53 protein-coding genes and 1 pseudogene are annotated in these 57671 nt (G+C 37.9%); 49 read left to right on the forward strand and 5 right to left on the reverse strand.

Annotated features, from left to right (window positions below; genetic code table 11):
* Window positions 1-41 precede the first annotated feature (41 nt).
* From B4D49_RS00005 to B4D49_RS00100, 20 genes and pseudogenes are all read left to right on the forward strand, one after another.
* A complete protein-coding gene (locus B4D49_RS00005) occupies window positions 42-1007 on the forward strand; it encodes an NAD(P)-dependent oxidoreductase (RefSeq protein ID WP_286782809.1) in 966 nt (321 codons plus the stop codon).
* Window positions 997-2619, forward strand: coding sequence for a peptidase M20 (locus B4D49_RS00010; RefSeq protein ID WP_286782810.1), 1623 nt, complete (start codon window positions 997-999; stop codon window positions 2617-2619). Before B4D49_RS00005 ends, B4D49_RS00010 begins: the two co-directional genes overlap by 11 nt.
* A gap of 348 nt (window positions 2620-2967) precedes the next feature.
* Window positions 2968-3969 carry a tryptophan ABC transporter substrate-binding protein gene (gene trpX, locus B4D49_RS00015; protein WP_132869063.1) on the forward strand — a complete coding sequence of 334 codons (1002 nt, stop codon included), beginning with the start codon at window positions 2968-2970 and terminating at the stop codon, window positions 3967-3969.
* Between the two features lie 21 nt (window positions 3970-3990).
* Window positions 3991-4860, forward strand: a complete 870-nt coding sequence (locus B4D49_RS00020; RefSeq protein ID WP_132869062.1) for an ABC transporter permease — start codon at window positions 3991-3993, stop codon at window positions 4858-4860.
* Entirely contained in the window at window positions 4857-5615 is a 759-nt protein-coding gene (locus B4D49_RS00025) for an ABC transporter ATP-binding protein (protein WP_286782811.1), read from the forward strand. Before B4D49_RS00020 ends, B4D49_RS00025 begins: the two co-directional genes overlap by 4 nt.
* Window positions 5616-5814: 199 nt before the next feature.
* Entirely contained in the window at window positions 5815-7476 is a 1662-nt protein-coding gene (locus B4D49_RS00030) for a ribonuclease J (protein ID WP_039697111.1), read from the forward strand.
* Between the two features lie 147 nt (window positions 7477-7623).
* Window positions 7624-8337 carry a matrixin family metalloprotease gene (locus B4D49_RS00035; protein WP_199544253.1) on the forward strand — a complete coding sequence of 238 codons (714 nt, stop codon included), beginning with the start codon at window positions 7624-7626 and terminating at the stop codon, window positions 8335-8337.
* A gap of 86 nt (window positions 8338-8423) precedes the next feature.
* Complete coding sequence (gene abc-f / locus B4D49_RS00040; protein WP_286782812.1) at window positions 8424-10343, forward strand: ribosomal protection-like ABC-F family protein; 1920 nt, start codon at window positions 8424-8426, stop codon at window positions 10341-10343.
* 197 nt (window positions 10344-10540) lie between these two features.
* Window positions 10541-10987, forward strand: a complete 447-nt coding sequence (locus B4D49_RS00045; RefSeq protein WP_286782813.1) for a MarR family winged helix-turn-helix transcriptional regulator — start codon at window positions 10541-10543, stop codon at window positions 10985-10987.
* Complete coding sequence (locus tag B4D49_RS00050; RefSeq protein ID WP_199544250.1) at window positions 10980-12731, forward strand: ABC transporter ATP-binding protein; 1752 nt, start codon at window positions 10980-10982, stop codon at window positions 12729-12731. The genes B4D49_RS00045 and B4D49_RS00050 overlap by 8 nt, the downstream gene beginning before the upstream one ends.
* Window positions 12731-14608, forward strand: a complete 1878-nt coding sequence (locus B4D49_RS00055; RefSeq protein ID WP_286782814.1) for an ABC transporter ATP-binding protein — start codon at window positions 12731-12733, stop codon at window positions 14606-14608. The genes B4D49_RS00050 and B4D49_RS00055 overlap by 1 nt, the downstream gene beginning before the upstream one ends.
* Before the next feature lie 292 nt (window positions 14609-14900).
* The gene (locus B4D49_RS00060; protein ID WP_286782815.1) at window positions 14901-15389 is read left to right on the forward strand and encodes a DUF2798 domain-containing protein; all 489 of its coding nucleotides are present in this window, start codon (window positions 14901-14903) and stop codon (window positions 15387-15389) included.
* 161 nt (window positions 15390-15550) lie between these two features.
* Window positions 15551-18340, forward strand: a complete 2790-nt coding sequence (locus tag B4D49_RS00065; protein ID WP_286782816.1) for a cation-translocating P-type ATPase — start codon at window positions 15551-15553, stop codon at window positions 18338-18340.
* Window positions 18341-18422: 82 nt separating this feature from the next.
* The gene (locus tag B4D49_RS00070) at window positions 18423-19610 is read left to right on the forward strand and encodes an Mbeg1-like protein (RefSeq protein WP_286782817.1); all 1188 of its coding nucleotides are present in this window, start codon (window positions 18423-18425) and stop codon (window positions 19608-19610) included.
* Between the two features lie 88 nt (window positions 19611-19698).
* On the forward strand, window positions 19699-20103 hold the full coding sequence (nmlR, locus tag B4D49_RS00075) for a stress response transcriptional regulator NmlR (protein WP_286782818.1): 405 nt from the start codon (window positions 19699-19701) through the stop codon (window positions 20101-20103).
* Window positions 20104-20106: 3 nt separating this feature from the next.
* Window positions 20107-20952 carry an aldo/keto reductase gene (locus tag B4D49_RS00080; protein ID WP_199544237.1) on the forward strand — a complete coding sequence of 282 codons (846 nt, stop codon included), beginning with the start codon at window positions 20107-20109 and terminating at the stop codon, window positions 20950-20952.
* 102 nt (window positions 20953-21054) lie between these two features.
* On the forward strand, window positions 21055-21378 hold the full coding sequence (locus B4D49_RS00085) for a carboxymuconolactone decarboxylase family protein (protein WP_286782819.1): 324 nt from the start codon (window positions 21055-21057) through the stop codon (window positions 21376-21378).
* A gap of 15 nt (window positions 21379-21393) precedes the next feature.
* Window positions 21394-21819, forward strand: a complete 426-nt coding sequence (locus tag B4D49_RS00090) for a cupin domain-containing protein (protein WP_286782820.1) — start codon at window positions 21394-21396, stop codon at window positions 21817-21819.
* 117 nt (window positions 21820-21936) lie between these two features.
* Window positions 21937-22800 carry a hypothetical protein gene (locus tag B4D49_RS00095; protein ID WP_286782821.1) on the forward strand — a complete coding sequence of 288 codons (864 nt, stop codon included), beginning with the start codon at window positions 21937-21939 and terminating at the stop codon, window positions 22798-22800.
* 109 nt (window positions 22801-22909) lie between these two features.
* Window positions 22910-23410 (forward strand): annotated as a pseudogene (locus B4D49_RS00100) (YkgJ family cysteine cluster protein).
* A gap of 100 nt (window positions 23411-23510) precedes the next feature.
* Here the strand turns inward: B4D49_RS00100 and B4D49_RS00105 are convergent.
* On the reverse strand, window positions 23511-24383 hold the full coding sequence (locus B4D49_RS00105; RefSeq protein ID WP_286782822.1) for a LysR family transcriptional regulator: 873 nt from the start codon (window positions 24381-24383) through the stop codon (window positions 23511-23513).
* 184 nt (window positions 24384-24567) lie between these two features.
* On the opposite strand from B4D49_RS00105, the gene B4D49_RS00110 reads away from it, so the two are divergent.
* The 11 genes from B4D49_RS00110 (at window position 24568) to B4D49_RS00165 (ending at window position 34340) form a co-directional block, all read left to right on the forward strand.
* Window positions 24568-25416 carry a DUF3737 family protein gene (locus B4D49_RS00110; RefSeq protein WP_286782823.1) on the forward strand — a complete coding sequence of 283 codons (849 nt, stop codon included), beginning with the start codon at window positions 24568-24570 and terminating at the stop codon, window positions 25414-25416.
* Window positions 25417-25419: 3 nt separating this feature from the next.
* Window positions 25420-26589 (forward strand): MalY/PatB family protein, encoded by a 1170-nt coding sequence (locus tag B4D49_RS00115; RefSeq protein WP_286782824.1) that lies wholly within the window; start codon window positions 25420-25422, stop codon window positions 26587-26589.
* Window positions 26590-26694: 105 nt separating this feature from the next.
* Window positions 26695-27042 (forward strand): cyclophilin-like fold protein, encoded by a 348-nt coding sequence (locus tag B4D49_RS00125; protein WP_286782858.1) that lies wholly within the window; start codon window positions 26695-26697, stop codon window positions 27040-27042.
* A 1-nt stretch (window position 27043) separates the two neighbouring features.
* Window positions 27044-27391 carry a cyclophilin-like fold protein gene (locus tag B4D49_RS00130; protein ID WP_039698338.1) on the forward strand — a complete coding sequence of 116 codons (348 nt, stop codon included), beginning with the start codon at window positions 27044-27046 and terminating at the stop codon, window positions 27389-27391.
* Between the two features lie 146 nt (window positions 27392-27537).
* Window positions 27538-28824 (forward strand): MATE family efflux transporter, encoded by a 1287-nt coding sequence (locus tag B4D49_RS00135; protein WP_286782825.1) that lies wholly within the window; start codon window positions 27538-27540, stop codon window positions 28822-28824.
* A gap of 144 nt (window positions 28825-28968) precedes the next feature.
* Window positions 28969-30129, forward strand: a complete 1161-nt coding sequence (locus B4D49_RS00140; protein ID WP_286782826.1) for an MFS transporter — start codon at window positions 28969-28971, stop codon at window positions 30127-30129.
* Between the two features lie 164 nt (window positions 30130-30293).
* Window positions 30294-31265, forward strand: a complete 972-nt coding sequence (locus tag B4D49_RS00145; protein ID WP_286782827.1) for an alpha/beta hydrolase — start codon at window positions 30294-30296, stop codon at window positions 31263-31265.
* 179 nt (window positions 31266-31444) lie between these two features.
* Window positions 31445-32497: an ABC transporter permease gene (locus B4D49_RS00150; RefSeq protein WP_286782828.1), complete on the forward strand. Its 1053-nt coding sequence runs from the start codon at window positions 31445-31447 to the stop codon at window positions 32495-32497.
* A 9-nt stretch (window positions 32498-32506) separates the two neighbouring features.
* Window positions 32507-33196, forward strand: coding sequence for an ABC transporter ATP-binding protein (locus tag B4D49_RS00155; protein ID WP_286782829.1), 690 nt, complete (start codon window positions 32507-32509; stop codon window positions 33194-33196).
* A gap of 116 nt (window positions 33197-33312) precedes the next feature.
* A complete protein-coding gene (locus B4D49_RS00160; protein ID WP_286782830.1) occupies window positions 33313-33642 on the forward strand; it encodes a potassium channel family protein in 330 nt (109 codons plus the stop codon).
* Window positions 33643-33653: 11 nt separating this feature from the next.
* Window positions 33654-34340 carry a YjjG family noncanonical pyrimidine nucleotidase gene (locus tag B4D49_RS00165; protein ID WP_286782831.1) on the forward strand — a complete coding sequence of 229 codons (687 nt, stop codon included), beginning with the start codon at window positions 33654-33656 and terminating at the stop codon, window positions 34338-34340.
* A 38-nt stretch (window positions 34341-34378) separates the two neighbouring features.
* Here B4D49_RS00165 and B4D49_RS00170 read toward each other — a convergent pair whose 3' ends face one another.
* Window positions 34379-35050, reverse strand: a complete 672-nt coding sequence (locus B4D49_RS00170; RefSeq protein WP_288940124.1) for a Crp/Fnr family transcriptional regulator — start codon at window positions 35048-35050, stop codon at window positions 34379-34381.
* Between the two features lie 79 nt (window positions 35051-35129).
* Entirely contained in the window at window positions 35130-35996 is an 867-nt protein-coding gene (locus B4D49_RS00175) for a LysR family transcriptional regulator (RefSeq protein ID WP_286782833.1), read from the reverse strand.
* A gap of 108 nt (window positions 35997-36104) precedes the next feature.
* Here B4D49_RS00175 and B4D49_RS00180 point away from each other — a divergent pair, with 108 nt between their 5' ends.
* The 8 genes from B4D49_RS00180 to B4D49_RS00215 all read left to right on the forward strand — a co-directional run bounded on the left by B4D49_RS00180 (window position 36105) and on the right by B4D49_RS00215 (window position 45732).
* Window positions 36105-37130 carry a YeiH family protein gene (locus tag B4D49_RS00180; protein ID WP_286782834.1) on the forward strand — a complete coding sequence of 342 codons (1026 nt, stop codon included), beginning with the start codon at window positions 36105-36107 and terminating at the stop codon, window positions 37128-37130.
* Between the two features lie 151 nt (window positions 37131-37281).
* Window positions 37282-38658: an NAD-dependent succinate-semialdehyde dehydrogenase gene (locus tag B4D49_RS00185; protein WP_286782835.1), complete on the forward strand. Its 1377-nt coding sequence runs from the start codon at window positions 37282-37284 to the stop codon at window positions 38656-38658.
* 120 nt (window positions 38659-38778) lie between these two features.
* Window positions 38779-40578, forward strand: a complete 1800-nt coding sequence (gene uvrC, locus B4D49_RS00190; RefSeq protein WP_286782836.1) for an excinuclease ABC subunit UvrC — start codon at window positions 38779-38781, stop codon at window positions 40576-40578.
* Window positions 40565-40936 (forward strand): ACT domain-containing protein, encoded by a 372-nt coding sequence (locus B4D49_RS00195; RefSeq protein WP_012961858.1) that lies wholly within the window; start codon window positions 40565-40567, stop codon window positions 40934-40936. Before uvrC ends, B4D49_RS00195 begins: the two co-directional genes overlap by 14 nt.
* Before the next feature lie 125 nt (window positions 40937-41061).
* On the forward strand, window positions 41062-42780 hold the full coding sequence (locus B4D49_RS00200; protein WP_286782837.1) for a hypothetical protein: 1719 nt from the start codon (window positions 41062-41064) through the stop codon (window positions 42778-42780).
* Window positions 42781-42901: 121 nt separating this feature from the next.
* Window positions 42902-43504 (forward strand): nitroreductase family protein, encoded by a 603-nt coding sequence (locus tag B4D49_RS00205; RefSeq protein ID WP_132868789.1) that lies wholly within the window; start codon window positions 42902-42904, stop codon window positions 43502-43504.
* Window positions 43505-43669: 165 nt separating this feature from the next.
* A complete protein-coding gene (gene pepV, locus B4D49_RS00210; RefSeq protein WP_286782838.1) occupies window positions 43670-45076 on the forward strand; it encodes a dipeptidase PepV in 1407 nt (468 codons plus the stop codon).
* A gap of 71 nt (window positions 45077-45147) precedes the next feature.
* Window positions 45148-45732: a uracil-DNA glycosylase family protein gene (locus tag B4D49_RS00215; protein ID WP_286782839.1), complete on the forward strand. Its 585-nt coding sequence runs from the start codon at window positions 45148-45150 to the stop codon at window positions 45730-45732.
* Window positions 45733-45767: 35 nt separating this feature from the next.
* Here the strand turns inward: B4D49_RS00215 and mnmE are convergent, their stop codons facing one another.
* Window positions 45768-47141 (reverse strand): tRNA uridine-5-carboxymethylaminomethyl(34) synthesis GTPase MnmE, encoded by a 1374-nt coding sequence (gene mnmE / locus B4D49_RS00220; protein ID WP_286782840.1) that lies wholly within the window; start codon window positions 47139-47141, stop codon window positions 45768-45770.
* A gap of 268 nt (window positions 47142-47409) precedes the next feature.
* Here mnmE and rpiA point away from each other — a divergent pair, with 268 nt between their 5' ends.
* The 7 genes from rpiA (at window position 47410) to B4D49_RS00255 (ending at window position 53475) form a co-directional block, all read left to right on the forward strand.
* The gene (gene rpiA, locus B4D49_RS00225; RefSeq protein WP_074482084.1) at window positions 47410-48084 is read left to right on the forward strand and encodes a ribose-5-phosphate isomerase RpiA; all 675 of its coding nucleotides are present in this window, start codon (window positions 47410-47412) and stop codon (window positions 48082-48084) included.
* Between the two features lie 150 nt (window positions 48085-48234).
* Window positions 48235-49446 (forward strand): phosphopentomutase, encoded by a 1212-nt coding sequence (locus B4D49_RS00230; RefSeq protein ID WP_286782841.1) that lies wholly within the window; start codon window positions 48235-48237, stop codon window positions 49444-49446.
* A 10-nt stretch (window positions 49447-49456) separates the two neighbouring features.
* A complete protein-coding gene (locus tag B4D49_RS00235) occupies window positions 49457-50269 on the forward strand; it encodes a purine-nucleoside phosphorylase (protein WP_286782842.1) in 813 nt (270 codons plus the stop codon).
* Between the two features lie 191 nt (window positions 50270-50460).
* Window positions 50461-51693 carry a chloride channel protein gene (locus tag B4D49_RS00240; protein WP_286782843.1) on the forward strand — a complete coding sequence of 411 codons (1233 nt, stop codon included), beginning with the start codon at window positions 50461-50463 and terminating at the stop codon, window positions 51691-51693.
* Window positions 51650-52357: a purine-nucleoside phosphorylase gene (gene deoD / locus B4D49_RS00245; RefSeq protein WP_286782844.1), complete on the forward strand. Its 708-nt coding sequence runs from the start codon at window positions 51650-51652 to the stop codon at window positions 52355-52357. Before B4D49_RS00240 ends, deoD begins: the two co-directional genes overlap by 44 nt.
* Window positions 52357-53127 carry a LytR family transcriptional regulator gene (locus B4D49_RS00250; RefSeq protein ID WP_286782845.1) on the forward strand — a complete coding sequence of 257 codons (771 nt, stop codon included), beginning with the start codon at window positions 52357-52359 and terminating at the stop codon, window positions 53125-53127. Before deoD ends, B4D49_RS00250 begins: the two co-directional genes overlap by 1 nt.
* A gap of 162 nt (window positions 53128-53289) precedes the next feature.
* A complete protein-coding gene (locus B4D49_RS00255) occupies window positions 53290-53475 on the forward strand; it encodes a type II toxin-antitoxin system RelB/DinJ family antitoxin (RefSeq protein ID WP_132868797.1) in 186 nt (61 codons plus the stop codon).
* 80 nt (window positions 53476-53555) lie between these two features.
* Here B4D49_RS00255 and B4D49_RS00260 read toward each other — a convergent pair whose 3' ends face one another.
* Window positions 53556-54458 (reverse strand): LysR family transcriptional regulator, encoded by a 903-nt coding sequence (locus tag B4D49_RS00260; RefSeq protein ID WP_074482092.1) that lies wholly within the window; start codon window positions 54456-54458, stop codon window positions 53556-53558.
* Window positions 54459-54753: 295 nt separating this feature from the next.
* Between B4D49_RS00260 and B4D49_RS00265 the strand changes: the two genes are divergently transcribed.
* From B4D49_RS00265 to B4D49_RS00275, 3 genes are read left to right on the forward strand one after another with little or no spacing between them, the layout of a single operon-like run.
* Window positions 54754-56238 (forward strand): LCP family protein, encoded by a 1485-nt coding sequence (locus tag B4D49_RS00265; protein WP_286782846.1) that lies wholly within the window; start codon window positions 54754-54756, stop codon window positions 56236-56238.
* On the forward strand, window positions 56239-56970 hold the full coding sequence (cps4B, locus tag B4D49_RS00270) for a capsular polysaccharide biosynthesis protein Cps4B (protein WP_074580844.1): 732 nt from the start codon (window positions 56239-56241) through the stop codon (window positions 56968-56970).
* A gap of 8 nt (window positions 56971-56978) precedes the next feature.
* A complete protein-coding gene (locus tag B4D49_RS00275; RefSeq protein ID WP_074580845.1) occupies window positions 56979-57668 on the forward strand; it encodes a Wzz/FepE/Etk N-terminal domain-containing protein in 690 nt (229 codons plus the stop codon).
* The last annotated feature ends 3 nt before the right edge of the window (window positions 57669-57671 follow it).

Consider the following 57671-nt stretch of genomic DNA (forward strand, 5'->3'; position numbering starts at 1 on the left):
TTTAGTTAGTGAGGTAGATGCTATTTTAAAGGAGAAAGATCATGTTAAAAGTGTTAATTTCTGATTATCCAAATGTTTTGGCGGAGCGTGATTTGAGTATCGAAGTTAACCTTTTAAAGGAACTTTTACCTGCCGATAGCGAAATTACTGTTTATCCTTATATCAATGAAGATGAGTTTATTGAAAGAATGTCTGGTGTGGACGTGCTTTTGACAGCTTTTCTTCCACTTAAGGAAGATATTTTAGGGAAATTTCCTGACTTAAAGGGAATTGCAGTTAATGCAACGGGGACAAATACCATTGATACTGACTATGCTGAAAAGTTGGGTGTTGCTGTGCGTAGCTTGGGAGCTTATTCGACAGAAGACGTTGCCAACCATACGATAGCTCTCCTGCTTGCTTTAAATCAAAAACTCTTTATACATCGCAAATTCATAGAAGCAGGATTTTGGAGTTATCAAAAGGCTGGCGAAGTTAAGCGGCTTTCCTCGCAAACCTTAGCTATTTTTGGTCTTGGTCGAATTGGACAAGCAGTAGCTAAACGTGCAAAAAGTTTTGGAATGTCTGTGATAGCTTATGACCCTTTTATTCCTGAGGAAGTGGCAGACCAACTTGGTGTCAAATTGGTTTCAGTTGAAACCATTCAAGCAGAAGCTGATGTGATTAGCTTGCATTTATTTGCTAATTCGGCAAATGAGCATTTCTTTAATCGTGATTTCTTTAAGAAATTGAAGAAACCGGTGATTTTTATCAATGTGGCGCGTGGTAGTCTTGTGGATGAAGCAGCACTGATTGAAGCGTTAGATGAGGGAAAAGTAATCGGTGCGGGATTGGATGTTTTAGAGAGTGAAAATCCAGACCTTTCAGATAATCCATTTCTTAAACGAGATAATGTTATCTTGACCCCTCATTCTGCCTTTTATAGTCAAGACAGTCTGAATACCTTGCAAGTTCAAACGGTTAAAAACGCAGTTGCTATTTTGAAGGAGTATCATCATGAAATTTGAAACCATTGAAGAATTGAGCACGCCAGAACGTATCGAAGCCATTGCTAAATATTTGGTGTCTATTTTTTCAGTTAATGGTACAAAAGGTGAAGTCGAATTGGCTGATGCCATTTATGAATTGGTGCAATCAGCGCCGTATTTTACAGCTCACCCTGAGTGTGTTTGGCAACAAGTTTTAGAAGATGATTCTTTAAAACGTAAGAATAATTTTGCACTGCTAAAGAAAGCTGGGATATCAAAGACAGTGATTCTGCATTCTCATATGGATACTGTTGGGGTTGAAGATTATGGTCCTATAAAAGCTATTGCCAATGATTCAGATGCGCTTCAAGAGTTCTTTAAAAACTATGACGAAGACCCACTTATTCAAGAACATGCTAAATCTGGTGACTGGTTGTTTGGTCGCGGAATGCTTGATATGAAATCAGGAGATGCAGTCAATATTGCGACACTTTTCTACTATATGGAACATCCAGATGAACTTCCTTGCAATTTACTTTTGATGACCAATTGTGTTGAGGAAAATGACCATACTGGTGCCATCCAGGCCTCAAGTGAACTGTTACGTCTTCGTCAAGCAGGTTATGAGTTTCAAGCAGCGGTTAATACGGATTTTATTTCTCCTTCATATGACGGTGATGAGATAAAATATATCTACACGGGCGCTGCTGGGAAAATGCTGACATGTTTTTATATTAAAGGGAGAGAAACACATGTCGGCAGTTGCTTGATGGGGATTGATGCGACTTTAATATCGAGTGCTATTAATCTCAAAATCAATACCAACCTTGATTTAGTTGAAACAATTGACAACGAAGACATTTTACCTAGTTCTGCCTTGCTTCAACGTGATTGTAAGGATTTCTATAATGTACAAACTAACAAGCGTGCCAATCTTTACTTCAATACTTTTCTTTATGAAAAGAGTGCAGATGATGTCTTACAAATTTTACTTGAAGCAAGTAAAAAAGTGGTTCAAGAGTTGTCAATGACTTATCACAAACGATTTAAAGTCTATACCGAAAGAAGTCGCATTCACAGCAGTATCTCACATGATATCGATGTGATGACATTTGCCCAATATCTTGATGCCTTAGAGCAAAAAGGGTATGATACCAAAACTTTGATTAGAGAGTTTTTCGAAAACATTGGAGATTATGATAAACGAGAAATTGGCTTTGATTTAATTGATTACCTAGAAGCAAAGACACAGTCAGATGAAGCAAAAGTGATTATCTTTTTAGCACCACCGTTTTGCCCTCACAATTATATTGATTTAGGTAGTGATGTTGACCGCGCTCTTGAAGAAATGATGGCAGAATTTCCTCAAGAACACTTCGTGAAACGACGTTTTTTCCCATTCTTAAGTGATTCAAGTTATCTTGCTATGCGAGAAAGCTTAGAAGACATTGACAAGTTGAAGGCTAATTTTCCTTTGATGGATGCTATTTATCCTTTGCCAGTTGAGGTAATCAGAAGTCTCAATATTCCTGCCGTAGATTTAGGAGTCTACGGTATCGGCGCCCACACATGGAAGGAAAGACTCTATAAACCTTATTCTTATCACACTCTTCCAAAGGTTATTAGAAGTTTTATCAAACATCTTAATTAGGAATTTCACTAAAAATTTCTTGTGTTTTGAATAAAAATAAGAAAATCTCGAAAAGAGGTTGAAATTTTCAGAATTTAGGTTATAATTATTAAAAAACACAGGAGGAAGCTAAGATATGAACATGACACAAACTCTTACAAGTTGGCAAAGTTGGCGTATGTAAAAGTTGTGTTTATGTTATGGCATAGATACGACTTTTGGAGTACTTCTAAAAAGTATCTATGCGCTAATCTTAGTTACAAGATAAAAAAGCGTGTAGTAAGTTTTTACTAGACGCTTTTCTTTTTAGTTGACTCATCGGTATTACACATTAACGAATTAATAATAAAGCATTCAACGGAGAAAGAGATGAAAAATAAAGCACTTATTGGAACACTTATTGCCCTTGTTATTTTAGTTGCTGGTTCAATGATTTATGACCAGACAAAAAATGAGTCAGCCAAAAATGGAGAGATTAAAATTGGTATTTTACAATATGTAACCCACGATGCCCTTGATGAGATTGAAAGAGGGATTGAAGATGGTTTAGCTGATGCAGGTTATGACAAAGATAATGCTAAAATCACTGTTTTAAACGCCGAAGGTGACCAAAGTAAAATCCAAACCATGAGTAAACAATTGGTTCATGCTAAAAATGACGTGGTTATTGGGATTGCAACACCAGCTGCTCAAGGACTAGCTTCAGCAACATCAGATATTCCAGTTGTGATGGGAGCTATTTCAGACCCAGTCGGAGCAAAATTGGTTAAGAATTTGAAAAAACCAGAAGGAAACGTTACAGGCGTTTCTAACCAAGTGCCAATCAAACAAACTGTTGAGATGATTCAAGAAATCACACCAAATGCTAAAACAATCGGTGTCTTGTATGCAAGTAGTGAAGATAATTCGGTATCTCAAGTTGCTGAATTTAAAGACTATGCAAAAGCAGCAGGTATCAATGTGATTGAATACGCTGTTCCATCAACGAATGAAATTAAAACAACTATGTCTGTTATGACTGGTAAGGTTGATGCTGTTTTTGTCCCACAAGATAATACGATTGCCTCAGCCTTCACAACAGTTGTTAACTCAGCTAATGCAGCGAAAATTCCAGTCTATTCATGCGTTGATACCATGGTTGAACAAGGAAGTATCGCTTCAGTTGCTCAAAGCCAATATGATTTGGGTGTTGAAACAGCTAAGATTGCTGTTAAATTACTTGCTGGTAAAAAAGTATCAGACGTCCCAGTTAACATCGTTAATACTGGTACCCCAACCCTTAACTTGAAAGAAGCCCAAGAACTTGGCATTACGATTCCAGATAGCATGTTGTCAAAAGCAACAGTAGCTGTCAAAGCAGATGAAAATTAGGAGAGAAGGAGAAAACATCATATGATTATTTCGTCAGTTTCACAAGGTCTTTTGTGGGGAATTCTTGGTCTAGGAATTTACCTGACTTTCCGAATCCTCAATTTCCCAGATATGACCACTGAAGGTTCTTTCCCATTAGGTGGCGCTGTTGCCGTTACGTTAATGAATGGTGGAACCCATCCGCTTTTAGCCACTTTAGCTGGTATGCTAGCTGGATGTGTGGCGGGGCTGGTTACTGGTCTTCTTTACACTAAAGGAAAAATCCCAACGCTTTTAGCAGGAATTTTGGTAATGACGTCTTGTAACTCAATCATGCTTATGGTGATGAAACGCGCCAATCTTGGTTTACTAAACATCAAACCTTTGCAAGCATTGCTTCCATTTTCTGATAGTACAAATCTTTTGGTTATTGGTCTTTTAGCAGTGATTATCGTGATTTCAGCGCTTATCTTCTTCCTTTATACGCGACTTGGTCAGGCTTATATTGCAACAGGTGATAACCGTGATATGGCTAAAAGTTTTGGGATTAACACTGACCGTATGGAAGTGATGGGGCTTACGATTTCAAATGGTCTGATTGCTTTGTCTGGTGCGCTTGTTAGTCAACAAGATGGCTACGCTGATGTGTCAAAAGGGATTGGTGTCATTGTTATTGGGCTTGCAAGTATTATTATCGGTGAAGTTCTTTATTCAACAGGCTTAACCCTTCTTGAACGTTTGATTGCTATTGTGGTTGGTTCAATCTTGTATCAATTCTTAATCACAGGTGTGATTGCACTTGGTTTCAATACAAACTACCTCAAATTGTTCAGCGCCTTAGTCCTAGCGATCTGCCTCATGGTCCCAGTTCTTAAAAATAAATTCTTTAAAGGAGTGACCTTATCACGATGAAAAAAATTGTAGAATTAAAAAATGCAACCGTTCAAGTTAATAATGGTCTTGATGAGGTCAAAACAATCCTTGATGATGTGAACTTGACCATTTATGAACACGACTTTTTAACGATTTTAGGTGGAAATGGTGCTGGTAAATCAACTCTTTTCAATGTGATTGCTGGGACTTTGATGTTAACTAGCGGAAGCATTTCAATCCTTGGAAAAGATGTGACGCATCTGCCTGCTGAAAAACGTGCCAATTATCTTGCGCGTGTCTTTCAAGACCCTAAAATGGGGACAGCACCGCGTATGACGGTGGCAGAAAATCTTTTGATTGCCAAATACCGTGGTGAAAAACGTGGTCTCTTGCCACGAAAAATCCATGCTTTCACAGATGAATTTAAAACACTAGTGGCACGAACTGGCAATGGTCTTGAAAAACATTTAGATACTCCAACGGGTCTTTTATCAGGTGGGCAACGTCAAGCGCTCAGCCTTTTGATGGCTACGCTGAAACGTCCAGAATTGCTATTGCTCGATGAACACACCGCAGCACTTGACCCTAAAACAAGCGTGTCTTTGATGAACTTGACAGATGAATTTGTATCGGGTGACCAATTGACTGCGCTCATGATTACCCACCACATGGAAGATGCTCTTAAATATGGAAATCGCTTGATTGTTATGAAAGATGGTAAAATCATCAAAGATCTTAATCAAGACGAAAAAGCCCAACTGGCAATTGCTGATTACTATCAATTATTTGAATAAAATGAAACGCCCTCGGGCGTTTTTTTATGTGCCCAGGTAACTTTTCCAAATCACAAAGAAGAAAATCTTCTGAAAATATGTTACAATTAAATTGCTGTAATTCGACTTGCTAACCTTTTTGGAGGCAAGGACCGTTAGTAAAATTCATAAGCAATTAAGTTGCACGTATAAAAAATAAAAAAGAGGAGAAAACATCGTCATGAGCGATATTAAAATTATTGCCCTAGGTGGGGTTCGCGAAAATGCGAAAAACCTCTATGTGGTAGAAGTTAATGACTCAATTTTCGTTTTGGATGCTGGACTGAAGTATCCTGAAAATGAGCAACTTGGTGTGGATGAAGTGATTCCAAACCTTGATTATCTAATTGAAAACAAAAAACGTGTGCAAGGGATTTTCTTGACACACGGGCACGCCGATGCTATTGGAGCTTTGCCTTATATTTTGCAAGAATTCAAAGCACCAGTCTTTGGTTCACCACTTACTATTGAGTTAGCTAAGCTCTTTGTTAAGAAAAATAACAACGTTAAGAAATTCAATAATTTTCACGTTATCGACGCTGAAACTGAAATCGAATTTGCGGATGCGACGATTTCATTCTTCAAAACAACTCACTCAGTTCCTGAAAGTTTGGGGATTGTTGTTGGTACTGATGAAGGAAATATTGTCTACACTGGTGACTTCAAATTTGACCAAGCTGCGCGTAAATATTACCGCACTGACTTGGGACGTTTGACAGAAATTGGACGTGAAGGTGTTCTTGCCCTTCTTTCTGATTCTGCTAACGCTACAAGCCATGTAATGACAGCTAGTGAAGCAGAAGTTGCTGCTGAAATGGATAGCGCCATTGCTGACGCTGAAGGCCGTGTGATTATCGCTGCGGTTGCTTCAAACCTTGTGCGTATCCAACAAGTCTTTGACTCAGCTGCTGAATACGGTCGTCGTGTGGTCTTGACTGGATTTGATGCTGAAAACATTGTCCGCACAGCTATTCGCATGAAGCGTCTTCGTTTGGTTGATGAAAAATTAATCATTAAACCAAAAGACATGCATAAATACGAAGACCACGAATTGATTATCCTAGAAGCTGGTCGTATGGGTGAACCAATCAACGGTTTGCACAAAATGGCTCTTGGTCGTCACCGTTATGTTCAAATTAAAGATGGTGATTTGGTTTACATCGTTACAACACCAAGTCTTTCAAAAGAAGCAGCTGTTGCGCGTGTTGAAAATCTGATTTACAAAGCTGGTGGTACAGTTAACCTTATTACGAAGACTCTTAATGTCTCAGGTCATGCTAATGGGCGTGATTTGCAATTGATGCTTAACCTTCTTCAACCCAAATACCTTTTCCCAGTTCAAGGTGAGTACCGCAATTTGGCAGCTCATGCTGAGTTGGCCCAAGAAGTTGGTATGTATCCTGAAAACATCTACATCGTCAAACGTGGTGATGTCATGGTTCTTGGTAAAAATGGTTTCAACCATGAAGGAAGCGTCCCAGCTGGTGATGTCATGATTGATGGTAATGCCATCGGTGATGTTGGTAACATCGTACTTCGTGACCGTAAAGTCTTATCAGAAGATGGTATCTTCATCGTTGCACTAACTGTTAATAAACGCGAGAAGAAAATTGTTTCTAAAGCGAAAATTCACACGCGCGGATTTGTTTACGTTAAGAAGAGCCGTGATATTCTTCGTGAATCAGCTGAACTGGTTAACCAAACCGTTGAAAACTATCTTGAACAAGATAGTTTTGACTGGGGTGAATTGAAGGGAGCTGTCCGCGATGAAGTGGCTAAATTCCTCTTCGACCAAACCAAACGTCGCCCAGCTATCTTACCAGTCGTTATGGAAGTGAGATAAAAATAATTTGAAGCTAGTTTTTTTACTAGCTTCTTTTTTGTTGTGTACCGAAATGTTTATTTTTTCTTGTTTTTTTAAGCTGGGCTTGTTATACTAAAGCCCGAGGTAATTTGTTATTGCTTAGAATTCTAGAAAGAAAGGGTATGTATGAGAACAATTTTTAAGATTATCTTTTTTATTCCCAGCCTTATAATCAATATTATCTGGAATTTTTTCTGGGCAATTATTAAGACGATTGTTCTGATTGCCATTTTATGTTTTGGTCTTCTTTATTATGCCAATAACAGCAGTTCTCAGTTAGCAAATTCCATTTCAAATATTGCTAATAGTGTCGTTACGTACTTTGATGCTAATAAAGATGATATTGCTAAGAATTTAAAGGATTTATCGACTGATGATTTCACGCATTATTCTGGAGCACGTTGGTCAAGTAATTCAGCGACGGTTTATATTAAAACGACCAATAAAACTTTGGTAAATGCTTATGAAGAAGCCATCAATGCTTGGAATGCAACGGGGGCTTTTACTTTTACTCTGGTTAGTGATGAGAATTCAGCAGATATTGTTGCAACTGAATATTCGGATGCTAGTTCTAAGGCAGCTGGTTTAGCTGAAACTGAGACAAATGCGTTGACTAATCAGATTACGCACGTCGATGTGAAGTTAAATACCTATTACTTGCTTGATAATGATTATGGTTATACGCACAATCGAATTGTTTACACTGCTGAACATGAGTTGGGCCACGCTATCGGACTTGACCATGATGATAAGGAAGAATCAGTCATGCAATCGTCAGGTTCATACTATGGCATTCAAGATGTCGATATCCAAAAAGTTCAATCGATTTATAATCAATAACGCATACACATACGAAAATCTGTTCTTTGGGCAGATTTTTTGATATTATCCTAGTTTAACGAGTGAGGATTTGTTAAAATAGAACTATGATTATTTTACAAGGAAACAAAATTGAACGCTCATTTTCGGGTGATGTCTTATTTGATAATATTAATATTCAAGTTGATGAAAAGGACCGTATTGCGCTTGTTGGGCGAAATGGTGCTGGTAAATCAACTTTGCTTAAAATTTTAGTCGGTGAAGAAGCACCAACATCAGGTGAAATCAATACAAAACGTGACTTAAGTTTGTCATATTTGGCGCAAGATAGCCGTTTTGAGTCAGAAAATACCATTTTTGATGAAATGTTGCATGTCTTTGATGATGTGCGTAGCATGGAATCTCGTCTTCGTAAGATGGAAATGCAAATGGCAGAGCTAACAGGTGATGCTTTTGATAAATTGATGTCGGATTACGACCGTTTATCAGAAGAATTTCGTGTTAAAGGTGGATTCACTTACGAGGCAGAAATCAAAGCCATTTTAAACGGGTTCAAATTTGATGAATCGATGTGGCAAATGAAGATTTCTGAGTTGTCTGGTGGGCAAAATACGCGCTTGGCTCTTGCTAAAATGTTGCTTGAAAAGCCTGAACTTCTTGTACTTGACGAACCAACCAACCACTTGGACATTGAAACAATTGCTTGGCTTGAAAATTACTTGGTCAATTATCAAGGAGCATTGATTATTGTCAGCCACGACCGTTATTTCCTAGATAAAGTAGCAACAGTCACTCTTGACTTGACAACACATTCGCTTGATCGATACGTTGGTAACTATTCTAAATTTATGGATTTGAAGGCTGAGAAATTAGCGATCGAAGCCAAAAATTATGAAAAACAAGCGAAAGAAATTGCTAAGTTAGAAGACTTCGTTCAACGTAACATTGTTCGTGCTTCAACGACAAAACGTGCCCAAGCTCGCCGTAAACAATTGGAAAAAATGGAACGCTTGGACAAACCAACCGCTGGTCAAAAATCAGCTAATATGACTTTCCACGCTGATAAAGTGTCAGGAAATGTTGTCTTGACAGTCGCAGATGCGGCAATTGGTTATGATGACCAAATTTTGTCTGAACCGATTAACATTGATGTCAAGAAATTTGATGCCATTGCCATCGTTGGACCAAATGGTATCGGAAAATCTACCTTGATTAAATCAATCGTGGGTCAAATTCCATTTATTAAAGGAACATCGACTTATGGCGCTAACGTTGAAGTGGGTTACTATGACCAAACACAATCCAATTTAACACGTACCAATACTGTTCTTGATGAGCTTTGGAATGATTTTTCAACAACACCAGAAGTGGAAATTAGAAATCGTCTTGGTGCTTTCTTATTCTCGGGTGATGACGTTAAAAAATCTGTCAGCATGCTTTCAGGTGGGGAACGTGCTCGACTATTGCTTGCCAAGTTGTCAATGCAAAACAATAACTTCCTTATCCTTGACGAACCAACCAACCACTTGGATATCGACAGTAAGGAAGTTTTGGAAGACGCCTTGATTGATTTTGATGGGACACTTTTATTTGTCAGTCACGACCGTTATTTCATTAACCGTGTGGCAACGAAAGTGCTTGAAATCTCTGAAGAAGGTTCAACACTTTATCTAGGTGATTATGATTATTACCTTGAGAAAAAAGCAGAGCTGGAAGAATTGGCTCGCACGAAGGAAGAAGAAGCACAAGAAAAGACAGCTACAGTTGTTGAAAAAGCGCCCGCAAATGATTATCAAGCCCAAAAAGCTAACCAGAAAGAACTTCGTAAACTCACACGTCGCATTGCTGAAATCGAAAATCAATTAGAAGAGATTGAGGCGCGTGAAGAAGAAATCAATCAAGCCATGTTGGCTACAAATGACGCAACAGAACTTGTTGATCTTCAAAAAGAACTTGATGAATTAACTGAACAACAAGAAACCCTCATGTTAGAATGGGAAGAACTCAGCGAAAAAGTTGAGGGATAAATGTAAGATAGTCTGTTTTGAATCAAAACAGGCTTTTTTTGATTTTTAAAAAATCAATAGCAGGCTATTGACTTTTTAACTTAAAGTTTTATAATAATTAATGGAATAAAATGGAATGTTTAGCAAACTTTAAAAAATGTCTACAAATTCTGACGGATGTTTTTTAGGGACTTGCTTTTTTATTGTCGGAGGTAACTATGAATTCTAAAAATGCTCCATATGGTTGGCTTGTTAAGCGAATTGCGCATCGTTTGGAACAAAACATGAATAATTTCTTAAAGCCCTATAACATTACCATTATGCAAGCTTGGGTGTTGTTGTACTTAAAAGATGACAAGGATTGTTGTACTTATAAGGAATTAGAGAGAGAATTTGAAGTGTCGCAACCAACCATGGCTGGGATTATCTCGCGTTTGGAACAAAAGGAATTAGTTATTACAGGTCAGGATGAAAAAGACAAGCGTATCAAGAAAGTGCGTATTTCTGATAAGGGCTTGGACTTGATTATGCTGGTTTGTGGTCACTTGGAAGAGTCTGAAGACGATATCATTAGAGGCTTTTTTGATAAAGAACAAGAAACATTTCATTCATTGCTCGAACGAGCTTATTATAATGTTGTAGAAAGAGGTGACGAGAATGATTAAAACTCTTTTAGCTCAAGTTAAGGAGTATAAGACACCATCTTTACTTGCTCCTTTGTGCGCAGCTTTAGAGGTTTTCTTCGATATGTCAGTACCTTTTGTCATTGCTAAGTTAATTGACCAAGGGGTACAAGCTGGGAACTTGGCTGTTGCCATGAAGTATGGAATCTTGATGTTGGTTCTTGCCACATGTGGTTTAACAACAGGTTTCTTGGCTGGTAAATTCGCTGCGCAAGCCTCAGCTGGGTTTGCTGCTAATTTGCGTGAAGGAATGTATGAAAATATTCAAACCTTCGCCTTTTCAAATATTGATAAATACAGTACAGCTGGTCTTGTCACTCGTATGACAACAGACGTTACAAATGTACAGAATGCTTATCAAATGATCATTCGTATTGTTGTGCGTGCACCGTTAACAATCATTGTTAGTATGATTATGTGTTTTGTGGTGGATCGCCGCTTGAGTTTGATTTTCCTTGCGGCTGTTTTGATTTTAGGAGCATCTCTTCTATTTATCATGCGTAAGGCTATGACAACTTTCAATTACGTCTTTCGTAAATACGATGATTTGAATGCTAGTGTTCAAGAAAATATTTCAGCCATTCGAGTGGTGAAAGCATTTGTTCGTGAAAAATATGAAAATAAAAAATTCACTAAGGCTGCTGAAAATATTTATCGCCTTTTTGTAAAAGCTGAAAAAATTATCATCTTCAATGTGCCAGTCATGATGTTTATCATCTTTACATGTATTATTTGCTTGTCATGGTTTGGGGCACAGTTTATCGTTGATGGTAGTTTGACAACAGGTGAATTGACATCCTTAATGTCATACATCTTTGCCATGATGATGTCACTAATGATGTTGTCAATGATTATGGTTATGGTCTCAATGAGCACAGCAAGTGCTGAACGTATTGCTGAAGTCTTGAATGAAAAAGCTGACATCGTTAATCCAGAAACTCCTTTGATGGAAGTTCCAGATGGTAGCATTGAATTTAACCACGTGCATTTTTCATACAAACATGGCGGTGGTGAAGAAGTGCTTTCTGATATTGATTTGAGCATCAAGTCAGGTGAAATTATCGGTGTTATCGGTGGTACAGGTTCAGGGAAAACATCATTTGCTAACTTGATTTCTCGCCTTTACGATGTTGATGCTGGGTCAATTAAAGTTGGTGGACATGATGTTCGTGAATATGATTTGGAAGTTCTTCGTGACCAAGTTGCCGTAGTGCTTCAAAAAAATGTCCTTTTCTCAGGAACAATTCTTGATAACCTTCGTTGGGGTAATGAAAATGCGACTGACGAAGAATGTATGGAAGCTTGTCGCCAAGCCTGTGCAGATGAATTTATCGAACGCTTCCCTGACAAATACAATACTTGGATTGAACAAGGCGGAAGTAATGTCTCAGGTGGACAAAAACAACGTCTTTGTATCGCTCGTGCTTTGCTGAAAAAACCAAAAGTTTTGATTTTGGATGATTCAACAAGTGCCGTGGATACTGCCACAGATGCCAATATTCGTCGTTCATTTGAAGAAACAATTCCAGGAACAACAAAAATTATCATTGCACAACGTATTTCAAGTGTGCAACACGCAGATAAGATTTTGGTGCTTGATGATGGTAAAATCTCTGGCTTTGCTAGCCACGATGAATTACTACAAACAAACGCTATCTACCGTGAAATCAATGAGGTTCAACAACAAGGTAGCGGTGATTTTGATGAGGAAGGAGGTAATAACTAATGTCTCAACCTAAAAAAGAAGTGAACAAACAAGCCACACTAAAACGTGTTTTGGCTTATGTGATTAAGAATTATAAATGGCGTTTCATGGCTGTTTTCGTCTTGATTTTGATTGCTGCGCTTTGTATGGTTCGTTTTAGTTTGTTCATGCAAACCTTGATTGATAGTTATGTCACACCTCTTTTGGCTACTAAAAATCCTGACTTTTCTGGTTTAGCACATGCTATTTTCCAACTAATCATTATTGGAATTATCGGGGTAGCAAGTACTTACACTTATAACCGTTTGATGGTTTATGTGGGACAAGGAACAATGCGTCGTATTCGTATTGACCTCTTTACGCACATGGAAAGCTTGCCAATCAAGTACTTTGATACGCATGCTCACGGGGACATCATGTCAATCTATACCAACGACGTTGATACGCTTCGTCAATTGATTGGACAAAGTATTCCCCAAGTCGTGAACTCTAGCTTTTCTATTTTGACAACCTTTGTCAGCATGTTAGTATTGAATGTGCCTCTGTCTATCTTGTCACTCTCTATGGTTATTGTCTTGCTTTACGTCGCACGTAAAATTGCAGCGCAATCATCTAAATATTTCCATGACCAACAAAATGATCTTGGTCGTGTCAATGGTTTCATCGAAGAAATGATGGACGGTCAAAAGGTTGTTAAAGTTTTTAACCACGAAGAACGTGCCAAAGAAGACTTTCGTAAACTCAATCAAGAACTTCGTCATTCGGCTACAAATGCTAATATTTTTGCCAATATCTTGATGCCAGTATCTGCTAACATTGGACACATTTCATATGTTCTTTGTGCCATGCTCGGTGCGGCTTTGGCACTTCATGGATATGCTGGCTTGACTTTGGGAACTTTGGTTTCTTTTCTTGCATTGAACCGTGGATTTACTAACCCAATTACTCAAATCAGCCAACAAATCAACTCAGTGGTTATGGCGATGGCCGGTGCAGACCGTGTCTTCAAATTGCTTGACGCTGAAGTTGAAGTTGATGAAGGCTATGTTGAATTGGTTAATGCTAAAGAAGATGCTGATGGCAATCTTCAAGAAGTTGAAGAAGCTACTGGTACATGGGCATGGAAACATCCGCATGAGGATGGTAGTGTCACTTATCACAAACAAGAAGGTCGTGTAACCTTCTCAGATGTAACTTTCGGTTATAACGATGATAAGATGGTGCTTCATGACATCAATCTTTTTGCAGAACCTGGTCAAAAAATTGCCTTTGTTGGGTCAACTGGTGCTGGTAAGACAACCATTACAAACTTAATTAACCGTTTCTATGATATTCAAGAAGGTAAGATTCATTACGATGGTATCAACATTCGTAAAATCAAAAAAGCAGATCTTCGTCGCAGTTTAGGAATTGTACTTCAAGATACACACCTCTTTACAGGAACAGTCATGGATAATATTCGTTATGGACGTTTGGATGCGACCGATGACGAATGTATCGATGCTGCAAAATTGGCTAATGCGCATGACTTTATTAAACGTCTGCCTGATGGTTACGATACGATTTTAACAGGTGACGGAAGTAACTTGTCTCAAGGTCAACGTCAATTGCTTGCGATTGCGCGTGCGGCCGTGGCCAATCCACCAGCTTTGATTCTTGACGAAGCAACCTCATCAATCGATACACGTACCGAAGTTCACGTTCAAGAAGGTATGGACGCTCTTATGAAGGGTCGTACAACCTTTGTTATTGCCCACCGCTTATCAACGGTTCGCAACGCTGATTGCATTATGGTACTTGAACAAGGACGCATCATCGAACGTGGTAATCACGATGAATTAATCGCTCAAAAAGGCCGTTACTACCAACTCTACACAGGTAACGCCATCAGCGAATAACATATCAAAACACCTTTTTGTAAAATGGCTCAGCCCTTTTGCAGGAGGTGTTTTTGTTAGTTTTTAGATTGATTTTTCAGGTAAAACGTTTACTTTAATTTTTTCTTTAAAAAAACTTACGAAGAAAATTTTTTTATGGTAGACTAACTCCTGTTGACTGTAAACTGGAGTTGATTGGAAAGGGTGCAAAGCAGGTTATAATAGCTATTAAGCACTATCCTAGCGGAGGACATTTTGTTGTACGCCGACCTAGGTTGAGGGTTGATAAAAAATGAAATGAATGGAGAATAAAATGCCTCGTAATTTTAAAGAAGCAATGGTGTTTACATGTTTGATGTGTGGAATGATGGTTTTGGGAATGAGTATTTGGAACTTGTTCGTTGCAGGAGCTTTTTCTTGGAAACATGTCTTTTTGGGATTCATTCCAGGGTTTATCGTTGCTTTCATTTTAGATACTCTAATTGTTGGACCAATCGCTAAAAAAATCGCATTTGGAATTTTGCCAAGTGGCTTAAAACATCAATTAGTTAAAATCCTTACTATCTCAGGATGCATGGTTCTTGGTATGGTAACTTGTATGTCATTTTACGGAATGGTCTTTAGTCATGGCTTGTCAGCTATTTCTCTTCCACTATATGGACGTACATGGATTACAAACTTTGTTGTAGCATTGCCATATAATTTCTTAATCGTTGGACCAATTGCCCGTTTCTTCCTTGGAGAAATTCAAAAACAAGGTCTTTTGGCACCAGCGCCAGCACCTGCTGAAGTAACTGAATAATATGAAGAAAGTTGGAAGGTTTCTTCCAGCTTTTTTTGTACACATATGAAATTCTGTTGAAAATACTTTGGAAAGCAAGGCTTATTTACCTTGATGATTTGAAAAAGTAGTATAATGAGCTTAAGGACGTGTAACCGTTTTTAGAAATCGAGGAACAAGTTATGAGTAATCGAACAAATGAAAAAACTGTTCAACTTGACCTTGAAACTTACGCAGCTAACGACGTTTACAAAGCCGCTGCTACGCAAAGCTCAGGCCTAAGTCATAAACAAGTCAAAGAACGTCAAAAACAATATGGTCCTAATCGGTTAAAAGAAGCGCAAAAAGAACCTATCATTGTGACCTTTATTAAAAACTTTACCAGTCTGATGGCGATTTTGCTTTGGGTAGGTGGAGCGGTGGCTATTTTATCTCATAGTGTTGAACTAGGGCTTGCTATCTGGTTTGTCAATATTATCAATGGGTTTTTTAGCTTTGTTCAAGAATATCGGGCTAGTCAAGCAACCCAGGCGTTGAAGAAAATGTTGCCTTCTTATGCGCGTGTTATTCGTGAGGGGCAAGAAGAAAAAGTCTTAGCTGAAGAATTGGTGCCTGGCGACCTTGTCTTGATTGAAGAAGGGGACCGTATCTCAGCTGATGGTCGTATTATCTTTGCGACTGATTTGCAGGTTAACCAATCTGCCTTAACCGGTGAATCAAATCCTGTTTATAAAAATAGCGAAGCTGATACTGACCCGCAAAAAACAGCTCTCGAGTATGACAATATGGTCTTTGCCGGAACGACTGTTTCATCTGGTTCAGCTAAAATGGTTGTGTCTGCAATTGGTATGTCAACACAATTTGGGCAAATCGCTCATTTGACGCAAAATATGACTGATGACAAGAGTCCACTTCAAAAAGAATTGGACCATTTGACCAAACAAATTTCGGTCATTGCCATTACAGTAGGTGTTATCTTCTTTATCGCAGCAACTTTATTTGTCCATGAACATTTTGCTAAATCCTTCATTTTTGCGCTTGGGATGATTGTTGCCTTTATCCCAGAAGGTTTGCTTCCAACAGTAACCCTTTCTTTGGCAATGGCGGTGCAACGCATGGCTAAGTCCAATGCCTTGGTTAAAAAATTATCGTCAGTTGAAACCTTGGGAGCAACCTCAGTCATTTGCTCGGATAAAACCGGGACATTGACTCAAAATGCCATGACAGTCAATCACCTTTGGCAAGTGTCTGGTCAATATGAGGTGACTGGTCTTGGTTATGCAGCTGAAGGTGATATCCGCAACAGCAATGGTAAGAAAGCTGCGCTTGTCGAAAATCAACCGCTGGAATACTTAGTCCGCTTCGCTCATCTCTGTAGCAATGCACAAGTCTTGGCGCCAAATGATGACAATCCTTCTTACACAGTACTTGGTGACCCAACGGAAGCCTGTTTGAATGTCTTGGCGGAAAAAGCTGGCTTAACCTTAGAGAAAAATAATGACTGGGCCCCACGGTTGAAAGAATTACCTTTTGATTCGGTGCGCAAGCGTATGACGACGATTAATCGTGTTGATAGCCAAGTAGATGGTAGTTCTTTGGTGTCAATCACCAAGGGAGCTCCTAAAGAAATGGTTGAGCACTGCCATTTTTACAAAGATCAAAAAGGTATTCATGAAATGACTGCAGACGTTCAAGCGAGAATCTTAGCTGCCAATGATGCTTTTGCTAAGGATGGTTTGCGGGTTTTGGCACTTGCTTATCGTACTTTGGAAAGTGATCGTTTGAGTCAAGAAGATGATTGGACACAAGAAACTCTTGAAAAGAATATGATTTTTCTTGGTTTGATTGCCATGAGTGACCCACCACGTGACGGTGTTCGTGAAGCTATTGAAAAATGCCATAAAGCAAGTATCCGTATTATCATGGTGACTGGTGATTATGGTTTGACAGCTCTTAGTATCGCTAAGAAAATTGGTATTGTGCGTGGCGATGATGCGCGTGTGGTAACAGGTCTTGAATTAGAAGAGATGTCTGATGACGCCTTAAAAGAAGCTCTTAAAGGTGAGATTGTCTTTGCGCGTGTGGCACCAGAACAAAAATACCGTGTGGTAACAGCTTTGCAAGAATTGGGCGAAGTCGTTGCTGTAACAGGTGATGGCGTCAATGATGCTCCTGCTCTTAAAAAGGCTGATATCGGTGTTGCCATGGGGGTGACTGGTACTGATGTTGCTAAAGAGTCTGCGGATATGATTTTAACAGACGACCACTTTGCTTCCATCGTTGATGCGGTTGAAGAAGGGCGTGCCGTTTACCATAACATCAAGAAATTCTTGACCTACATCTTTAATTCCAACACACCAGAAGCGGTGCCATCTGCCTTCTTTCTCTTGTCACGAGGTTTTGTGCCACTTCCTTTGACTGTTATGCAAATTCTAGCAGTTGATTTGGGAACGGATATGATTCCCGCGCTTGGTTTAGGGGTTGAACCTCCAGAACTAGGTGTCATGAATCAACCTCCTCGTAAATTGACAGATCGTTTGTTAGATAAAAAATTGCTTATTAAAGCTTTTCTATGGTATGGCTTGATTGAATCAGCACTTGCCATGGGTGCCTTCTTTATCACTTATCTCTTGCATAATGGCCATTTGACTGAGCTTGCTAGCTCTGGTCAACTTTATCAAGAAGCCACAACTATGACTCTTGGTGCTATTATTTTCTGTCAAATTGGTATGGTGATGAATAGTCGAACATCTGATCAATCGATTCGCAAGTTACAATTATTTGGTAACCCTTTGATTAATATCGGTTTGATTGTTGAATTGATTATTTTTGTCATTTTGGTTTATGTACCAATTTTCCATAATCTATTCAATACCGCAAGTCTAGGTTTTTGGCATTGGGTATATTTGGTACTGTGTCCGTTTGTCATTGTTGGGCTCGAGGAATGGCGTAAGCGCATCATGCGGAAGTAGAATGACTTGCTATTGTGGTCTGGTTTTTCCTTGACACCTTTTGCAAATATCTGTAGAATTCAAAAGAGTATAGGGGATGAATATGGCAACAATTAATGATTATTTAGATTATAACGACAATCGTACATTTGATGAATTTGCCTTTAATGAAGCAGATATTCTGTGTTTAAATGAACTCGGTTACTTTTGTTTCGAAGAGTTAGACAAGTCGATTGACTTTTCTAAAATGGTTAATCTCCACGAGGTTTTATTGCCTTATGTTACTGGAGAAAAAGAATTTAGTCACAGCTTTTTAGTGACAGCAGATCGTATTCGTTTGCTTCAAAAAGTGGTTGCTTCACGACGTTTTGAAGGTCTGTGTCTTTCAAATTATATCAATGATGTTGATTCTGAGTTTGAAAGACAATTTTCAGCCATGGTTTTTAGCATACCTGGGATTAATCATCATCAGCTGGTTTTTCGTGGGACAGATGATACCATGATTGGTTGGAAAGAAGATTTCAAGATGACTTATGTTCAAGAAATTCCTGCTCACCGAGCAGCGGTTGCTTACCTTGAAAGTTATTTGGAAGAACATTCTGGCAAGGTTACCGTCAGCGGTCATTCTAAGGGTGGAAACTTAGCATTGTATGCTGTTTCTCATGTCAGTGATTGCGTGCGCCAGCAAATTGAAAAGGTCTACATGCTTGATGCACCGGGGTTGCAAGAGGCTGGTTTAAAAGAGCCTGGCTATTTAGCTATTCGTGATCGTGTCTGTGTTATTCGACCAGAGGAATCGATTGTTGGGGTCATGCTTTATAATGATATCAAGCCAATCGTAGTGAAGAGCCAAGTAAGTGGAATTATGCAGCACGCTTTAACAACTTGGCAATTTGATGAAAAAACGGGTCAGTTTATTTTAGCCGAAGGTCAAACTGATTTGAGCCAAAATCTTGAAAAAACCTTTAAACAATGGACAGATGAGCTATCAAGTCAAGAGTTAAAAATGCTTTTTGATACGCTCTTTGATACCTTGATGTCAAGTGGCATTCAGAGTATTAATGATTTATCATTTGATCGAGAGTTAGGAGCAAAATTAGCAACAAGCATTGCTTCCTTCTATTCAATCGGAACGGAAAAGAAACTCTTGCTTGCCAAGTCAGCTAAGTTATTCTTGCAGGCTTTTGTTGGTCATAGTAAACTTGGAAATATTGGTAAAGATAGACTTCCTATCAACTTACCTGATTTTAATAGTTTCTTATCTAATTTAAATAATAGAAAATTGAAATAGAACTTGAGAATTTTCTCAAGTTTTTTTCTTGACATGGAGTCAACTCTAAGGTATATACTGAAAGTGTTGATAAAAAAGGAGATGACCTATGAACATTAAAAAAGTAAGTGAACAAACAGGAATTTCAGCAGATACTATCCGTTATTATGAACGCATCGGCTTACTTCCGCGTGTTAAACGTAATAAATCTGGTATTCGTGATTTTTCAGAGAAAGATATTGCAGCCCTTGAATTTATTCGTTGTTTTAGACGAGCTGGGATGAGTGTGGAATCTTTGATTGAGTATATGAACTTGGTTGAAGAAGGAGAAGGGACAGAAGAAGCACGTATGCATCTTCTAGAAGAACAACGTGAAAAGTTGTCAACTCGCATTGAAGAACTTGAAACAACCCTTAAACGCATGAATTACAAAATTGAAAATTATAAAAAAATAATCTTAACTAAAGAAAAATCTCTGTTTGAGGATCAAAGTGGTATGAAAAAAGAGGAGTAACAAATGGAATACAAAACATTATCAAATGGCGTTAAAATGCCGATTTTAGGATTTGGTGTGTATCAAGTGCCAGACCTTGACGAATGTGAGCGCGTGGTTAGTGATGCGATTTCGGTTGGTTACCGCTCAATTGACACCGCTCAAGCTTATATGAATGAAGAAGCTGTTGGAAATGCTATCCGCAAGTCTGGTATTGCGCGCGAAGAATTTTTCATCACAACTAAAATTTGGATTAGCAATTATGGCTATGAAAAAGCCAAAGCTTCTCTTGATGCTTCTTTAGCGAAACTTCAAACAGACTACATTGATTTGGTGCTTTTACATCAACCATTTGGTGATTATTATGGTGCTTATCGTGCCATGGAAGAATATTACAAAGCTGGTAAAATCAAAGCAATCGGTATCAGCAATTTTGCACCAGACCGCGTAGCAGATTTGGCTATTTTTGCGGATGTCACTCCAATGGTTAACCAAGTTGAAACGCACGTTTTCAATCAACAATTAAATGCTCGCAAAACAATGGACGAATATGGCGTTCAAATCGAATCTTGGGGACCATTTGCGGAAGGGCGCAATGATTTCTTTACCAATGAAACACTTGTTGCGATTGGACAAAAATATCATAAATCAGCTGCGCAAGTTGCCCTACGTTACTTGATTCAACGTGATGTTATTGTCATTCCTAAAACAGTTCATAAAAATCGTATGGAACAAAATTTTGATGTCTTTGACTTTGTCTTAACAGATGATGACATGGCAGAAATTTTGAAACTTGATATGGGAGAAAGCCAATTCTTCTCACATGCTGACCCTGAAACAGTTAAAATGATTAGTTCAGTTAAAATTTAAGTTATGCTTAAAAGGCATAAAACACTATGTCAAATAAGTATTTGTTATTAAAAACGAGAAGCGTATAATGGCAGTATAAACCCTATTAAGAAAGGAAAACCAATGACAATTAAACAAACAGCAGGACGTGACCAATTGGGTGAATTTGCACCTGAATTTGCACATTTTAATGATGATGTGCTCTTTGGTGAAAACTGGAATAATAGCGATATTGATTTAAAAACACGCTGTATCATCACAGTTGTGGCATTGATGGCGCAAGGCATTACAGATAGTTCTATGAAACACCATCTTCAAAATGCCAAAGCTAACGGTGTTAGCAAAGAAGAAATTGCTGCTGTTATCACACACGTAGCTTTCTACGCAGGTTGGCCAAAAGCTTGGGCAGTCTTCAATCTTGCAAAAGAAGTTTGGAACGAAGATTAAGTGAGGGAGAAATCGATGACAGATAAAGAACTTTTTGATAGAGAAAATGTCTTTGGAAAAGGGCAAGCAAACGACGCATACGCACAATATTTTGATGGCAATTCTTTCCTCAATCCCTTGGTTGATGCGGATTCACCACTTCATTTAGCAAATGTAACCTTTGAGCCGGGATGTAGAAATCACTGGCATATTCACAAGGCTGACAAAGGTGGCGGTCAAATTCTGATTTGTACCGCAGGTCAAGGTTGGTATCAAGAAGAAGGTAAGAAAGCTGTCAGTCTTGAACCGGGTAAAGTTATTGTGATTCCAGCCAATGTCAAACACTGGCACGGTGCTAAGAAAGACTCATGGTTTAGCCATATTTCGCTAGAAGTCCCAGGTGAAAATACTTCAAATACTTGGCTAGAAGCAGTTAGCGACGACGATTACAACACTTTGTAAAAATTTTTATTATCATACTATCAACACTAACAATCTCATTCATACAGAAATGCCCAAGAATTTTTGGGCGTTTTTTTGCATGTGACAATTTCCTTATGTCATGTTAAACTAGATTTTATGACGCAATATAAACATATCAGAATGGTGCAGGCGGGGCATTTTCTAAAGCTTTTTAAAAATGATTCGCAGTTTGCCACACCGATTTTTAGAATAGACCAGAAACGAAAAAATTTACAATTTGTTATTGTTTTTAAATTGGATGAGTCGGCTGATTTTTACGTGCTCAATCGCTCGGAAAAAGGTTATAGCAAGGAATTAAAACGTATTAAGGTATTTACAAAATCACAGCTTTATAAAGCGATGGCAAAAGTCCCCATCAAAGCGCGTGAGACGATTCAGATTTTGCAAGTGCCAAGTAGTCGAGATGACCAAAAAGATTATATAACTTATTATAATCAAGCAGCTATGGATTGGATTGCATACGGGAAAAAAATTGATGATGTTTATGATCCTTTTAGAGATGCTTATTCATCTATTTTTCATAGTGAGTGGCAAGAAGAGCAGTTGTTATCGTATGAAGATTATCAAGGCATTCAAGATTTTCATCCTTTTTCAGTAAAAGAAGATCAGGAAAATCCCTTGTCGTGTCTTTACAAAGACCCGATAAGAAAGCAAAATATTAACCTTCAAGTGATGGGCTGGTATTATTTTGGTCAGCAGTTAAAAATCAGCTGGAAACCAGATAACCGCTATAAAGCACGCTGGCGTTCATCTGTAGTTGCCATTGATAAAAAGACCGGCAAATATTTTTTCCAAGGAAATATTTATAGGCAAAAAGGCACAGATCCCGTATTTCTTGACCATTTGCTTATTGATTTTCAAGGTGCTGGGCAAAATAGCAGAGCTGCAGAAACTGAGTACCATAGATTCATCGAAGAAATCAAAGAGCAAGAACGTGTAGCTTTGTTGAAGCTACGCTGATCAATCAATTTATTTTTAGTTTCTAGACTCATGAATAAAGTCTCCACTGGAGACTTTATTTGTGCTATAATATTCCCTGATTGAAATTGACAAATTAGAAAGTAGCAAAATGACAGAAATTGACATTGAACGCTATCACGAATTAGCGCAACAAAAACAAAAAGAACACCGTAAATTTTTAGCTAGTCTCAAGAAAAAAGCACCTAAAAATTTAGATAAAATCACTCAAGAAATTCATACTGAAGTTTTTAACGAGATTGATTGCACCAAATGTGCTAACTGCTGTAAAAGCTTAGGTCCGCTCTTTACCGAGGCTGACATCACGCGTATCTCAAAAGTCTTTCGCATGAAACTAGGCGTTTTTGAAGACATGTATTTGTGAGTGGATGAAGATGGCGACAAAGTCTTTCAATCAATGCCTTGTCCATTTTTAGGCGATGACAACCTTTGTACCATTTACGACGTCCGACCAAAAGCATGCCGTGAATTCCCACACACAGACCGCAAAAAAATCTATCAAATCAATAATCTAACCATTAAAAACACCCTTTTCTGCCCTGCAGCCTACCTCTTTGTCGAAAAACTCAAAGAACGATTGGATGGGAAATAAGAAGAAAACCACTTCAGTGATATGAGGTGGTTTTTTTATGATTAAACTTATTAAAAAAACAACAAAGTATCAAATTTTATGAATTAGTACTTGAAAATTGTTATTGCCTTTCAAGTTCTTCACGCATTATTTTGAGAAATTGTTTGGTACTTGGTGATTGAGTGCTTTGCTTTTTCCAGAGAATCTGAAGTGAATCGTGCTTTTGAGTCGCAAATGGAATAAATTTTAGTTCAGAATCAGCGTAGGAAGTGTTGATAATATCGCCTAGACAAATCGCAATACCAAGTCCAGCTTTGACTAGAAGTGATGCGTTGTAGAGAAGATTATAGGTTGCAACAATGTGATAGTCGCCAAGTCCAGCTAGCTCTCGGAGGTCGTTATTGGTTTGAGCAGAAGTGATTAGTGGATAAGATAAAATATCTGCTAATTCAACTTTATCAAACTTAGTCAATGGATGATTTTTGGGGACCAAGACTCCCCATTGGTCACGATTTTTAAGAGCAAGCGCATTGTATTTTCGATTGTCAAAATCACCGATTGTGATGCCTAAATCGTAGACTCCTTTATTCAAATGTTCCAAAATGTCATCAGCGTTTCCGCTACGAATGTGAATACGAATCTCAGGGTACTGGTCTGTCATTTTTTTGATGACAGTTGCGACAATATCAAGTGAGTGAGTTTCAGCAGCACCAATGTAAATTTCTCCAGAAATTTCTTCTGATTTTCGAATATTATTTTCTGTTTTTTCGACTAAAGCAAGAATTTCGATGGCACGATTGTAGAGGTATTGCCCATCATCTGTCAATTGAATTTCTCGGCTGCCACGGTGAAAAAGTACAGTATCAAGTTCTTCTTCCAAATCTTTGATTTGGCGTGATAGTGTCGGTTGTGTCACGTGTAAGGTATTTGCAGCGTTTGAAATACTTTTTGTTTGGACAATGGTTACAAAATAATTAAGAACGCGAATATCCATATCTTTCTCCTATACATTTTAGCTATATTAAGTATGTAATATAAGTATTTGCTATGTTTATTGTAGCGTGTTAGAGTATTTTTGTAAATTAAAAGACAAAAAATCCTTGACTTGGAGTCGACTACAAGGTGTAGATTAAGTGACGTTTCAGTCCTAGAAGGACTTTGAAAATGGAGGACTAAAAATGAAAATCATTAATCAAAAATTATTGACAGGGGAACGTGTCTGTTTTAAAGCAGAAAATGCGACCATTACCCAATCAGTATTCGCGGATGGTGAATCACCGTTAAAGGAAAGTCGTCATATTGTTTTGGAAAATGATATTTTCCGTTGGAAGTACCCACTTTGGTACTCAAAACATGTTAAAGCTGAAAATATTCAGTTACTAGATACCGCACGTTCTGGAATCTGGTATACGCATGATATTAAAATCAAAAATAGTGTCATTCAAGCTCCCAAGACTTTCCGTCGCAGCTCAGCTATTGTTTTAGAAAATGTTCAAATGCCAAATGCTTTAGAAAGTTTGTGGTCATGTGAAGAGGTTAGATTAACAAATGTTAATGTGACTGGTGACTATTTTGGCATGAATAGTAAGAATGTTAAGCTTGAAAATGTGACTATTACTGGTAATTATTGCTTTGATGGTGCTGAAAATGTGGAAGTCTCAAATAGTACTTTGCTATCCAAAGATGCTTTTTGGAACTGTAAGCACGTGGTTGTACGTGATTCGACAATCGTTGGCGAATACCTTGCATGGAATACTGAAGACATTACTTTTATCAATTGTACGATTGAAAGTAATCAAGGGCTTTGTTATATGAAGCATGTTACGCTTGATAATTGTAAATTAATCCATTCAGATTTGGTCTTTGAGTACGTTGAGGATTTGCAAGCAGACATTAAGTCAGACATTATCAGCGTTAAAAATCCAATTTCGGGTTCTATTGTAGCTGACAATATCGGTGAGATTATTTTTGATGACCCTAACATTGATGACAGTAAAACTAAGATTAGCTTGAGAAAGGCTGTGTGATACGTGAAAAAATATCATTTTGATAAGGTTGTTAATCGTCGCAATCTTAATTCTTATAAGTGGGATGTTGGTGAGGATGAACTCCCGATGTGGGTTGCAGACATGGATTTTGACACAGCTCCAGAAATCAAATGTGCTATTCAGACACGTTTAAATCAGGGTGCTCTTGGTTACAATACCGTGCCAGATTCATTTTTTGAGTCTTATATTTCATGGTGGGAGCGTCGACATGGTTTCACGCTTCAAAAAGAGTGGCTGATGTTTTGTACAGGTGCTGTTCCAGCGATTTCATCAATTGTCCGCAAGATGACGAAAGAAAATGACAAAGTCTTGCTCATCACTCCAGTCTATAACATTTTTTACAATTCTATCTTGAACAACGGTCGTGAAGTTTTAGAGAGTCGCATGCTGTATGAGGATGGAAAGTACAGTATCGATTATGAGGATTTGGAAAATAAGCTAGCGCAAGATGAGACGACTTTGATGATTTTTTGCAATCCACACAATCCAACAGGTTATGTCTGGACAAAAGCTGAGCTCGAAAAAATTGGTCAACTTTGTCTAAAACATGATGTTCTTATCTTATCAGACGAGGTGCATTGTGATTTGACACATCCAGGTAGCAAGTATACGCCTTTTGCATCAGTATCAGAGACTATTTCAAATATCAGTATGACTTGCATGGCGCCGTCAAAAACTTTTAATATCGCAGGACTGCAGACATCAGTGATTTCTGTGCCAAATGAAGCCCTTCGTAAGCAAGTTAATCGTGGCATCAATACAGACGAAGTGGCAGAACCAAATTCATTTGCTATTCAAGCGACAGAAGCAGCTTTTAATGATTCTGAAGAATGGTTAGATGAATTGAATCGCTATTTGGCAACTAACCGCTCCTATCTAATTGAGCAAGTGAGTGAGACTTTCCCTGAAATTAAAATCGTTAAGGCAAAGGCGACTTACCTTGCCTGGCTTGACTGCTCTGCTATTTCACAAGATACGACAGACTTATGTGACTTTATCCGCCACGAAACAGGCTTAATCTTATCAAGCGGTGAGATTTTTGGTGGCAACGGGAAGTCATTTATCAGATGGAACTATGCTTGCCCACTTGAGCTATTAATTGATGGTGTGGAGCGTTTTAAAAAAGCAGTTAGAAAATATAGCGAGAAGTAAATGAAAAAATATCTAAGGATTTTGTTTATTGTGATGGCTGTGCTTTTATCAGCTTGCCAGCCAAGTCAGCAAAATCACATACACAAAAAGGTTTCAGGTGAAAAAATGATTAAAGTAAGTGTAAATAATAAAACGTTTAAACTTCTTTTAAATGATTCGACTGCCGCGCGTGAGTTTCGAGAAACTCTTCCGTTGACGTTAAAGATGAGCGATGTCAACGGCAATGAAAAATATGCTGTGCTAGATAGAGACTTCACTTCCAATAACCACCGAGCTGGAAAAATCCATTCAGGTGATTTGAAATTATGGGCTGGTAATGGTTTGGTCTTGTTTTATGACGATTTTTCATCAAGCTATTCCTACACTGATTTGGGAAAGATAGTGGATAATAGCGGACTAGCAGACAGTCTTGGACGTGGTAGTGTTACGGTGACATTCGAAGAGGAGAATTAGCATGGCATTTCTTGTAACGATTGCTGGCGAAAGCTTTGAGTTGATTTTGGAAAATAATGCTAGCGCGAAAGCATTTGCCAAACTTTTGCCACTTGAGCTTGATATGGCTGATGTCAATGGCAATGAGAAATTTTATTTACTAGCTGACCACTTGCCACGCAAAGAACAATGCTCGTGTTCGATTAAAACAGGTGATTTATTGCTCTGCCAGACGAATGAACTGACCTTTTTCTATGATGATTGCAAGACTTGTTTTAAATACACTTATCTAGGACATATCAAAGACACGACCAACTTTAGCAAAGCCATGGCTGGAAAAAACGTTACTGTTGTTTTTGAGGAAAAATAAAAAATTCTCTTGACCTAGAGTGAGCTCCAAGGTATAAAGTATAGGTGGTATTAAAAAGAGGAGGAAATTATGGAAAGTGATGTAGTTGCAGCACAGCAAAACACGTATTTTTTAGCAATCGTGATTTAGCAAAATTGTTCGTTCCTTTGATTATTGAACAAGGTTTGGAATACCTGGTGGGCTTAATCGCCTCGATTTTGGTTTCAAGAGTTGGTGAAGCAGCAGTGTCAGGAGTATCCTTGGTTGAATTTCTTATGGCACTCTTTATCAGTATTTTTGCCGCATTTGCAACGGGTGGTGGCATTGTTGCAGGTCAATACTTAGGTGACCGTGATAGTAAAAATGCTAATAAAGCTGTCAATCAGTTGGTCAAATTCACATTGTATTTTAGCTTAATGATAACTATTTTGATTTTTGCGATTAAGCCATTTATCTTAAGTCATTTATTTGGAACGATTACACCTGAGGTTCATTCGCAAGCAGATCGTTACTTTAATATCGTTGCTTTATCAACACCGTTTATTGCTCTTTATAATTCGGGTGCAGCGATTTTTAGAACTTTAAATAAATCACGCTTGCCGATGAATATTATGTTGGTCATGAATGGATTGAATATTTTAATGGGGATTAGTCTGATTTATGGTCTCGGTTGGGGTGTCGAAGGTGTTGCAGTACCGATTTTGCTATCACGTGTTGGTGCCATGGTGCTAGTTCTTTGGTTTGCACATCACTTGACATCTGAATTAACTTTAGGAAATTTTTTGAAAGAAAAAGTTGACTGGAAAATGATTAAGAAGGTTCTTAGTATTGGACTACCATTTGGTTTTGAAAATGGTATGTTTTTCCTTGGGCGTTTGATTGTCTTGTCTGTTGTGTCACTTTTTGGTACAGCTGCCATCGCTGCAAATTCGGTTGGTGGAACCATTATCATGTTTCAAGGATTGCCGGGTATTTCAATCGTGTTGGGCTTAGCAGTCATTATTTCAAAATGTGTTGGTGCTGGAGATTATGTGCAAGCAGAATATTACAAACGTAAAGTTATCCGAAACATCCATATTACAAATGCTTGTTTTTCAGCTGCTGTTATAGCTTTAATGCCTTTGTTAATGAAATTATATGATCTATCAGCACAAGCGACACACTATGTTTGGATTATTGTTCTTGCTCATGGGATTTTAGTCAGCCTTTTTTGGAATTCTGGCTATGTTTTACCTGTTGTCTTTCGTAGTGCGGGTGATGCGAATTTCCCAATGGTCATCAGTATTTCTTCTATGCTTTTAGTTCGTGTAGTATGTGCCTACTTTTTTTCTGTTAACCTTGGTATGGGAATGCTAGGAACTTGGGCGGCTATGTTTCTAGACTGGTTTGTTAAAGGAATTATTTATGAAATCCGTTACCATAAGGGGACATGGAAAAATTATAAGTTAGTGTAAGAAAAGATTTCCTCACTAGTTTGGTGGGGAATTTTTATTGGAAAACCATGCTTTTTAGGCATTGGACATATCAAATATAAGTATTTGTAATAGGCGACATTCCTTGTTATGATAATGGTAGAAGTTAAGGAAAGGAAGTGTCGAATGCAGAAAACTTCAAACCGTTCAATGGTTTTACTGTTAACAATCGGTGTATTTGGTATTCTAAATACAGAAATGGGGATAACGGGTATTTTGCCACATATTTCTGAGCATTATGGTGTCTCCTTGACAACAGCTGGTTTATTGGTATCTGGATTTGCTTTAGTCGTGGCTATCGCAGGACCAACCATGCCCTTACTGTTTTCAAAGGTCAACCGAAGGTCTGTTATGCTTTTGGCTACCGGTGCTTTTGCTTTGAGCACTATCGTTTCGATTTTTGCGCCAAACTTTACTGTTTTACTGATTGCGCGTGTTTTACCAGCAATTTTTCATCCTGTATATGTTTCTATGGCAATGACGGTTGCAGCTACATCGGTTCCTGAAAATGAATCGCAAAAAGCAGTTGCTCAAGTTTTTATGGGAGTTTCAGCTGGAACGCTGCTTGGAGTGCCAGTTTCAAATTTTTTAGCTAGCCAATTCTCGCTCAGCTCAGCCATGCTTTTCTTTGCCGTTATTAATTTACTTGTTTTTATTGGAACCATAGTTTTAGTGCCATCGATGCCAGTGACACGTGGCTTGTCTTATGGACAACAATTAAGTATTTTAAAACGAAAAACGATATGGATTTCTATTATAAGCGTTATTTTATTGAATGGAGCTGTGCTTGGTTTTAATTCCTATATGTCAGATTTCTTAGCAACTTTCTCACAAATCAACGTTAATTTAATTGCCTTAGTTTTGTTAAGTATTGGATTAGCTAATATTATTGGTAATGCTTGGGCTGGAAAGTTCTTAGATAAAAATGCTCATCAACTATTGATTAGTTTACCGCTTGTCCTAATTATTAATCTAGCTTTGCTATTTTTCTTTGGAAATCAAGCACTAGTAATGATGATTTTAGTTGTCATTTTTGGAATGTTTGGTGGACTTGCAGGAAATGTGAATCAATATATGATCAATAGCGTTGGTGATGATGCACCCGATTTTGCTAACGGCTTATTTTTAGCAGCTGCCAATCTTGGTGTAACTGTCGGGACATCGTTTACAGGTAAATTTATTGACATCGGAAATGGTAGTCAATTTAGCATTTGGGGAAGTATCATAATGTTGTTATTTGCTTTCTTAACAATTCAAATTCGACAGAAGTGGCTTTCAAACAAATAATTTTATTGAAATTTTGATAAATCACCTTGACTTGGAGTAGACTTCAAGGTGTAGAGTAACTATTAGGGAAAGATTTAGAAGTTTTTGCCGATAAATTTTTAAATTATTTTAGGTTAGTGTTACACTTTAAGTAACATCATAAACACAATGAAAAGGAGAATAAGATGACTGAACAATTACATTTGGTACAAGAATGGGATAAAGTTTTCCCAAAAAGTGACAAAGTTGACCACAAAAAAGTGACTTTCCATAATCACTTTGGCATTACTTTAGCTGCTGATATGTACATTCCTAAAAATACTTCAGGGAAATTACCAGCACTTGCTGTGTCAGGACCTTTTGGTGCGGTGAAAGAACAATCTTCAGGGCTTTATGCGCAAGAAATGGCAGAGCGTGGTTTTTTGACAATTGCTTTTGATCCATCTTATACAGGCGAATCAGGCGGTACTCCGCGTTATATGCAATCCCCAGACATTAACACTGAAGATTTTCAAGCAGCTGTTGATTACCTATCAACGCTTGAAAATGTTGGTGCGGATAAAATTGGTATCATCGGTATCTGTGGTTGGGGAGGTATTGCCCTTAATGCAGCAGCAATTGACCCACGTATTAAAGTAACGGTAGCCTCTACAATGTATGACATGTCTCGAATTGCTGGAAATGGTTATTTTGATTCAGCTGATGATGAAGAAGCACGTTACCAAGCTCGTCTAGCGCTTGCAAATCAACGTACCAAAGATTATCAAAATGCTGATTACGCTCTAGCTGGTGGAGTGGTTGACCCACTCCCAGACGAGGTACCGCAATTTGTCAAAGATTATTATGCTTATTACAAACAACCACGTGGTTACCATGCTCGTAGTCTTAATTCAAATAATGGCTGGGCAGTTCAATCAAATACAAGTTTCCTAAATACGCGTTTCCTTCACTATACTGATGAAATTCGTAATGCTGTACTTGTCGTTCATGGTGACAAGGCTCACTCATATTACATGGGTAAAGATGCCTTTGAAAAATTAACAGGTGACAACAAGAAGATGATTTCTGTCTCAGGTGCAAGTCACTGTGACCTTTATGACCAAAAAGATATCATCCCATTTGATGACATTGAAAAATTCATTAGAGAAAATATTTAAAAATATTTCAGAACTTTCTTTGTTAGTAAACTAAAAACCTTCCGTGTTTAAAACGGAAGGTTTTTCTTCTCTTCCTTATTCTACAGGGGTTCTTGCATTATTGAAATATTACAATCAAATAAATGTACTTTCTTTGGAAAACATAGTAAGCTTACAGTAATCGAAAAAGGAGGACGTTTATGTTTTTAGCTTGGAACGACATTAAATATTCCAAATTGCGTTATGGTCTGGTTGTAGGGGTGATTTTTTTAATTGCTTACTTGGTCTTTTTCCTAACGGGTCTTGCTTATGGCTTGGCTCAAACCAATCGCTCTGCGGTAGATTCTTGGAAGGCTGATCAGATTGTATTGTCAAAGGAAGCCAATAATAATTTAAGAATGTCGCATTTTCCTGATTCTTTAACAAAGGACATTGATGCAGATCAAAAAGCAGAGCTTAGGCAAGCTTCTATGACCATAAAAGGTAAGGATAATTCTGATGTTAACGTTAATGTTTTTGCTATTAACAAAAATGAGTTTTTAAGTCCTAAAATGGCTAAGGGGAGACTATTTTCAAAAGCAGGTGAAGCTGTCTTTGATAGTAGTTTGAGTAAAACAAATGATTTTAAAATTGGTGATAAAGTAAAAGTCGGAGAAGGAGGTCAAGTCCTTACGATTGTCGGCTTTACTGATAATGCTAGCTTCAATGTACAGCCAGTTTTGTATACATCAAAAGAGACTTTAGATAGTTTGGTGCCGGCAGCAAACCAATCGGAAATGATTAGTGCTGTTGTGACGAAAGGAAAAGTTCATCAAGTCCCAGAGGGATTAGAGGTGGTATCGATTACTGACTTTATTGAAGAGCTACCTGGTTACCGAGCACAAAATCTAACGTTTTCCTTTATGATTGGATTCTTGATTATCATAGCAGCCATTGTCATTGGAATTTTTATCTATATTTTGACCTTGCAGAAAAAAGAAATTTTTGGTGTCTTGAAAGCTCAGGGAATTTCAAATGCTTATTTATCAAAAATGGTTTTTGCCCAAACTTTTATTTTAGCCGTTTTGGCAGTTAGTTTAGGTCTTGTATTAACCTTAATCAGTGCAAAAGTGTTGCCAGCAACTGTACCGTTTCAAGTTAATCCTCTTTTCTTTGGCGTTATCAGCATTTTGATGATTGTGATAGCAGTCTTTGGAGCACTATTTTCAGTTTTAAGCATTGTCAAGGTGGATCCACTAAGAGCGATTGGATAGGAGTAAATGATGACAGCAATTGAATTAATTAAGGTGAAGAAATTTTTTAAAGATGGTCCTGACCAGATTGAAGCTTTGAAGGAGACCAACTTGAGCATTAATAAAGGCGAGTTTGTAGCGGTCATTGGTCCCTCAGGATCAGGAAAAAGTACTTTTTTGACCATTATTGGTGGCTTACAATCTCCGTCACAGGGGAAAGTTAGGTTGAATGGTCAGGATTTCAGCAATAAAAAAGAAAAAGAACGCGCTAAAATGCGATTTGAAGAAATTGGCTTTATCTTACAGGCATCCAACCTAGTGCCCTTTTTAAAAATCAAAGATCAATTAAAGTTGGTTGATAAATTTGCTAAGCAAAAAAGGCGCGACTCAATCGATGAACTATTTGAGCAACTTGGTATCAGTGGTATTGTCAATAAGTACCCAGAAGAAATTTCAGGTGGTCAACGGCAGCGAGTTGCGATTGCACGAGCTTTGTATAATGATCCAACAATTATTTTGGCTGATGAGCCAACAGCAAGTTTGGATACAGAAAAAGCACTTGAAGTGGCAAAAATTTTAGCAGAAGAAGCCAAAGCTAAGAATAAAGCTATTTTAATGGTGACGCATGATAGACGTTTGGTGCCTTACTGTGATCGCTTGTTAGTGATTGAAGACGGTGTTTTGCGTGAAGAAAGTATGCTTGACTTTTCTCAATCGTAAAAGCTTTGGGTGATGTGCTATAATGGAAGTAATAAATGGTTATTAAGGAATGCTAAACTTGCAAGAATTAGTTAACGTTTCAAGGGTTTGATAACTAAAATGACAGGGGAAAAATCATGATTACTTTCTGGATGCAAATGCGTCGTACCATTCGTCTTTTGTGGTCCCTTTTCAAAGATGCTGAAACAAGGGGAATAGCTGGTGTGACAACTGTTTTACTATTGAGTGGAACACTATTTTATGCTCACGTTGAACACTTTACTTATCTTGATGCGCTTTATTTCTCATTTACGACTTTAACGACAATTGGTTATGGTGATATATATCCTGTTACAGCTGTCGGAAAGATTTTCACGATGGCTTATTCTGTTATTGGTTTAGGTGTGATGGGAAGTTTTTTAGCTGTTGTTGTTAAAAAAATATCTCAATTTGATAGGAGAAGATGAGAGGAGTAGCTGTGACTTATCGTTATTTGCTTTTTGATTTGGACCATACTTTGCTTGATTTTAATGCAGCAGAAGATATTGCTCTAACAGAGCTTTTGAAAGAAGCGCGTGTGTCAGATATTCAGGCTTATAAAGACTTTTATATTCCTATGAATCGCAAGATGTGGGATGACTTAAGTTTGAAAAAATTGACTAAAAAGGAATTAATCAATACACGTTTTTCACGCTTGTTTGCTAATTTTGGCCATGAGGTAGACGGGCATGCTTTTGCTATGCGTTATCAGGATTTTTTAAGTCAACAAGGTCAAGTTTTGACTGGTGCCAATCAGCTGCTTGATCAACTTAGTCAGCAAGGCTACCGCATTTTCGGAGCAACCAATGGCATTTCAAAAATTCAAACGGGTCGAATGGCTAATTCAGGGATTCAAGATTATTTTGAACATGTCTTTATTTCAGATGAAGTTGGTTATCAAAAACCGGACAAGGCATTTTATGATGCGATAGCAGGAGCGATTAGTCGTTTTGATCACCAAAAAGCTTTGATGATTGGAGATAATCTACTTGCTGATATTCAAGGAGGCAATAATGCTGGTATTGATACTGCTTGGTACAATCCACATCAAAAAACAAACCGCACTTCAGCAAGACCGACTTACACCGTTCACAATTATCAAGAGCTGCTCAAGTTATTACGATAGCACACAAAAACCGGAAGTTTTAAACTTCCGGTTTTTAGTTAATAATCGATTTTGCGTTCTTCTGTGATCAGTTGAGCCATTTGTTGTGGATCAGTGATTTGAATCTGATGGCCTGTTTTTTCGATCATTTCTTCGGCACGAAGAGCCTTGACCATGCGAGCAATGGTTACGGAATGCATGCCGAGATAGTTTGCAATTTCTTGATAGGTAAAGACAGTATCTAAGACCAATTGTCCAGAAGTGTCTTTTTCAACCTGATCTAGCAAGAAGCGGCAGAATTGGACCAAAGCGGGTTCGTTTTTGCTGCTGTGAAAATGTTCCATAAGATAGATATGATTTTCAGTTAGTGTGTTTAGCATCAAGCTAACCACGGATGGAAAAACAAGCAATTCTTGAAATTGACGACTAGAAATACGATAAGCAACACAAGGTGTTTTGGCAACAATTGAAAATGATTTTTTTCCATAGTAGTTCAAGTGGACAGTATTCATAAGTGGCACAAAACCAACAAATTGTTGCTTTTTAAAATAAAGGTAAGTAGTTTCTTTGCCATCGCAAGAAATAGATGAAAGAGCACAGATGCCTGAGGATAGGATATAAATATCACCGCTTGTTTCTCCAGAGACGGACTGTGCAAGGTTTTCTCCTTTTTTAAAAGACACACGTTCGCCGTATTGATAAAGTTCTGTAATATCCAGTGTAGATTGCATAATTGCCCTTTCTAAAATTAACATAGGCTATATAACTATATAGTTTACGTTAAAAAAGCGTTTTTATCAAGTTAAAATTTTAGAAAAAGAGTTGGAAAATATCTTGATAGTGATTTTTGAAGTGGCTGTTTTTCCGCCAAATAAAGGTAAAATCGTGATTCATGGCAGGAATAGTGAGATTAATTTTTTTAAGATTTCCAGCAGAAATTTCTTTTTGAACCACGCTTTGGTAGACAAAAGTAATCCCAAGATTTTTTCTAACCAACTCACAGATGGTATTAAGACTCCCAATTTCGGTAATTTTACTGAAATCAGAAATGGTGAGATTAGCTTCCTTTAATGTGATTTCAAGCATTTCACGTGTACCAGAGCCTTGTTCGCGAACGATAATTGGATAATTGAGGAGTTCTTCCAGAGAATGCATGCCGCTTGCTAGAGGAGAGTCGGGTGAGGTAACAGCGATGAAAGGTTCTGTTCGATAAGGGAGAAAATCGTATTTTTCTTTTGAAAAGAAACCTTCAATCAAGGCAAAATCAATCTCGCCCTTATCAATGGCTTTTAATAGTGTTTCGGTATTATCCACCAGCATTTTAATTTGAAAAGTAGGATGCTTAGCTAGAAGATTAACTAATGAATCCGTTAAAACATATTCTCCAATGGTTAATGTTGCTCCAAAATGAAGTGGCTGTAAATCTTGCTTGAGGTGTGTCTTAAAATGCTGAATATCAGTATTCATGGTAGTCAGTAAATCAAGCAATTCTTTACCACTTTGAGTCAGTTGACAATGTTTGCCAGAAAACGTGAAGAGTTTGGTTTGATATTCTGTTTCCAGGGCTTGAATATGTTTGGTCACAGCTGGTTGTGTGATGTGAAGCTCCTTTGCTGCTTGAGTAAAATTCAAGGTTTCACAGACCTTCATAAAGGTAAAAACACGATAATCGAGCATTCTAATTCTCCTTAGTATTCTTGTTCATTATTGTATCATAAAAAATCATAATTTTACATTATAGGTAGAGCGGGGTATAATGAGTGACGTGAAAAGGAGATATTTATTATGAATGCTATTCAGAAAAAAGTACCTGGCGTTGTGCTATGTGCTATTTTAGCCTTGCCAGCTTGGTTCTTAGGTCAAGCTTTTCCTTTGGTCGGTGCTCCAGTCTTTGCTATTTTGCTTGGCATGTTTGTGGGAAGTTTTTATCATAATCGCAAACAAACCGCCCAAGGCATTGGTTTTACCTCAAAATACATTTTACAGACAGCTGTGGTTTTATTAGGATTTGGTCTTAATTTAGGTCAAGTCTTAAAAGTTGGTGCTCAGTCACTACCAATCATTATTTCAACCATCGCAACGTCTTTAATCGTGGCATTTTTCTTACAAAAATGGTTGAAGCTGGACGTTAATACAGCGACTTTGGTCGGCGTTGGGTCATCTATCTGTGGTGGTTCAGCTATTGCAGCGACAGCACCAGTTATCAAGGCAAAAGATGAAGAGGTGGCTAAGAGTATTTCAGTTATTTTTCTCTTTAACATTCTCGCAGCGTTGATTTTTCCAACTTTAGGAGATTTGATTGGTTTGTCAAATCATGGCTTTGCCCTATTTGCAGGAACGGCTGTTAATGACACATCATCTGTTACAGCGACAGCAGCAGCTTGGGATGCTATTCATCAGTCAAATACTTTGGATGGGGCAACCATCGTTAAGTTAACACGTACCTTGGCTATCATTCCCATTACACTAGGTTTGTCATTTTACAAGGCTTATAAAGAATCTAAAAATGGCGGAGCTTCTGAGAAAACTTTTAGTTTTAAAAAGGCCTTTCCAATGTTTGTCTTGTATTTCTTACTAGCTTCGATTGTGACAACACTTGCGAGTGGTCTTGGGCTAGATATGGCGATTTTTGAGAATCTTAAAGTGTTGTCAAAATTCTTTATCGTCATGGCTATGGGGGCTATTGGACTTAATACAAATCCAGTCAAATTAGTAAAAACAGGTGGTCAAGCTATCGGTGTTGGTGCCGCTTGTTGGATTGCCATTACTTGTGTCAGCCTTTTGATGCAGCATATTTTAGGTATTTGGTAACAGAGAAGAAGTTGGGCAGAAGTGCTCGACTTCTTTTTTGTTAGAAAACATGCTTAATTCTTGAAAACGTTTCCTGTAGTGCTATAATGGACACATACGGACTTGCTTTTAGCGTAAGCTATTGATTCAAGCAAGAGGAAAAGGAGATATTATGGCATACAAAACAACTTACCCTTACACAAATGAAGTTCTAAAAACTTTTGATAACGCGACAGATGTGGATTTAGAAGCTGCTTTGGCAAATGGGCATGCGCTTTATAAAAAATGGCGTGCTGAAGGTGGATTGGACGACAGAAAAGTTCAATTACATAAAATTGCGGAGCTTTTACGTCGTGACGTTGATAAATACGCTGAAGTGATGACAAAAGATATGGGAAAACTTTTCACGGAAGCAAAAGGTGAAGTCGAACTTTGTGCAGAAATTGCGGATTACTACGCTGATAAAGCAGAGGAATTCCTCAAACCACGTCCGCTAGAAAATATCAATGGTGAAGCTTATTATATCAAGCAAGCCACGGGTGTATTGGTAGCTGTTGAGCCATGGAATTTCCCATTCTATCAAATCATGCGAGTCTTTGCTCCAAATTTCATGATTGGAAATCCAATGATCTTGAAACATGCTTCAATCTGTCCAGCGTCAGCACAAGCTTTTGACGATTTAGTTTTGGAAGCTGGTGCACCAGTTGGTGCCTTTAAGAATCTTTTCTTATCTTATGGCCAAGTCTCAAAAGCAATCGCAGACCCACGAGTTGTTGGCGTTTGCTTGACAGGTTCTGAACGTGGAGGTGCCTCAATTGCGGCAGAAGCAGGGGCTAATCTCAAAAAATCATCTATGGAACTCGGTGGTAATGATGCTTTTCTTATCCTAGAAGATGCTGACTTTGATTTGCTTGATAAGACAGTCTTCTTTGCTCGTCTTTACAATGCTGGTCAAGTTTGTACGTCATCAAAACGTTTTGTGGTTGTCGGTCAAGAAAATTATGACAAGTTTGTTGATATGGTGGTTAAACACTTTAAGTCAGCGAAATGGGGTGACCCAATGGACCCAGCGACAACTCTCGCACCATTGTCTTCAGCCGCCGCAAAAGAGGAAGTCCTAGATCAAATCAAGCTGGCTAAAGAAAACGGTGCGACAGTGGTTTATGGTGATGAACCCATTGATCATCCAGGAAACTTTGTCATGCCAACAGTTTTGACAAACATCACCAAAGAAAATCCAATTTTTAATCAAGAAATCTTTGGTCCAGTAGCTTCTATTTACAAAGTTGATACTGAAGCAGAAGCTATTGAACTGGCTAATGATTCAAGTTATGGTCTTGGTGGTACTGTCTTTTCTAAAAATCTTGACCATGCTAAAGAAGTGGCTGCCAAAATTGAAACTGGTATGTCATTTATCAATTCTGGTTGGACATCACACCCAGAAATCCCATTTGGAGGCATTAAAAATTCAGGCTACGGTCGTGAATTGAGTGAACTTGGTTTCGATGCATTTGTCAACGAACACCTCGTTTTTGTCCCAAATAATTAATTAGCTCTCCTTTTATTATCCTAATACAGCAAAAGCCACCTGTAGAGCTCATTCAGGTGGTTTTTGGCTCTCAAAATTCTCTAACAAGCAATGAAAAAGTGATTCTGCTATAATAGAGGCATGAATGAACTGATAAAACATAAATTGGAATTACTGCCAGATAGTCCTGGTTGTTATATCCATAAAGATAAAAATGGCAAGATTATCTATGTCGGAAAAGCTAAGAATCTGAAAAATCGTGTGCGCAGCTATTTTCATGGTAGCCACAATACTAAGACAGAACTCTTGGTTTCTGAAATTGAAGACTTTGAATACATCGTCACTGAATCAAATACGGAAGCTCTTCTTCTTGAAATCAATTTGATTCAAGAAAATATGCCTAAGTACAACATCAAGCTTAAAGATGATAAATCTTATCCATTTATCAAAATTACAGTGAATGAACAGTACCCACGCTTGATGATTACCCGTCAAATCAAAAAAGATGGTGCTTTGTATTTTGGTCCTTATCCAGATTCTGGGGCGGCAACAGAAATTAAGCGACTTTTGGATCGTATTTTTCCGTTTAAAAAATGTACAAACCCAGCTAATAAAGTTTGCTTTTACTACCATCTTGGTCAGTGTAAAGCCCATACCATTTGCCATGTAGATCACGATTACTTTGTGAATATGGCACAAGATGTCAAGAATTTCTTAAATGGGCAAGATAATAAAATCGTTGATGCACTTAAGGAGAAAATGCAAAAAGCAGCAGATGCTATGGAATTTGAGCGCGCAGCAGAATACCGTGATTTACTGCAAGCTATTTCAACCCTTCGCACTAAACAACGTGTTATGAACCAAGATATGATGGATCGTGATATTTTTGGTTATTACGTTGATAAAGGCTGGATGTGTGTTCAGGTTTTCTTTGTTCGTCAAGGGAAACTCATTCAACGTGATGTCAATATGTTTCCTTACTACAATGACCCTGAAGAGGATTTCTTGACCTATGTGGGACAATTTTACCGTGATAGCAAACACTTTGTGCCAAAAGAAATCTTTATTCCACAAGATATTGATGCTGATTTGGTTAAAGCCGTTGTTGATACAAAAATTATCAAACCACAACGTGGTGAGAAGAAGCAGTTGGTTAATTTAGCTATCAAGAATGCTCGCGTTAGCTTACAACAAAAATTTGATTTGCTAGAAAAAGATATCCGTAAAACACATGGTGCCATTGAAAATATCGGTGAATTGCTTAATATTCCAAAACCAGTTCGCATTGAGGCTTTTGATAACTCAAATATTCAAGGAACAAGCCCTGTTGCTGGGATGGTTGTCTTTGTTAATGGGAAACCAAGTAAGAAAGATTACCGCAAATTTAAGATTAAAACTGTTGTGGGGCCAGATGATTACGCCAGTATGCGTGAGGTCATTTATCGCAGATACAGTCGCGTGATGAAAGATGGATTGACACCACCAGATTTGATTATCATCGATGGTGGTCAAGGTCAGGTCAATGTGGCGCATGATGTCATTGAAAATAAACTTGGTCTTGATATTCCAATCGCTGGTCTGCAAAAAAATGACAAACACCAAACGCACGAATTACTCTTTGGAGATCCTTTAGAAGTGGTTGAATTGCCACGAAATTCTGAAGAATTCTTCTTGCTTCAACGCATTCAAGATGAAGTTCACCGATTCGCTATTACCTTCCACCGTCAATTACGTTCTAAAAATTCATTCTCATCAAAACTTGATGGCATTGCTGGACTTGGTCCAAAGCGCAAGCAATTACTCATGAAACACTTCAAGAGCTTGCCAAATATTCAAAAAGCAGACGTGGAAGATATTATCAATTGTGGCATTCCACGAAATGTCGCAACTGCGATTAAAGAAAAATTAAACAAGGAGGAAGCTGTCAATGCTAACCATTAAACCGATTACTGAAGAATTTGCTGTTTGCCAAGTTGAGGATTATTCACAAGTCAATCTGGAAAATCCATTTGTTTTTACTGGGGCAACAGATGACGAAAAATCACTTGTTTGTCCGATTGCACTTGTCCCTGAAAATGCTTTGACAGTTGATAAGACTTGGTCAGCTTTTCGAATCGAGGGTGTTTTAGACTTTTCTTTGATTGGCATTTTATCAAAAATTTCAAGTCTTTTAGCAGAAAATAATATTGGTATCTTTGCCATTTCGACTTATAACACGGATTACATTTTAACGAAAACAACGGATTTTCAAAGCGCACTCCGAGTATTAGAAGAGGCAGGATATCAGATTTTGGGATAATTTTCGCAAGAAATGAAAGGTACTCTTGAATATAAATAAGAAATTTTCATGAAAGCTTTCTGTTTCTGTTTGTAATCTATTTTAAACTGTGCTAACATGGATAGGGATTTTTTAAGGAGATACGCATGTTTAAAAAAATGAAGCAAGGCCTCTCTCAGATAAGTCAAAAGCATGTATGGCTTCCAAGTCTAGTTATTGTCCTGGTTGCTGTCTTATTATTGCTTCCCCAATTAATGTCTCGAGGTGTTATTGCTGGTAGTGATTTCTTATTTCACTACAATCGATTTTATGAGACAGCTATGCAAATTAAGACTGGCAATTTTAGTTATTTCATGTCGTTGTATGGCTTTTACAGTTCAGGACGAATTGTCAATGCTTTGTATGGCCCTTATTTTGCTTACTTTCAGGGGCTTTTAGTCCTTCTTAGTCGTAATTGGTATACCTATCAATTGTTATCACGCTTTTTATTGAGTGTGATTGCTGGCTTTTCAATGTATCACTTGAGTAAAAGAGCTTCTGTTAAGCCAAAGATTGCCTTAGGAATAGCTGCCTTTTACATGATGACCTTCTCTGTTCAATACTGGACCTTTAGGCAAGGTTTTTCAAGTTGGGGTGCGGCTTTTATGCCTTGGTGTTTAATTCCAGCTATAGACTTTATTAGGACTAAAAAAGTAGGAGTGCTGCGCTTAGCGATATCAGTTGCGGTTATGATGCAAGTGCACATGCTCAGCTGTTTCTTGCTCATCGTTGCTTACTTGCCCTTTTATTTATACGGATTTCTCAAATCTGATGAAAAAAAAGAAGTCTTTGTTAAAGGAGTTCAGGCAGTTTTACTTAGTCTCTTGTTAACAGCAAATGTATGGGCGGCGCTGATTGATGTAGGTCAAGATAATAGTCTAGTAGAACCTTTCATCAATTCAAAATTATATATTATGACGGTTAACCAACGCAGTATAGAATGGTTATTAACGCCAAAAGCTCTTGTTTTTGTACTTTTATACCAATTGTACTTTTCATTTAGACATTGGCGACATTTTGATCAATTGCTGCGTGTTGTCATGGGAGCATTTTTCCTTTTTCTAGTTCTATCAACTAGTATTTTCCCATGGTATACCGTCAATAAGTTGAATTTGCCATTGGTGAACTTGATTCAATTTCCTTTCCGTTTCTTTGTGCCTGCTACAGTACTTTTGCTTTTAGCAGCAGCCATGGTTTTAGATCGTTATTTTGATAAGAAATGGTCAAAACTCGTAACCCTAGGATTGCTTGTGGTTAATGTCTTAAGTCTTGTGCAGTTATCACAATTGCAAATGGAGAAAATTGACGAGTATTACAATACCAAACATCCCATTCAACGCAAAAAACATACCTTTATCTGGGGAAATCCAGCGGATGTTCGAGCTAGTTTCTATGACTCAGACATGTTTAAACTCTTGGATATTGTGTCAAAATCAACACCTGATTACTTGCCAACCAATAAATCAAATAAAGATAACAAGTATGTTTTGTATGAAGAGTTTGTTCTGGGGCATACAGGTGCTTTTAAAAAGACCCAAGGTGATAATAAACTAACTCTGACATGGACTGCAGATGTTAGTGACTGGGCAATTATTCCGGTAGTCAAATACAAAGATACCCAATTAACCCTTAATGGTAAGAAATTAAGTGATAAAGATTACACACTATCTGGTATTGGAACACCAACTGTCATGCAAAAAGCAGGTAAAAATACCTTAACGATTACTTATCATATCAGTGCATGGTTCAAACCCTTGATAGTTGTTAATATCCTATCATGGATAGTAACAGTAGCTTATATTCTGATTAGGAGGATTAAAGACTAGAGCCACAGCTCTGGTCTTTTTACTTTGAAATTTCAAAGTAGCTGTCGTGCAAAATAGCTGTAAACTCTTTCAAAAAATGATAAAATAAAGAAGCATAGAATTTAAAAAGGAGGGTCGCTTAATGAAATTTCTAGAATTGAACAAAAAGCGCCATGCCGTCAAAACTTTCAATGACAAGCCTGTAGATTACAAGGATTTGCGCACAGCTATTGAGATTGCTACTTTAGCTCCTAGTGCAAATAATATTCAACCTTGGAAGTTTGTGGTTGTCCAAGATAAAAAAGAAGAACTTGCTAAAGATCTTCCAGAGATTAATAAAAAACAAGTCCAAGAAGCTCAGTATGTTGTAGCGCTCTTTACGGATACAGATTTGGTTCAACGTTCACGTAAAATTGCCCGTATCGGTGTTAAGTCTTTGGATAATACTAAGCTTGGTTATTACATGGAAACTTTGCCTGCTCGCTATGCTGATTTTGATGAAAAACGTAAAGGTGAATACCTTGCTTTAAATGCTGGTATTGTTGCTATGAATTTAGTTCTTGCTTTGACCGACCAGGATATTTCTTCAAATATCATTCTTGGTTTTGATAAGTCATTAACTAATGATATTCTAGAAATTGATAAACGTTTTCGTCCAGAGCTTTTGATAACCGTTGGTTACAGTGATAATAAACCTGAGCCAAGTTATCGCCTGCCAGTTGATGAAATTATTGAACGTCGTTAAGGGCGCCAATTTAGGATTTATGCAGAAAACTTGGTTTGGAAAATCATCAAACGAGGTTTACAAATCTTAAAATATGAGTTACTATTGGTAAGTTGACTCAAACGATAAAATATTGGCAGTTTTTCTTTCGTCGGAAAAACTAGCCCTATGGAGGAGTTATAAGAAATGACAGTAGACTTTAAAGCAGAAGTTGAAAAACGTAAAGATGCCATGATGGAAGATCTCTTTGCACTTTTGCGCATCAACTCTGAACGTGATGACAGCAAAGCTGACAAAGAACACCCATTTGGACCTGGTCCAGTTAAAGCGTTGGAACAATTCTTGTCAATGGCTGAACGCGATGGTTACAAAACTCGTAACATCGATAACTATGCTGGTGACTTTGAATTTGGTGAAGGTGATGAAGTTCTAGGTATCTTTGCTCACTTGGATGTTGTGCCTGCAGGTAGCGACTGGGACACAGATCCATATGAACCAGTGATTAAAGATGGTCGCCTTTATGCGCGTGGATCATCTGATGATAAGGGTCCTACAATGGCATGTTACTATGGTCTTAAAATCATCAAAGAACTTGGTTTGCCAGTTTCTAAAAAAGTTCGTTTCATCGTTGGTACTGACGAAGAATCAGGTTGGGGCGATATGGAATACTATTTCGCACACAACGGTTTGAAAGATCCTGACTTTGGTTTTGCTCCAGATGCGGAATTCCCAATTATCAATGGTGAAAAAGGTAATATTACTGAATACCTTCACTTCGCAGGAAGTAACAATGGTGCTTTCACATTGAATACCTTTGAAGCTGGTCTTCGTGATAACATGGTTCCAGAATCAGCAACAGCCGTCTTTACTGCAGACAGCACGTTGGCTGAACTTCAAGAAAAATTAACAGCATACACAACAGCTGAAAACTTGACTGCTGAACTTACTCAAGAAGGCGACGCTTTCCGTTTGACAGTTGTCGGAAAATCAGCTCACGGTTCAACACCAGAACTTGGTATCAACGGTGCAACATACCTTGCAAAATTCTTGAACCAATTTGCCTTTGATGGTGCTGCTAAAGCTTATCTTGATACAACAGCTAATGTTCTTCACAAAGACTTTGCTGGTGAAAATCTTGGTGTAGCTTACACAGATGCTAAAATGGGTGCTCTTAGCATGAACGCTGGTGTCTTCAAATTTGACCGCAACTCAGATGACAACACAATCACACTTAACTTCCGTTACCCACAAGGAACTGATGCTCAAACAATCAAGGCTGAGCTTGAAAAACTTGATGGTGTGACAGCAGTGACATTGTCAGAGCACGAACACACTCCACACTATGTTCCAGCTGATGATCCATTGGTTTCAACACTTCTTTCAGTTTACGAAAAACAAACTGGCTTGAAAGGTTACGAACAAGTTATCGGTGGTGGTACATTTGGTCGTCTTCTTAAACGCGGTGTTGCCTTCGGTGCTATGTTCCCAGACTACGTGAACACAATGCACCAAGCAAATGAATTTGCTGACGTTGAAGATCTTTACCGTGCAACAGCTATCTACGCTGAAGCTCTTTACGAATTGATCAAATAATAACCTTTAAATTGAAAAGAAGAGTTTTTTACGACAAAGACTCTTCTTTATTTTTAGAAAGAAGTGATGATATGGACAGCCTTGAACAATTGATGGCTGATATTATGGCTGATGAGCAAAATGCTAGCTACACAAAACAAGGCATCAAACCACTTTTTACAGTTCCAAAAACAGCTCGAATTAATATTGTTGGACAAGCTCCTGGCATTCGTGCGCAAGAGTCGGGACTGTATTGGAATGACCCAAGTGGTGATAATTTGCGAAAATGGCTTGGTGTTGACCGAGAAACTTTTTACGAATCAGGACTTTTTGCTGTGGTTCCAATGGATTATTATTTCCCAGGTAAAGGAAAATCTGGTGATTTAGCGCCTCGTAAGGGTTTTGCTGATAAATGGCATAAACGTACTTTAGCTTTGGCTCCAGATATTGAATTACATATTTTAGTAGGTTCTTATGCGCAGCGTTATTACTTGCACCAAAAATCTTCGGCAAAATTAACAGAAACTGTAAGACACTATCAAGATTACCTACCAGAATTTTTTCCATTGGTTCATCCATCACCACGAAATAACATCTGGCAACGTAAGAATCCTTGGTTTGAAGCAGAAGTCATCCCAGAACTTCAAAAACGAGTTAAAAGTATTTTAGAAAAATAGGTATTAAAAAACTCGCCAAATTTGGCGAGTTTTTCCTATTTTCCAAGACAGAATTGTGTGAAGAGTTTTGTGATGAGTTCGTCTGGTGCTGCTTCACCAGTGATTTCTCCAAGAATTTCCCAACAACGTGTTAAATCAATTTGTAGAAGGTCGACTGGCATTCCAGCTTCAAGTCCTTCGTTAACAGATTGAAGGCTTTGAACAGCTTTTTCAATCAAAGCAATATGACGAGCGTTTGACAGATATGTGGCATCCTTTTCAACGATACCAGCATTATCAAAGAAGATTTGATTGATACGTTCTTCAATCAAATCAATGTTTTGATTTTTAAGCACTGAGATGCGAATGACATCATCCGGTAATTGATCAGCTTCAATTTTTTCTGGCAAGTCTGTCTTGTTAAGCAAGATGATGCGGTTACTATTTTTACTTAGTTCAAGAAGTGCACGGTCTTGATCAGTGAGTGGTTCAGAACTGTTAAGGACAAGAAGAACCAAATCAGCTTCTTCGAGAGCTTTTTTAGAACGTTCCACACCAATTTTTTCAACCACGTCATCAGTTTCACGGATACCAGCTGTATCGACCAATTTCAAAGGTACACCTTTGATGTTCACGTATTCTTCAATCACATCACGGGTTGTTCCTTCGATATCTGTAACGATGGCTTTATCTTCGCGAAGAAGATTGTTCAAAAGACTTGATTTACCAACGTTTGGACGTCCAATGATAGCAGTAGACAAACCTTCACGAAGAATTTTACCACGTTTTGCAGTGCGCAAGAGATTTTCCAAAAGTTCTTGGAATTCTTGTGTTTTTTCGCGAATCAATGCTGTTGTCATTTCTTCAACATCATCGTATTCAGGATAGTCAATGTTTACTTCAACTTGAGCCAATGTATTAAGGATTTCTTGACGCGTATCGTTGATGAGTTTTGACAGTGAACCATCCAGTTGTTTAACAGCAATATTCATTGCTTTATCAGTTTTGGCACGGATAATATCCATGACAGCTTCAGCTTGTGTTAAATCAACACGGCCATTCAAAAATGCACGTTTGGTAAATTCACCAGGTTCAGCAAGACGAGCTCCTTGGCGTAAAACCAATTGCAAGATTTCATTAGTGACAGCAACACCACCGTGTGTGTTGATTTCAATCACATTTTCGCGTGTGAATGTTTTTGGTGCTAGCATAACAGACACCATTACCTCATCAAGAATCTCATCATTATCAGGGTCTACAATGTGACCGTAGTTGATAGTGTGAGAGGCAACTTTGCTAAGGTCTTTTCCACGATAAACTTTTTGGGCAATAGCTAATGCAGCTGTCCCAGAAAGTCTAACAATACCAATTGCCCCTTCACCAAGTGGTGTTGAAATCGCAGCAATTGTATCGAATTCCTTTGTTATCATTACCATTCATTCCTATCTATTTTTGTTACATTTTTTTCAAAATAAATCTTATTTAATTGTAACGCAAAAGCCCCTTTCAAGCAACTTAAAGCGATTATTCAAGTAAAGGCAGAAGAAAGAAAATTTTTTGAATTTTCACAAAAGAAAAATTGAGAGAAGTTTACATTCTCTAGCAATCAATCCTAGCAAAATTACCCCAAATCATGATATAATAAATAGTTGGAAATAGATATTTTTTTGTTTTTTATATAAATTAGGTGAGGTTGTTATGGAAAAACTTAAAAAAATGGCTGGTGTCACAGCTGCCCAGTATGTTAAAGACGGTATGGTCGTTGGACTTGGAACTGGTTCAACAGCTTATTTCTTCGTTGAAGAAATTGGACGTCGTATGAAAGAAGAAGGCCTTAAAGTTGTTGGTGTCACAACTTCAAGTCAAACAACTGCTCAAGCAGAAGGCCTTGGTATTCCTTTGAAAGCTGTTGATGACATTGATGTTATCGACGTTACTGTTGACGGTGCTGACGAAGTTGATAGCAACTTCAATGGTATCAAAGGTGGCGGCGGTGCCCTTCTTATGGAAAAAATCGTTGCAACACCAAGTAAAGAGTATATCTGGGTTGTCGATGAATCTAAATTAGTCGATAAACTTGGTGCTTTCAAATTGCCAGTTGAAGTTGTTCAATATGGTGCTGACCGCATTTTCCGTGAATTTGAGAAAAAAGGTTACAAACCATCATACCGCATGGCAAACGGCGAACGCTTTGTCACTGATATGAAAAACTATATCATCGACCTTGACCTTGGTGTCATTGAAAATCCAGTCGAACTTGGTAAAGAATTGAAAGCCATGGTCGGTGTTGTTGAACATGGTCTTTTCAATGGTATGGTTAATAAAGTTATCGTTGCCGGAAAAGATGGCGTTAAAATTTTAGAAGCTAAATAAGAAAGTTTACAGGAGATGTTTTGACTGATGTATGGCCGATAGTCTCCTGTTTATATGTTATCAAAAAATTATTATTTCTAATCATTATTGCTAAGATAATGATTAGGAGGTTTTGGGTGCCAACCGTAACCACCCTAGAGTAGGAAAAATATGTCAACATTTAATCGTATTCACCTTGTTGTGCTTGATTCAGTCGGAATTGGTGCAGCACCAGATGCCAATAACTTTGTCAATGCTGGTGTTCCTGATGGTGCGTCAGACACACTTGGTCACATTTCAAAAACAGTCGGACTTAACGTTCCAAACATGGCTAAAATCGGTCTTGGAAACATTCCGCGTGAAACACCTTTAAAAACTGTTCCAGCTGAAGCTCAACCAACAGGTTATGCAACTAAACTTGAAGAAGTGTCACTTGGTAAAGACACAATGACTGGTCACTGGGAAATTATGGGACTTAATATTACAGAACCATTTGATACTTTCCTTGGTGGATTCCCAGAAGACATTTTGACAAAAATTGAAGAATTTTCAGGTCGTAAAGTCATTCGTGAAGCTAATAAGCCATATTCAGGAACAGCAGTTATTGATGATTTTGGACCACGTCAAATGGAAACTGGCGAATTGATTATCTACACATCAGCTGACCCAGTTCTTCAAATCGCAGCCCACGAAGACGTTATCCCAGTAGAAGAACTTTACAAAATCTGTGAATACGCACGTTCAATCACACTAGAACGTCCAGCACTTCTAGGTCGTATCATTGCACGTCCATACGTTGGAGAACCTGGAAACTTCACACGTACAGCTAACCGTCGTGACTATGCATTGTCGCCATTTGGACCAACTGTTCTTAACAAATTAGCTGACGCTGGTGTACCAACTTACGGCGTTGGTAAAATCAATGATATCTTCAACGGTTCAGGTATCACAAATGATATGGGGCACAATAAATCAAACATGCACGGTGTTGATACTCTTCTTAAAACAATGCAGTTGCCTGAATTCACAAAAGGTTTGTCATTTACAAACCTAGTGGACTTCGACGCGATGTATGGTCACCGTCGTAACGCTCAAGGTTACCGTGATTGCTTGGAAGATTTTGACAAACGTATGCCAGAAATCTTAGAAAACATGAAGGAAGATGACCTTCTATTGATTACTGCTGACCACGGTAATGATCCAACTTACACAGGAACAGACCACACACGTGAATATATTCCACTTTTGGCTTACAGCCCATCATTCAAAGGAAATGGTGTCTTGCCAGTCGGACATTTTGCGGACATCTCAGCAACAATTGCTGAAAACTTTGGTGTTGAAAAAGCAATGATTGGTCAATCATTCTTAGATAAATTAGTATAAGAGGTTAAATATGTCTACCATTATTGAAAAAATTGAAGAAGCTCGTCAGTTTCTAGTGTCACAAGCCTGTGATGCTCCAGAATTTGGATTAATCCTTGGTTCAGGTTTAGGCGAGCTTGCTGAAGAAATTGAAAATGCTGTTGTTATTCCATATAAAAAAATCCCAAACTGGGGTAAATCAACAGTAGCAGGACACGCAGGACAATTGGTTTATGGTGACCTTGGTGGTCACAAAGTCCTTGCTCTTCAAGGTCGTTTCCACTTTTATGAAGGAAACCCAATGGAATTAGTAACTTTCCCAGTTCGTGTGATGAAAGCTCTTGGTTGTAAAGGACTTATCGTGACAAATGCTGCGGGTGGAATCGGCTTTGGTCCTGGAACATTGATGGCAATCTCTGACCACATCAACATGACTGGTCAAAATCCACTGATTGGTGCTAACCTTGATGATTTTGGTCCACGTTTCCCAGATATGTCAGATGCTTACACAGCTGATTATCGTGCTATTGCTCATAAAGTGGCAGAAAAAATCGGTATCAAACTTGATGAAGGTGTTTACCTTGGTGTATCAGGTCCTTGTTACGAAACACCTGCTGAAATTCGTGCTTTCCAAACACTTGGTGCTGATGCAGTTGGTATGTCAACAGTTCCAGAAGTTATTGTTGCCGCACACTCTGGTTTGAAAGTCTTGGGAATTTCTGCTATTACAAACCATGCAGCTGGTTTCCAAAGTTCACTTAACCACGAAGAAGTGGTTGCTGTAACACAACAAATTAAAGAAGATTTCAAAACACTTGTTAAAGCTGTTTTGGCAGAACTTTAATCATTTTATTCTATGAAACGCAAAAAACAAACACATGAGGTCTTCGTTTTTGAGGACCTTATATGCCCTTACTTTCAAATTAACTATTTTTAGCTAACTTGAAATAAGTCATGTTTTAGAACAATTTTTAAATGCCATTACAAAATAATCGATTTCAAAATTTTAGCTACTGTTTACGTTTTGGAGTAGTCTTGCTTACAACGAGTCTTGTTGCTGGGTTAGGCGGTATTTTACTTCATGAATTCTTAGAATTGGTCGAGAAGGTTGTTTTAGGGCATGGTGAAGAGACAAAAGTGCTAGCTATTTCTCAGAGACAATTTCTAATGATTGTTGTTGCTGGGATTATTTCAGCGTCAATCTGGTATATGTTGCAACGAAAAAATCGTCGCATTATCTCTGTTAAATCTCAGATGAAAGCAGATAATCCATGTTCTGAACGTCCAGCTTTAGGGATTCACTTGATGAATATTCTCTTACAGGTAGCTTCGGTTGGTGCGGGATCTCCGATTGGAAAAGAAGGAGCGCCACGAGAGCTTGGGGCACTTGGAGCAGGTCGTATTTCTGATTATATGCGTTTAAACTTGCCTGATAGACGCCTTGCAATTGCTTGTGGGGCCTCAGCTGGTCTCTCAGCAGTTTATCAAGTACCAATTGCTAGCATCTTTTTTGCTTTTGAGACTTTAGGTGTTGGGCTCTCATTGATGAATGTTATGGCTGTGTCTCTGACAAGTATTTTTGCTAGTCTTATTGCAGGACTTGTTATATCAGATGCACCACTTTATCATGGTGGCCAAATTTCGCTCAATCTTGCCACTTGTCTGCTGGCAGTGTTAGTAGCTGTGTTGATTACCCCTCTTGCAGAAGTTTTTCGACGTCTAACCCAAAAAGCTCAAGTTGGCAAAGAGACTCATGAAGCCATCTTATGGAAGTTACCTTTAACTTTCTTACTTTTAGCTAGTGTTGCCCTCTATTTTCCAGAGATTTTGGGGAATGGCGGAGCTTTGGCGCAAGATGTTTTTGATGGCATGGCTGTATCTTATGCTATTCCTATTCTTATCATCAAAGCTTGTCTTGTCTTATTGACGCTAAAAAATGGCGCATACGGAGGTACCTTGACACCATCGTTTTCAATGGGGGCAGTTTTAGGATTTCTATTTGCTGTGCTTTGTCAGTTAGCTTTTCCAGATATTTCGATGAACTCAGCCATGCTAATTGGATTAAGTGTCTTTTTAGGGATTACAATGAATGCTCCCTTAACAGCAGTCGGATTAGTTGTCTCATTTACAGGGCAAAATTTACAAGCTTTGCCAGTTTTACTCATTGCGGTAGCGGTAGCTGTTTGTATAAATAATATTTTTAAACGTATTGAAAGGAATTTTTATGTCAATCCATATCGAAGCCAAACCAGGCGAAATTGCAGATAAAATCTTACTTCCAGGAGATCCTCTCCGTGCAAAATTCATCGCAGAAAACTTCTTAGAAGATGCTGTCTGCTTTAATAATGTTCGTGGTATGCTTGGTTTTACAGGAACTTACAAAGGTCATCGTGTCAGCGTTATGGGAACAGGTATGGGTATGCCATCAATCTCAATTTACGCGACTGAATTAATCCAATCATACGGTGTTAAAAAATTAATCCGTGTTGGAACAGCAGGTTCACTTAACAAAGACGTTCACGTGCGTGAACTTGTTTTGGCACAAGCTGCTGCAACAACTTCAAGCATGATTAAAAACGAATGGCCACAATATGATTTCCCGCAAATCGCTGACTTCACTTTGCTTGATAAAGCATATCACATTGCACAAGACCTTGGCATGACAACTCATGTTGGTAGCGTCTTGTCAGTTGATGCTTTTTACTCAGACTTTGCTGCAAACAACGTCAAACTTGGTCAACTTGGTGTTAAAGCCGTTGAGATGGAAGCTGCTGCTCTTTACTATCTCGCTGCAAAACACGGTGTTCAAGCGCTTGGTATCATGACAATCTCTGATAGCCTTGTTGCTGACGAAGACACAACGGCTCAAGAACGTCAAACAACTTTCACTGACATGATGAAAGTTGGTCTTGAGACTCTTATTGCTGATTAATGCAGGAGATTTACGAGACAATAGGCATCCTTTTGGATGTCTATGCTTATAATCACGCTTGGAAAATAGCAGAGCAGCAAGTGAATTTTCCAACGCAAAGCCGCTATCTTTTAGAAATGCTAAAAGAACGCCGTGAACTAAATATTGATTTTGCCTTTGCACATCAAGCTGAAAATCGAGCTATTTTACGTCGCTATGACTTCGATATAATAGCTAACCATCACCGCGAAGAGCAGCTGGCTAATTACATCATGGACTTGGAGGCTAAGGTCAGAGATGGTAACATTATCGATTTTGTGCGCTCTGTTAGCCCAATTCTTTACCGACTCTTTTACCGCTTGGCTAAACGTGATATTCCAAATCTTGAGGACTTTATTCATGATGCCAAGAATGACCAATATGATACTTGGCTTTTTGCGGAAATGAAGCAGAGCGATTATGCTATTTTTCACAAATACCTAACCACTCGTCGTGATGCAAAGGTAACGTCTCGTAGTTTAGCGGAGCTTTTACAATACAGTCAGCTTCCAGAGCATATTAAAGAACTGATCGTAGAACTTCGTCAATTTGAAAAATCAGTCAGAAATCCTCTAGCTCACCTCATCAAACCTTTTGATGAAGAAGAGTTACACCGAACAACAAATTTCTCGTCGCAAGCCTTCTTAGACAAAATCATCGACTTAGCTATTTATGCTGGTGTCAAATATGATAAAGAAAATTTCTATTTTGATAGCGTTAATGAGATGATTAAAGAAGAACTGAAGGATTGAAAAATACCACTTGGAAATTTTCCAAGTGGTATTTTGGTTATTTGGAACGAAAAGATGCCAAAAAGCTCACATCATACCATAAAAAATGATAAATAAGTGTTTCCAACGGAAAAAATGTGCTATAATACAGTTATCAGAATATTCAGAAAAGAGGTGGGCGGTATGTCATTAATCAAAATCGACATCGATGATGAGCTAAGAAATGAAGCTTCAAAAATCTACCGAGAACTAGGTCTTGATATGTCGACAGCTATTCGTTTATTTCTGGTTCAAAGTGTGATAACAAAGGGGCTTCCATTTCCGATTAGACTTGAAAGTGATATTCTTTCAAGACTAAACGTGAAATAGCAGAACTGGAAGATTAACCTTTCATAATATCTTATCAAAAACGCCAATGATTTTATAATCATTGGCGTTTTTACATACTCTTAAAAGGTTGTTTCTTCCAAAAGATAGTCAATGAAACGTTCGCCCATTTTAGAAAGGTTAGCTTTTTCGTGGCGAATGTAGACAATATCAATCATATCTTCAACATCAAGTGGAATAGATACAATATCATCTCCGTTTAAGTTGCTGTTTAAGATACCAGTCGCAATGGTATAGCCATCAAGACCAATCAAAAGATTGAACAGTGTAGCACGGTCACTAACAACGATTGATTTTTTGTGCGGAATTTGAGATAGAATCTCTTCAGAGAAGTAGAATGAGTTGTGAATTCCTTGATCGTAGCTTAGGTAAGGGAAATCTTCAAGATCTTCCATAGTCACGAGTTTTTTCTCAGCTAACGGGTTGTTTTTGCTGACGAAAATGTGTGGACGTGTCTTAAAAAGACTTGTATAAGTCAAGTGATTGTCGTCAAACATCTTAGTCAAAACGTCGCGGTTATAGCTGTTTAAGAATAGTACTCCGATTTCTGAACGAAAATTTTTGACGTCATCGATGATTTCATATGTTCGGGTTTCACGAAGAAAGAGTTCATAACGTGACATATCAGTTCCCTTGAGTAAAGAAACGAAAGCATTGACCACAAAAGCATAGTGTTGAGCAGAGACACTAAAGAGTTCACGATTGGTATTTTTACTCTTGTAACGTTCCTCAAGAAGTGCAGTCTGTTCAAGGATTTGACGCGCATAAGATAGAAATTCGACACCATCTTTTGTTAAGGTAATTCCTTTAGGATTTCGAATAAAAATTTCAATCCCCATCTCACGTTCCAAATCACGAACAGCATTTGACAAACTTGGTTGAGTAATAAAGAGTTGCTTGGCAGCTTCATTCATACTGCCCGTTTCCACGATTTTAACGATGTAATGTAATTGTTGTATTCTCATAGCCTTAGTTTAGCTCAAAATCGCAAATCCCGCAAGTAGACGACGTTTTCTTATGATGGGAGTTGCTTTAAAAACGAATGTTTACAATACAGCAACAAAATTACAAAAAGATAACTAAAACGTAACATTTTAGTGATTGATTTACTTTTCTTAAAATAAAACGCTTATATTTCTCAAATAATGCTTTAGGAAGCGCCTACAAACGTAAAGGTTTAGAAAATTATAAAATTGCAAAACTATTACAAAAGTGCTAAAATAGGAACGTTAATATCCTTATAGGAATCGGAGATTTAAAATGCCTACACATTCACGTCATAGAAGACATCATAAGAGTTCACGTTCATATTCTCGTTTTGATACGAAGACGATAGTAAATAGTGTTTTATTAGTGTTGTTTGCTTTGTTAGCGGGAATCGCAACTTATCTCATGTATGCCAATAATATTCTAGCTTTTCGTCATCTGAATATTATCTACACCGTTTTACTAGTTGCTGTATTCCTTATATCTTTGGTTTTGATAATTCGGAAAAAAGGGAAAATCGTTGTGACAGTTCTCTTAGTTATTTTTTCAATTATCGCAGCTATTTCACTTTTTGCCTTTAAATCATTGATTGACGTAGCTGACAATATGAACGAATCAGCTTCATATTCAGAAATTGAGATGAGTGTTGTGGTGCCAGCAGATAGCTCGATTTCAGATGTGACAGAATTATCAAGTGTTCAAGCACCGACTAATGCTGACGGCAGCAACATTGATGCCTTAATCTCACAAATCAAATCTGACAAAGGTGTTGATTTAGCGACAGAAACAGTAGATTCTTATCAAGCTGCTTATGAAAATTTGATTAATGGTTCAAGTCAAGCAATGGTTTTGAACAGTGCTTATTCAAGCTTACTTGAGCTATCATATGATGATTACGAATCAAACTTGAAAACAATTTATACCTATAAAATTAAGAAAAGTGTTTCAAGCGAAGCAAAATCATCTGACGCTAATGTCTTTAACATTTATATTAGTGGTATTGATACCTATGGTTCTATTTCGACCGTTTCACGTTCAGATGTTAATATCATCTTGACAGTGAATATGAATACACACAAGATTTTGATGACCACAACGCCACGTGACTCATATGTTCAAATTCCAGACGGCGGTGCAGATCAATACGATAAACTGACACACGCTGGTATCTATGGTGTTGAAACATCTGAAAAGACACTAGAAAATCTTTATGGTATCGATATTGATTATTATGCCCGTATCAACTTCACATCATTTATGAATCTGATTGATGCTATTGGTGGTGTGACAGTTTATAATGATCAAGCCTTTACTTCTTATACTAATAGTAACTATTCATTTGAAGTTGGAAATGTTAACTTAAGTTCAGGTGAGGAAGCACTTGCTTTTGTTCGTGAACGCTATAGTCTTGATAATGGCGACTATGATCGTGGTAATAATCAAATCAAAGTTATTCAAGCTATTGTTAATAAATTAACATCGTTAAATTCAATTTCAAATTACTCAACAATTATTTCTACCTTGCAGGATTCTATTCAAACTGATATGTCATTAGATACAATGATGAGCCTTGCTAATGCACAGCTTGATTCAGGTAAGAAATTTACCATCACATCACAAGAAGTAACTGGTACAGGTTCAACAGGAGAATTGACTTCTTATGCCATGCCAACTGCAAGTCTTTATATGATTCAGTTGGATGATGCTAGTGTAGCAAGTGCATCGCAAGCTATTAAAGATGTTATGGAAGGTAAGTAGATGATTGATATTCATTCACATATTGTTTTTGATGTAGATGACGGACCAACTACTATAGAAGAAAGTTTAGCCTTGATTGGTGAAAGTTATCGTCAGGGTGTACGTACGATTGTCTCAACGTCACATCGTCGTAAAGGAATGTTTGAAACACCAGAAGATAAGATTTTTGCTAATTTTAGCCAAGTCAAAGAAGCTGCTGAAGCTAAATATGAAGGATTAGAAATTCTATATGGTGGTGAACTTTATTATAGTAGTGATATTCTTGAAAAACTTGAAAACAATCAAATTCCAAGAATGAATAATACGCGTTTTGCATTGATTGAGTTTAGTATGACAACGCCATGGAAAGATATTCATACAGCGCTTAGCAATGTGATTATGCTTGGAATTACACCAGTCGTTGCTCATATTGAACGTTATAATGCGCTTGAGTTTAATGAAGAGCGTGTTAAGGAATTGATTAACATGGGATGTTACACGCAAATCAATAGCTCACATGTTCTCAAGCCAAGATTATTTGGCGATAAATATCGTCAGTTTAAAAAAAGAGCTCGTTATTTCTTGGAAAAAAATCTTGTTCATTGTGTCGCAAGTGATATGCATAATCTTGGACCAAGACCGCCATTTATGGACGAAGCAAGAGAAATTATTACAAAAGATTTTGGAGCAAACAGAGCTTATGCTCTCTTCGAGGGGAATCCCCAAACCTTATTAGAAAATAAAGATTTATAGGAGTTAATATGAATTCAAATGACAATGCAAGTATCGAGATTGATGTGCTCTACTTGCTAAGAAAACTTTGGAGTAGAAAATTTTTCATTATTTTTATTGCACTGGTTGTTGGAACTGTGGCTTTGCTTGGTAGTGTCTTTTTAATCAAACCTAAGTATACTTCTACAACTCGTATTTATGTTGTGAGTCGAAGTAGTGATAGTAGTTTAACTAACCAAGATTTACAAGCAGGTTCTTATCTTGTTAATGACTATAAAGAAGTTATCACATCAAATGAGGTCTTATCATCTGTTATTGATCAAGAAAATTTGTCGCTATCAACCAGTGAGTTATCAGGGATGATTTCTGTTAACATTCCGACAGATACACGTGTGATTTCAATCTCTGTTGAAGATACAGATGCACAGGAAGCTTCAGATATCGCTAATACTATCCGTGAAGTAGCTGCTGAAAAGATTAAAGCTGTTACAAAAGTAGATGATGTAACAACACTTGAAGCGGCTGAGGTTGCTAGTAAGCCATCATCACCTAATATCAAGCGCAATGCTGCTTTAGGTGCACTTGTTGGTGGATTTTTGGCTATTGTTAGTATTCTTGTACTTGAAGTACTTGATGATCGCGTTCGTCGTCCAGAAGATGTCGAAGAAGTGCTTGGTATGACACTTTTAGGAGTTGTACCAGATATTGATAAATTATAAGGA

Source organism: Streptococcus sp. UBA4344, from assembly GCF_002393675.1.
Taxonomy (GTDB): Bacteria; Bacillota; Bacilli; order Lactobacillales; family Streptococcaceae; genus Streptococcus; species Streptococcus vicugnae.

Excerpts from the sequence above, each read along its gene's own strand:
- B4D49_RS00230 (WP_286782841.1), top strand. The coding sequence starts at position 48,235 with ATGTCAACATTTAATCGTATTCACCTTGTTGTGCTTGATTCAGTCGGA.
- B4D49_RS00175 (WP_286782833.1), bottom strand. The coding sequence starts at position 35,996 with ATGCTCGATTATCGTGTTTTTACCTTTATGAAGGTCTGTGAAACCTTG.
- B4D49_RS00095 (WP_286782821.1), top strand. The coding sequence starts at position 21,937 with ATGACGCAATATAAACATATCAGAATGGTGCAGGCGGGGCATTTTCTA.
- mnmE (WP_286782840.1), bottom strand. The coding sequence starts at position 47,141 with ATGATAACAAAGGAATTCGATACAATTGCTGCGATTTCAACACCACTT.
- B4D49_RS00215 (WP_286782839.1), top strand. The coding sequence starts at position 45,148 with ATGGACAGCCTTGAACAATTGATGGCTGATATTATGGCTGATGAGCAA.
- B4D49_RS00145 (WP_286782827.1), top strand. The coding sequence starts at position 30,294 with ATGACTGAACAATTACATTTGGTACAAGAATGGGATAAAGTTTTCCCA.
- B4D49_RS00030 (WP_039697111.1), top strand. The coding sequence starts at position 5,815 with ATGAGCGATATTAAAATTATTGCCCTAGGTGGGGTTCGCGAAAATGCG.
- B4D49_RS00035 (WP_199544253.1), top strand. The coding sequence starts at position 7,624 with ATGAGAACAATTTTTAAGATTATCTTTTTTATTCCCAGCCTTATAATC.
- trpX (WP_132869063.1), top strand. The coding sequence starts at position 2,968 with ATGAAAAATAAAGCACTTATTGGAACACTTATTGCCCTTGTTATTTTA.
- rpiA (WP_074482084.1), top strand. The coding sequence starts at position 47,410 with ATGGAAAAACTTAAAAAAATGGCTGGTGTCACAGCTGCCCAGTATGTT.
- B4D49_RS00020 (WP_132869062.1), top strand. The coding sequence starts at position 3,991 with ATGATTATTTCGTCAGTTTCACAAGGTCTTTTGTGGGGAATTCTTGGT.
- abc-f (WP_286782812.1), top strand. The coding sequence starts at position 8,424 with ATGATTATTTTACAAGGAAACAAAATTGAACGCTCATTTTCGGGTGAT.
- deoD (WP_286782844.1), top strand. The coding sequence starts at position 51,650 with ATGTCAATCCATATCGAAGCCAAACCAGGCGAAATTGCAGATAAAATC.
- B4D49_RS00150 (WP_286782828.1), top strand. The coding sequence starts at position 31,445 with ATGTTTTTAGCTTGGAACGACATTAAATATTCCAAATTGCGTTATGGT.
- B4D49_RS00010 (WP_286782810.1), top strand. The coding sequence starts at position 997 with ATGAAATTTGAAACCATTGAAGAATTGAGCACGCCAGAACGTATCGAA.
- B4D49_RS00235 (WP_286782842.1), top strand. The coding sequence starts at position 49,457 with ATGTCTACCATTATTGAAAAAATTGAAGAAGCTCGTCAGTTTCTAGTG.
- B4D49_RS00130 (WP_039698338.1), top strand. The coding sequence starts at position 27,044 with ATGGCATTTCTTGTAACGATTGCTGGCGAAAGCTTTGAGTTGATTTTG.
- B4D49_RS00250 (WP_286782845.1), top strand. The coding sequence starts at position 52,357 with ATGCAGGAGATTTACGAGACAATAGGCATCCTTTTGGATGTCTATGCT.
- nmlR (WP_286782818.1), top strand. The coding sequence starts at position 19,699 with ATGAACATTAAAAAAGTAAGTGAACAAACAGGAATTTCAGCAGATACT.
- B4D49_RS00265 (WP_286782846.1), top strand. The coding sequence starts at position 54,754 with ATGCCTACACATTCACGTCATAGAAGACATCATAAGAGTTCACGTTCA.
- B4D49_RS00205 (WP_132868789.1), top strand. The coding sequence starts at position 42,902 with ATGAAATTTCTAGAATTGAACAAAAAGCGCCATGCCGTCAAAACTTTC.
- B4D49_RS00260 (WP_074482092.1), bottom strand. The coding sequence starts at position 54,458 with ATGAGAATACAACAATTACATTACATCGTTAAAATCGTGGAAACGGGC.
- B4D49_RS00255 (WP_132868797.1), top strand. The coding sequence starts at position 53,290 with ATGTCATTAATCAAAATCGACATCGATGATGAGCTAAGAAATGAAGCT.
- B4D49_RS00055 (WP_286782814.1), top strand. The coding sequence starts at position 12,731 with ATGTCTCAACCTAAAAAAGAAGTGAACAAACAAGCCACACTAAAACGT.
- B4D49_RS00060 (WP_286782815.1), top strand. The coding sequence starts at position 14,901 with ATGCCTCGTAATTTTAAAGAAGCAATGGTGTTTACATGTTTGATGTGT.
- B4D49_RS00085 (WP_286782819.1), top strand. The coding sequence starts at position 21,055 with ATGACAATTAAACAAACAGCAGGACGTGACCAATTGGGTGAATTTGCA.
- B4D49_RS00195 (WP_012961858.1), top strand. The coding sequence starts at position 40,565 with ATGCTAACCATTAAACCGATTACTGAAGAATTTGCTGTTTGCCAAGTT.
- cps4B (WP_074580844.1), top strand. The coding sequence starts at position 56,239 with ATGATTGATATTCATTCACATATTGTTTTTGATGTAGATGACGGACCA.
- B4D49_RS00155 (WP_286782829.1), top strand. The coding sequence starts at position 32,507 with ATGACAGCAATTGAATTAATTAAGGTGAAGAAATTTTTTAAAGATGGT.
- B4D49_RS00050 (WP_199544250.1), top strand. The coding sequence starts at position 10,980 with ATGATTAAAACTCTTTTAGCTCAAGTTAAGGAGTATAAGACACCATCT.
- B4D49_RS00200 (WP_286782837.1), top strand. The coding sequence starts at position 41,062 with ATGTTTAAAAAAATGAAGCAAGGCCTCTCTCAGATAAGTCAAAAGCAT.
- B4D49_RS00025 (WP_286782811.1), top strand. The coding sequence starts at position 4,857 with ATGAAAAAAATTGTAGAATTAAAAAATGCAACCGTTCAAGTTAATAAT.
- uvrC (WP_286782836.1), top strand. The coding sequence starts at position 38,779 with ATGAATGAACTGATAAAACATAAATTGGAATTACTGCCAGATAGTCCT.
- B4D49_RS00275 (WP_074580845.1), top strand. The coding sequence starts at position 56,979 with ATGAATTCAAATGACAATGCAAGTATCGAGATTGATGTGCTCTACTTG.
- B4D49_RS00045 (WP_286782813.1), top strand. The coding sequence starts at position 10,541 with ATGAATTCTAAAAATGCTCCATATGGTTGGCTTGTTAAGCGAATTGCG.
- B4D49_RS00125 (WP_286782858.1), top strand. The coding sequence starts at position 26,695 with ATGATTAAAGTAAGTGTAAATAATAAAACGTTTAAACTTCTTTTAAAT.
- B4D49_RS00110 (WP_286782823.1), top strand. The coding sequence starts at position 24,568 with ATGAAAATCATTAATCAAAAATTATTGACAGGGGAACGTGTCTGTTTT.
- B4D49_RS00090 (WP_286782820.1), top strand. The coding sequence starts at position 21,394 with ATGACAGATAAAGAACTTTTTGATAGAGAAAATGTCTTTGGAAAAGGG.
- B4D49_RS00160 (WP_286782830.1), top strand. The coding sequence starts at position 33,313 with ATGATTACTTTCTGGATGCAAATGCGTCGTACCATTCGTCTTTTGTGG.
- B4D49_RS00080 (WP_199544237.1), top strand. The coding sequence starts at position 20,107 with ATGGAATACAAAACATTATCAAATGGCGTTAAAATGCCGATTTTAGGA.
- B4D49_RS00140 (WP_286782826.1), top strand. The coding sequence starts at position 28,969 with ATGCAGAAAACTTCAAACCGTTCAATGGTTTTACTGTTAACAATCGGT.
- B4D49_RS00105 (WP_286782822.1), bottom strand. The coding sequence starts at position 24,383 with ATGGATATTCGCGTTCTTAATTATTTTGTAACCATTGTCCAAACAAAA.
- pepV (WP_286782838.1), top strand. The coding sequence starts at position 43,670 with ATGACAGTAGACTTTAAAGCAGAAGTTGAAAAACGTAAAGATGCCATG.
- B4D49_RS00065 (WP_286782816.1), top strand. The coding sequence starts at position 15,551 with ATGAGTAATCGAACAAATGAAAAAACTGTTCAACTTGACCTTGAAACT.
- B4D49_RS00180 (WP_286782834.1), top strand. The coding sequence starts at position 36,105 with ATGAATGCTATTCAGAAAAAAGTACCTGGCGTTGTGCTATGTGCTATT.
- B4D49_RS00070 (WP_286782817.1), top strand. The coding sequence starts at position 18,423 with ATGGCAACAATTAATGATTATTTAGATTATAACGACAATCGTACATTT.
- B4D49_RS00185 (WP_286782835.1), top strand. The coding sequence starts at position 37,282 with ATGGCATACAAAACAACTTACCCTTACACAAATGAAGTTCTAAAAACT.
- B4D49_RS00005 (WP_286782809.1), top strand. The coding sequence starts at position 42 with ATGTTAAAAGTGTTAATTTCTGATTATCCAAATGTTTTGGCGGAGCGT.
- B4D49_RS00170 (WP_288940124.1), bottom strand. The coding sequence starts at position 35,050 with ATGCAATCTACACTGGATATTACAGAACTTTATCAATACGGCGAACGT.